The organism is Levilactobacillus lindianensis, from assembly GCF_003946095.1.
GTDB classification, from domain to species: domain Bacteria; phylum Bacillota; class Bacilli; order Lactobacillales; family Lactobacillaceae; genus Levilactobacillus; species Levilactobacillus lindianensis.
This window is the reverse complement of record NZ_RHOD01000001.1, coordinates 115,343-157,496: the sequence shown is the minus strand read 5'-3', so window position 1 is coordinate 157,496 and position 42,154 is coordinate 115,343. Positions and strand designations below refer to the sequence as shown.

Annotated in this window: 36 protein-coding genes and 2 pseudogenes (1 of these 38 only partly in view); 23 read left to right on the top strand and 15 right to left on the bottom strand. The window is 51.8% G+C overall.

The window, feature by feature from the left end:
• Window positions 1–95: 95 nt before the first annotated feature.
• Complete coding sequence (locus tag EKM70_RS00680) at window positions 96–653, bottom strand: NADPH-dependent FMN reductase (RefSeq protein ID WP_125544310.1); 558 nt, start codon at window positions 651–653, stop codon at window positions 96–98.
• Between the two features lie 79 nt (window positions 654–732).
• Between EKM70_RS00680 and EKM70_RS00675 the strand changes: the two genes are divergently transcribed.
• From EKM70_RS00675 to EKM70_RS00635, 8 genes are all read left to right on the top strand, one after another.
• On the top strand, window positions 733–1,194 hold the full coding sequence (locus EKM70_RS00675; RefSeq protein ID WP_125544308.1) for a MarR family winged helix-turn-helix transcriptional regulator: 462 nt from the start codon (window positions 733–735) through the stop codon (window positions 1,192–1,194).
• Between the two features lie 95 nt (window positions 1,195–1,289).
• Window positions 1,290–1,871 carry a PepSY domain-containing protein gene (locus EKM70_RS00670; protein ID WP_125544306.1) on the top strand — a complete coding sequence of 194 codons (582 nt, stop codon included), beginning with the start codon at window positions 1,290–1,292 and terminating at the stop codon, window positions 1,869–1,871.
• A 97-nt stretch (window positions 1,872–1,968) separates the two neighbouring features.
• A complete protein-coding gene (locus EKM70_RS00665) occupies window positions 1,969–2,604 on the top strand; it encodes a hypothetical protein (RefSeq protein WP_125544304.1) in 636 nt (211 codons plus the stop codon).
• Between the two features lie 1,026 nt (window positions 2,605–3,630).
• A complete protein-coding gene (locus tag EKM70_RS00655; RefSeq protein WP_125544300.1) occupies window positions 3,631–4,584 on the top strand; it encodes a phosphate/phosphite/phosphonate ABC transporter substrate-binding protein in 954 nt (317 codons plus the stop codon).
• A 92-nt stretch (window positions 4,585–4,676) separates the two neighbouring features.
• Window positions 4,677–5,429 (top strand): phosphonate ABC transporter ATP-binding protein, encoded by a 753-nt coding sequence (phnC, locus tag EKM70_RS00650; RefSeq protein ID WP_125544298.1) that lies wholly within the window; start codon window positions 4,677–4,679, stop codon window positions 5,427–5,429.
• An 11-nt stretch (window positions 5,430–5,440) separates the two neighbouring features.
• Window positions 5,441–6,235 carry a phosphonate ABC transporter, permease protein PhnE gene (gene phnE, locus EKM70_RS00645; protein ID WP_125544296.1) on the top strand — a complete coding sequence of 265 codons (795 nt, stop codon included), beginning with the start codon at window positions 5,441–5,443 and terminating at the stop codon, window positions 6,233–6,235.
• Window positions 6,236–6,242: 7 nt separating this feature from the next.
• Window positions 6,243–7,064 (top strand): phosphonate ABC transporter, permease protein PhnE, encoded by an 822-nt coding sequence (gene phnE / locus EKM70_RS00640; protein WP_225416347.1) that lies wholly within the window; start codon window positions 6,243–6,245, stop codon window positions 7,062–7,064.
• Window positions 7,064–8,620 (top strand): bifunctional metallophosphatase/5'-nucleotidase, encoded by a 1,557-nt coding sequence (locus EKM70_RS00635; protein ID WP_125544292.1) that lies wholly within the window; start codon window positions 7,064–7,066, stop codon window positions 8,618–8,620. The genes phnE (EKM70_RS00640) and EKM70_RS00635 overlap by 1 nt, the downstream gene beginning before the upstream one ends.
• Before the next feature lie 64 nt (window positions 8,621–8,684).
• On the opposite strand, the pseudogene EKM70_RS00630 reads toward EKM70_RS00635, so the two are convergent.
• Together EKM70_RS00630 and EKM70_RS00625 are read right to left on the bottom strand one after the other, a co-directional pair.
• A pseudogene (locus EKM70_RS00630) lies at window positions 8,685–8,990 on the bottom strand (NUDIX hydrolase); the annotation flags it as partial.
• A 320-nt stretch (window positions 8,991–9,310) separates the two neighbouring features.
• The gene (locus EKM70_RS00625) at window positions 9,311–10,300 is read right to left on the bottom strand and encodes a zinc-binding dehydrogenase (RefSeq protein ID WP_125544288.1); all 990 of its coding nucleotides are present in this window, start codon (window positions 10,298–10,300) and stop codon (window positions 9,311–9,313) included.
• A 274-nt stretch (window positions 10,301–10,574) separates the two neighbouring features.
• On the opposite strand from EKM70_RS00625, the gene EKM70_RS00620 reads away from it, so the two are divergent.
• Window positions 10,575–13,319, top strand: a complete 2,745-nt coding sequence (locus EKM70_RS00620; RefSeq protein WP_125544286.1) for an HAD-IC family P-type ATPase — start codon at window positions 10,575–10,577, stop codon at window positions 13,317–13,319.
• A gap of 187 nt (window positions 13,320–13,506) precedes the next feature.
• On the opposite strand, the gene EKM70_RS00615 is transcribed toward EKM70_RS00620, so the two are convergent.
• Entirely contained in the window at window positions 13,507–13,830 is a 324-nt protein-coding gene (locus EKM70_RS00615) for an ASCH domain-containing protein (protein WP_225416344.1), read from the bottom strand.
• Between the two features lie 225 nt (window positions 13,831–14,055).
• On the opposite strand from EKM70_RS00615, the gene EKM70_RS00610 reads away from it, so the two are divergent.
• From EKM70_RS00610 to EKM70_RS00595, 4 genes are all read left to right on the top strand, one after another.
• Window positions 14,056–15,477: a C69 family dipeptidase gene (locus EKM70_RS00610; RefSeq protein WP_125544284.1), complete on the top strand. Its 1,422-nt coding sequence runs from the start codon at window positions 14,056–14,058 to the stop codon at window positions 15,475–15,477.
• Between the two features lie 49 nt (window positions 15,478–15,526).
• On the top strand, window positions 15,527–16,534 hold the full coding sequence (locus tag EKM70_RS00605) for a hypothetical protein (protein WP_125544282.1): 1,008 nt from the start codon (window positions 15,527–15,529) through the stop codon (window positions 16,532–16,534).
• Between the two features lie 352 nt (window positions 16,535–16,886).
• A complete protein-coding gene (locus tag EKM70_RS00600; protein ID WP_125544280.1) occupies window positions 16,887–17,885 on the top strand; it encodes a GW dipeptide domain-containing protein in 999 nt (332 codons plus the stop codon).
• A 405-nt stretch (window positions 17,886–18,290) separates the two neighbouring features.
• Window positions 18,291–19,232: a DMT family transporter gene (locus EKM70_RS00595; RefSeq protein ID WP_404819824.1), complete on the top strand. Its 942-nt coding sequence runs from the start codon at window positions 18,291–18,293 to the stop codon at window positions 19,230–19,232.
• A 67-nt stretch (window positions 19,233–19,299) separates the two neighbouring features.
• Here EKM70_RS00595 and EKM70_RS00590 read toward each other — a convergent pair whose 3' ends face one another.
• The 3 genes from EKM70_RS00590 to EKM70_RS00580 form a co-directional block, all read right to left on the bottom strand.
• Window positions 19,300–20,514: a hypothetical protein gene (locus EKM70_RS00590; RefSeq protein WP_125544278.1), complete on the bottom strand. Its 1,215-nt coding sequence runs from the start codon at window positions 20,512–20,514 to the stop codon at window positions 19,300–19,302.
• Window positions 20,515–20,943: 429 nt separating this feature from the next.
• Complete coding sequence (locus tag EKM70_RS00585; RefSeq protein WP_404819825.1) at window positions 20,944–23,055, bottom strand: heavy metal translocating P-type ATPase; 2,112 nt, start codon at window positions 23,053–23,055, stop codon at window positions 20,944–20,946.
• A 43-nt stretch (window positions 23,056–23,098) separates the two neighbouring features.
• Window positions 23,099–23,539, bottom strand: a complete 441-nt coding sequence (locus EKM70_RS00580) for a CopY/TcrY family copper transport repressor (RefSeq protein WP_125544276.1) — start codon at window positions 23,537–23,539, stop codon at window positions 23,099–23,101.
• A 174-nt stretch (window positions 23,540–23,713) separates the two neighbouring features.
• Here EKM70_RS00580 and EKM70_RS00575 point away from each other — a divergent pair, with 174 nt between their 5' ends.
• Window positions 23,714–25,024: a D-alanyl-D-alanine carboxypeptidase family protein gene (locus EKM70_RS00575; RefSeq protein ID WP_225416343.1), complete on the top strand. Its 1,311-nt coding sequence runs from the start codon at window positions 23,714–23,716 to the stop codon at window positions 25,022–25,024.
• A gap of 506 nt (window positions 25,025–25,530) precedes the next feature.
• Here EKM70_RS00575 and EKM70_RS00570 read toward each other — a convergent pair.
• Both EKM70_RS00570 and EKM70_RS00565 read right to left on the bottom strand, forming a co-directional pair.
• A complete protein-coding gene (locus tag EKM70_RS00570; RefSeq protein ID WP_125544274.1) occupies window positions 25,531–28,107 on the bottom strand; it encodes an ABC transporter permease in 2,577 nt (858 codons plus the stop codon).
• Between the two features lie 8 nt (window positions 28,108–28,115).
• Window positions 28,116–28,817, bottom strand: a complete 702-nt coding sequence (locus EKM70_RS00565) for an ABC transporter ATP-binding protein (RefSeq protein WP_125544272.1) — start codon at window positions 28,815–28,817, stop codon at window positions 28,116–28,118.
• 439 nt (window positions 28,818–29,256) lie between these two features.
• On the opposite strand from EKM70_RS00565, the gene EKM70_RS00560 reads away from it, so the two are divergent.
• The 4 genes from EKM70_RS00560 to EKM70_RS00545 all read left to right on the top strand — a co-directional run bounded on the left by EKM70_RS00560 (window position 29,257) and on the right by EKM70_RS00545 (window position 33,333).
• Entirely contained in the window at window positions 29,257–30,903 is a 1,647-nt protein-coding gene (locus EKM70_RS00560; protein WP_125544270.1) for an FAD-dependent oxidoreductase, read from the top strand.
• A 73-nt stretch (window positions 30,904–30,976) separates the two neighbouring features.
• A complete protein-coding gene (locus EKM70_RS00555; RefSeq protein WP_125544268.1) occupies window positions 30,977–31,822 on the top strand; it encodes an aldo/keto reductase family protein in 846 nt (281 codons plus the stop codon).
• 433 nt (window positions 31,823–32,255) lie between these two features.
• Window positions 32,256–32,843: a DapH/DapD/GlmU-related protein gene (locus EKM70_RS00550; protein ID WP_125544266.1), complete on the top strand. Its 588-nt coding sequence runs from the start codon at window positions 32,256–32,258 to the stop codon at window positions 32,841–32,843.
• Window positions 32,833–33,333 (top strand): cyclophilin-like fold protein, encoded by a 501-nt coding sequence (locus EKM70_RS00545; RefSeq protein ID WP_125544264.1) that lies wholly within the window; start codon window positions 32,833–32,835, stop codon window positions 33,331–33,333. The genes EKM70_RS00550 and EKM70_RS00545 overlap by 11 nt, the downstream gene beginning before the upstream one ends.
• Before the next feature lie 7 nt (window positions 33,334–33,340).
• Here the strand turns inward: EKM70_RS00545 and EKM70_RS00540 are convergent, their stop codons facing one another.
• Window positions 33,341–34,222 (bottom strand): LysR family transcriptional regulator, encoded by an 882-nt coding sequence (locus tag EKM70_RS00540; protein ID WP_125544262.1) that lies wholly within the window; start codon window positions 34,220–34,222, stop codon window positions 33,341–33,343.
• 118 nt (window positions 34,223–34,340) lie between these two features.
• Here EKM70_RS00540 and EKM70_RS00535 point away from each other — a divergent pair, with 118 nt between their 5' ends.
• The 5 genes and pseudogenes from EKM70_RS00535 to EKM70_RS00515 all read left to right on the top strand — a co-directional run bounded on the left by EKM70_RS00535 (window position 34,341) and on the right by EKM70_RS00515 (window position 37,182).
• The gene (locus EKM70_RS00535; RefSeq protein ID WP_125544260.1) at window positions 34,341–34,718 is read left to right on the top strand and encodes a DUF2255 family protein; all 378 of its coding nucleotides are present in this window, start codon (window positions 34,341–34,343) and stop codon (window positions 34,716–34,718) included.
• 18 nt (window positions 34,719–34,736) lie between these two features.
• The gene (locus EKM70_RS00530) at window positions 34,737–35,090 is read left to right on the top strand and encodes a MerR family transcriptional regulator (RefSeq protein WP_125544258.1); all 354 of its coding nucleotides are present in this window, start codon (window positions 34,737–34,739) and stop codon (window positions 35,088–35,090) included.
• A 217-nt stretch (window positions 35,091–35,307) separates the two neighbouring features.
• Window positions 35,308–35,949 carry an NAD(P)H-binding protein gene (locus tag EKM70_RS00525; protein WP_125544256.1) on the top strand — a complete coding sequence of 214 codons (642 nt, stop codon included), beginning with the start codon at window positions 35,308–35,310 and terminating at the stop codon, window positions 35,947–35,949.
• 24 nt (window positions 35,950–35,973) lie between these two features.
• Window positions 35,974–36,159 (top strand): annotated as a pseudogene (locus tag EKM70_RS00520) (putative quinol monooxygenase); the annotation flags it as partial.
• A gap of 15 nt (window positions 36,160–36,174) precedes the next feature.
• Window positions 36,175–37,182, top strand: a complete 1,008-nt coding sequence (locus tag EKM70_RS00515; protein ID WP_125544252.1) for an aldo/keto reductase — start codon at window positions 36,175–36,177, stop codon at window positions 37,180–37,182.
• A gap of 65 nt (window positions 37,183–37,247) precedes the next feature.
• Here the strand turns inward: EKM70_RS00515 and EKM70_RS00510 are convergent, their stop codons facing one another.
• The 5 genes from EKM70_RS00510 to EKM70_RS00490 form a co-directional block, all read right to left on the bottom strand.
• Window positions 37,248–37,502 carry a type II toxin-antitoxin system RelB/DinJ family antitoxin gene (locus tag EKM70_RS00510; RefSeq protein WP_164506283.1) on the bottom strand — a complete coding sequence of 85 codons (255 nt, stop codon included), beginning with the start codon at window positions 37,500–37,502 and terminating at the stop codon, window positions 37,248–37,250.
• A 173-nt stretch (window positions 37,503–37,675) separates the two neighbouring features.
• A complete protein-coding gene (locus EKM70_RS00505) occupies window positions 37,676–39,394 on the bottom strand; it encodes a hypothetical protein (RefSeq protein ID WP_125544248.1) in 1,719 nt (572 codons plus the stop codon).
• A gap of 628 nt (window positions 39,395–40,022) precedes the next feature.
• Window positions 40,023–40,577, bottom strand: a complete 555-nt coding sequence (locus EKM70_RS00500) for a L,D-transpeptidase (protein WP_125544246.1) — start codon at window positions 40,575–40,577, stop codon at window positions 40,023–40,025.
• Window positions 40,578–40,935: 358 nt separating this feature from the next.
• The gene (locus tag EKM70_RS00495) at window positions 40,936–41,793 is read right to left on the bottom strand and encodes a polysaccharide deacetylase family protein (protein WP_125544244.1); all 858 of its coding nucleotides are present in this window, start codon (window positions 41,791–41,793) and stop codon (window positions 40,936–40,938) included.
• 66 nt (window positions 41,794–41,859) lie between these two features.
• Window positions 41,860–42,154, bottom strand: partial view of a site-specific integrase gene (locus EKM70_RS00490; protein WP_125544242.1) — the final stretch only. It continues 530 nt past the right edge of the window; only the last 295 of its 825 coding nucleotides appear in the window; its start codon lies beyond the right edge, outside the window; its stop codon occupies window positions 41,860–41,862.

The following is a 42,154-nucleotide window of genomic DNA, read 5'->3' as shown; positions in this document are numbered from 1 at the left end:
TACCAAAAAGCTGGTCGGGAGAAATCCGAAGATTCCTCTCAACCAGCTTTCATTTTGGAGACTTATGTCACAGCCTCTATTTTGTGTGCTTGAAGTTAATCCTGTGTGAGTCGGTGTAAGAATTCTGCGCCCAGCTGGTGGGCATTGTAGTCATAGGGTGCCAGCGCCCGTGCTGGGTCTTTGAATTGGCCGTTCTCGTCAATCTCGTCCTTCTTTAAGGTCAACTGGAGGTTGGTAGCCATCAGTTGGAACTTGAGACCGCGTAGGACTAAGTTCATGCTCAGGGCCGCTTGGAAACCGCCGTGACCGCCGTAAGAAACCATGCTGACCGGTTTGCCTCGCCATTCTTTGTATAGGTAGTCCAGGGCATTTTTCAAGGGTGCGGGGTAGCCCCAATTGTATTGTGGGAAGAGGAGGATGAAGCCGTCGTAACCCTGAATGAGTTGGCTCCAACGCTGCGTGTGTTCCTCGTGATAAATGCCAGTGGAAGGTTGTTCAACCTCGTCTAGTAACGGCAGATTGATCTCTGCCAGGTCAATGAGATCGACGTCCAGGCCGGGTTGGGCCACGGCCGTTTGTAGCCAGGTGGCAATGCTGGGGCTGATTCGGGTGGGACGAGTGGATCCGATGATGAGACCGATTTTTTTAGCCATGCTGAGTGCTCCTTAGATTTAAAAAATTAATAGGTGCGTTGTGCACACATATTAGCATTTATCTGGTATAATCACAAGTATGGATAATGAAATTTTTGAAGCACTATTTGAAATTGTGACCTTCTTTAACCAGCCCCAACAGGACCGTCGCCTGCTTCAGCAGGCCAACGTACCGTTGGAACCGGCCGCACTCCCAATCGTGGTGCGTGCCGGGCGTCAGGCGGACATTAGCATTGGCGAGTTGGCTGATCAGATTGGCCGCAATCACTCCTCGATTAGCCGCCAGGTGGACAAGCTCGTCGCAGCAGGCTGGCTACGCGAAGTGGATCGCCGCGATCAACGGGTCCGGTTGGTGGCCCTCACCCAGCAAGGACAACGGGGACTCATGCAAATTAAGCTCGCACGGGAGGCAGCGTTACGAGAACGGTTAGCGAGCTACTCCAATACCGATCGGGCCGAGTTGGTCCGGGTCCTACAACAGCTGGCGGGAACGCTGACCGGTGAGGCAGTCGACGAGTATGACGAAGATGATTTAAAGTAGTTTTTAGGACATCAGGGCAGCAAGGATTTTGATCGAATTATGGCAATAAGCGGAAACGTTAACGATTACCCCCGAATAAAAAATGGAGGACGATCATGAAAAAACTAGCGCTACTTTTATTAAGTGTGACGTTGTTGGCCGGGTGCACAGCGAGAAAGCCGGCGGATGAAGGGACAACCAGTCAGTCGCAATCCTCGGCGAGTTCGCAGGTAGTGTCACCTGCAAAGACCATTAAAGTCACCGTGCCGACTATTATTCGAAAGTTTCAGCAGAAGTATCCCCAGATGGGGATTACAGAGATCTCTTTGAAGCGGGGCGGTCAAGCTTATTATTATGAGGTCACGGGTGTAGACGATCAGGTGGAAATTGAGACAACCTGGACGGCTAAAACGGGACGGCTAGATCGGCAGAAAAAGGAAAGATTAGATGCTGACGAGGCTAACGGCGTCGAAAGAAAGGCTGCGGAGATTAAGACGACAGGTCTGAAAGCCTTGGCCACTATCTCTAAGGCAGCAACGGCCAAGGTTGGGGCTGGGACTGCGATTGCCTGGACGCTGGAAAAGGATCATGGCGAGACGCAGTGGGAAGTCAAAGTTCGCGATGGTCGTGAGACCCATGAGGTCCAAGTGGATGCCTATACTGCTAAAGCCGTTGCTATTGAAACGGATGATGATTAACTGGGACCGGTCACCGATAGTCGGTTGACCGGTTTTTAGTTTCGCAGACGCGTATAATGGGGTCTAAATTGTTTTGGGGATTAAAGGGGATGGGGCGATGCGTCAAGGAATTAAGCGTGGGTTAATCTTAATTGGATTTTACGTCTGCTGGGTCTTACGAACAGTGGGCTGGGCCTGGTTTTCTAGCAATAACAGTGGGGGATTCTGGCCCACTGTGTTGAGCGTCATTGTTTTGGGCCTGGTGCTATTGCCTTGGCCCATGATTGTCTATTTGGTTGGCCGGGGAATTCATCACCGTCAGTGGATGCCCGTCGTGAGCACTGGCTGGTTAGCGGTGTTGACGGTAGCTTCTTCGGAAGCGTTTAGTGCGAAGGTTGCGCCGGTCATTCCCTTGTTAACGATTCTGACAGGGTGGCAAGTGGCCGGCTTATTTGTTCAATCAATGCCACGGTCTACCACCTGGTGGGTGACGGGGGTCAGTGTCGTAGCCACCGGGCTTTGCCTATTGACGCCAATCACTGCCGGCCGGTTGTTTGTGGCCGGATACGCCTCACCGGTTCAGGCGTTCATTGCCAAATCATCTTCCGACAAGGCGGGCAGGGTGACCACCTATAATTACAACGTGACCGAAGTGGGCCTGATTCCCACACAATCGGACCCGAAGCTAAGTGTGGATGTCCATCATCTGGGCTGGGTCTACTATCCCACCGAAGAACAGTGGTGGGTCGTCTAAATTGAAATTCAGAAAAAGAGACCGATCGTCGATGAAATTGCCATCGACGGTTGGTCTTTTATAATATGTACGTTTATGAAAATAAAAAAATTAACCACCTTGAATTAGACTGGGATTTAGTCTGATTCAAGCCGGTTAACGATTATTTTGGGGCAGCTACGATTGGGGCATTTTCCGGGTACCCTAATCACTGCTACCAAAAAAGCTTTAGTTTGTCGTCTGTTTGTTAAGCAATTGTTTACGACAACTTCATAATAACAAAGAAATCAAGGGTTTTGGGTGATTCTCGCGATTTGTAATATTACAAATTCATGCCATACTCATTTCGGGGAACAACCGGTCGGTAATCGTTCCCACTCAGGGGGTTCATGAGTCAGGGCCACAGGCAGTGGTTTTTGAATAAGTATACTGAAAGATGAATATGACTTGGGTGATGGAAAAATTTACCCCATCGCCTTTTTCCGTTTGATAACCTAAAAAAATGGAGATGGGTGATCGGTTGGGTGGGTCACCAGTCAAACTAAATGAGAGGAAATCCCCGAATTCTGAGAAATTAAGAGTGGTTCTCCTTCCTTGACGATCGGCCAATGAAAAAGGGGTGATTTAGCCGGTTAATGGTTCTCAGGCGGCCTAGCGACAAAGGAAATGATGCCGTGCTTTCAAGGTCCCGGACACCCCGAAAATGTGGATAGCTGGCTGGGACGGTTGGCATGCTCGATATTCTTTAGAGGGGCGTCAGTTTCCTTTAGCGTTGAAAGTGCGGAAGATGCCGGTAACCAGTGGTTTATCAAAGAAATTTGGCGATTTGAGGGTGGGGACGAATCGTTGCGTAACCGGGGTTCTTTTATTAATAATTTTATATATCGTTCAGGTTTTACGGTTTACCTGCCGTTAATTAGCGGTTTCACTTCTAATAATTATTTTTATGACGAAGCATTTTCCGAAAAATGGTTGCAAAAGTTCGGATACTTGCTATCATTGGGAGTGGTTATTGAACACCAACTACATATCTGAGGAGTGAGCTTGATGCATCTGAGAAACAAGGTTAAATGGCTCTTAGTCGTGACGGCATTACTTGCCTTACCAGTAACTTTGGTGGGGTGTGGCAAGTCAACGAGTTCAACCAGTTCTTCTAGTTCTAAGGGATTTACCCCCAAGAAGTTGACGGTAGAATTCGTGCCATCATCTAACGCGGGAACGATTGAAGCTAAGGCCAAGCCACTGGAAGGCTTGCTGAAGAAGCAGTTAGGAATTCCAGTGACGGTTAGTGTTTCGACCGACTACAACACCATTGTTGAGGCCATGGGGTCCAAGAAGGTGGATGTCGGCTTCTTACCGCCTGATGCATACGTGTTGGCGCACAAACAGTACGGTGACAAGGTCATCTTACAGGCCCAACGTTTTGGGATTAAGGAACCTAACGACCAGGCCACGAAGGATCTCGTGAGTTACTACCGGTCACAAATCTTGGTTCGCAAGGATAGCGGGATTAAGTCTATCAAGGATCTGAAGGGCAAGAAGATTGCCGTGCAAGACACGACGTCAACTGCCGGGTGGATTTACCCAGCCGTTGAAATGCTAGAACATGGTGTTAACGTCAACAAGGACGGCATCAAGACGGTTCAAGTAAAAGGTCATGACCAAGGCGTCTTGTCCGTTTACAACAAGAACACGGACGCTGCCTTCGTCTTCCAAGGCGCTCGGAAGTTAGTTATGAAGGACCAAAAGAACATCATGAAGGACGTTGTCCCAATCTACACGACGGGCAAGATTCCTAACGATACGATTACGGTTCGTGGGGACATGACTGATAAATGGCAGAAGAAGATTGCGGCGGCCTTTAAGGAAATTGCTAAGACTAAGAAGGGGCATGACATCATTTCAAGTGTCTACTCTCACGAAGGTTACGCAGATTCCAAGGACAGCAACTTCGATATCATCCGGAAATACGACAAACAAGCAGAGAAGCTCGACAAGTAAACTGGTCGAGAATTAGGTGACAACGACAGAAAGTAGCGGGGGGCAGCACATAGCGAGCGCCTCTGCTACTTTTTTATAGGGGGATCAGACTAATGGATCAACAACCAATCATTTCTTTCAAAAATGTAAATAAGATTTATAACAACGGAACCGTGGGTTTGAAAGACATTAATTTTGATATTCCCCGCGGAGAATTCCTGGTGGTCGTCGGGTTGTCAGGGGCCGGGAAGAGTACCTTGCTCCGGACGATTAACCGGATGCATGAGATTTCATCCGGTGAGATTACGATTGAGAACGAACCGATCAGTGACTACAAGGGGCAATCATTGCGGTTGTTGCGCCGAAAGATTGGCATGATTTTTCAGGATTTCAACCTGATCAAACGCTCAACGGTTCAACGGAATGTATTGTCGGGGCGGGTGAGTTACTACCCCACCTGGAAGAGCGTCTTGAACCTCTTCAGTGCAGCGGACAAGGACCGCGCAATCCATGCTTTAGAACGGGTTAATTTAACCGAGAAGCTCTACACGCGAGCCGATGAGTTGTCGGGTGGCCAGCAACAGCGGGTGGCCATTGCTAGAACGTTAATGCAGGATCCTAAGGTAATCTTGGCCGATGAACCAGTGGCCTCACTGGATCCGCTGACGACCCAGACCGTGATGGATATCTTGAAGCGTTTGAACCAAGAAGACGGTATCACCGTGATTGTGAACTTGCACTCGGTGGCCTTGGCTCGGCAATACGCGGACCGGATTGTGGGTCTGCGCGCCGGAGCCGTGGTCTATGACAAAGCGATCGCCGACGTGACCGAGGCTGACCTGACGAAGATTTACCAGACAGCCTAGGAGGTGGCAAAATGACAACACCGGAAATTCCGCAACGTTCGTGGAGCCAGCGCTGGCACGTGAAGGCCGTGGGCTGGACTGCCCTCTTGGTGGCCCTGCTCATGGGATCCTCCAAGATGACGGGAGTCGACGTGGGGATGTTCTTTAGCAACTTTGACCAGTTCACCAATCTTTTGGTTCGGATGTCTCAGCCAGCTTGGTCCTACGTGCCAATCATCATTCAACCCCTCTATGAAACCATTCAGATGGCAATTCTGGGAACGACCATCGGGACCGTCTTCGCCGTGCCATTTGCGGTTTTGGCGGCCAGTAACTTGGTCCATAACCGGTGGCTACGCGGTATCATTCGCCTGATCTTGGATTTGGTGCGGACGTTACCCGACCTGTTATTGGCAGCCATCTTCGTCGCTATCTTTGGGATTGGGTCGACTGCTGGGGTCATCACCTTGGCTATCTTCTCTTTTGGGATGATCTCCAAGCTCTTCTACGAAGTCATCGAAACCATTGATATGGGACCACTGGAAGCCATGGAATCCGTTGGGGCCAGCAAGGTTACCATTATTTGGTACGCCGTGCTCCCACAAATTATGAATCAATTCGTGAGTTACTTTCTCTATACGTTGGAAATTAACGTCCGGGCGTCGACCGTCCTGGGGTACTTGGGTGCCGGGGGGATCGGGGTCTTCTTGCAACGGTCACTGAGTGAATTTGACTATAACAAAACGGCCGTGATTATTCTGGCCACACTGGTAGTGGTCATGGTGATCGACGGGGTCAGCAATCATTTAAGGAGGGTCTTACTCTAAGATGAATATGCAAACGACAATGGCAAATAAACCAGAGAAGCCCGTCCACTTGAACCCTTGGCGACGTTGGAGTTGGCTCATCTGGCTGATTCTGGTTGCCGGGGTCTATACCTGGGCTATTACGGGGCTACATTTCACCGGACTACAGGAATCCGCCGGGTCCGTCTCCAAGTCCATCGTCCACGGGCTAGTGAACCCGGACTGGGCCTACGTTTACAACGGTAGTGGGGAAGATTTAGTGTCGCTGATCATTCAGACGCTGGCTATTGCGCTACTGGGGACCTTCGTGTCGGCCATCATCAGTGTGCCCTTCGCTTTCTGGGCCGCTCGGGGTGAACACGAGTGGGGCCACCTACGTTCCGGCAGTGGGAAGATTGTCCTGACGTTGATTCGGACTTTTCCAGAAATCGTCTTGGCTATCATGTTCATTAAGGCCGTGGGCCCAGGTTCCTATGCCGGGGTTTTAGCCGTCAGCATTCATTCCATTGGGATGTTGGGTAAATTGTTCAGTGAAGCTATCGAAAATATGGATCGCGGGGCCGAAGAAGCCATCGTGAGTGCCGGGGGCAATAGCCCACAGGTGTTCATGTTGGCGACGATTCCCACGATCATGCCAGAATTCATTTCTTATACGCTTTATCGCTTTGAAATTGCCGTGCGGTCTGCCTCCATCCTGGGGATGGTGGGTGCCGGTGGTATTGGGACACCAATGATCTTTGCCATTCAGACGCGGGCCTGGTCACGAGTCGGGATTATTCTGTTAGGGATCGTGGTCATGGTGCTTCTGATCGATACCTTATCAGAACAGCTGAGAAAGAGGCTGATCTAATGACGCACCTCAAGATTTTATCGACCAGTGATGTTCACGGCTACGTGTATCCCACGGGATACAGCACACCTGATGATCAGCGAGCTTTCGGCTTTTTGAAGGCCACTACGGTTATTGATACGGTGCGCCAAACCGCTGGACCAGATGATATCGTTATCACGATTGAAAATGGGGATTGGATTCAAGGGTCGCCGTTTGCGACGTACATTGCGAAGCACGCTGACGCCCCACGCGATCTCTTTACGCAATTAAGTTCAGCCATGGCATATGATGCTGGCGTGCTAGGCAACCACGAGTTTAACTATGGGTTGCCCTACTTACGGTCCTGTGAGGCCGCGCGCCAGTACCCGTTGCTCGGCGCGAATATTCAGGGCGGTCAACGAGCGGGAATCGTTGATGCGCCGTATACCATTCTGGAACGGGGCGGGGTGAAGATTGCCATCTTAGGGCTGACTACCGCCTATATTCCCATGTGGGAAACGGCGGCGCACATCCAGGGTCTGACGTTTGCGTCGGCACTGACGACTGCTCAGCATTGGGTACCCCGCTTGCGAGAGTTGGCTGACGTGGTCATCGTGGCTTATCACGGGGGCCTCGAAGCCGATCCACAGACGGGGGAACCGACGGAGCGACTGACTGGGGAAAATGAGGGTTATCAACTCATGACGGCGGTGCCGGGAATTGATGCCCTGATCACGGGGCACCAACACCGCGAGATCGCGGGTGTTTATCACAACGTGCCGGTCACCCAACCCGGCGAAAAGGGCGTCGCCGTGGGCCTAATCGATTTGGAACTTGACGCGCACCATCAGGTGGTTACCCACCGCGCGGAGTTGCTGTCGACGGCCCAAGCGACCCCCAAACGTGCCCTCCAGGTGGCAACGGCGGATACCGAAGCCGCCGTTCAGGCCTGGTTGGACCAGCCGATCGGTGAAGTTACTGGGGCCAGTCTGGCCGTGACCGATTCCTTTGATGCACGCCTCCATGGGCATCCGTACCTCCAATTTGTCAATGAGGTCGCCATGGATGCGGGGCAGACGGATATCGCCTTGACCAGCCTGTTTAACGATGACGTGCGGGGTTTAGGGACCCACGTCACCATGCGTCAACTGTTAAATAGCTATGGCTATCCCAACACCTTGGTTGTCGAGCGTCTGACGGGATCAGCGCTCAAGGCGGCGTTGGAACGCAGTGCCAGTTTCTTTACCTGTGAGGGGGCGACGGTCAAAGTCAATCCAGCTTTCATTTATCCGAAGCGACAGCTCTACAATTATGATGTGTATAGTGGGATTGACTACACCTTCGATCTTCAGCAACCAATCGGGCAACGCGTGGTGGCCCTGAGTTATCAGGGGCAACCCGTTCAGCCCGATCAGGAACTCCTGATCGCGGTGAACCAGTATCGCGGCAACGGGGGCGGCGACTATCCGATGTTTGCCGCTAGCAAGATTGTTCGTGAAATTAACGTGGACATGGTGGCCCTCATCTTAGATTATTTTGAGCACCATCCCGTGGTCACGGGCAAACCGCAAACCAACTTCCAGGTTCGGGCATGAGACCCGCACCGGAAGAAAACCGCACCAGCTAGGTGGACTAAGGTCCATTTAGCTGGTGCGGTTTTTAGTTGCGCCAAATTTCATTAAGCGCGGCGACAACGTAGGGCACCAGTGATGCGGGGGTCCCAAGGTCGGACCGGGTAGTGACAAAACGTAAGCGATCGTGTTCTGCTAAGTTCAAGTGAAGTCGTTGATCATGACTAAGATTGACCGCTTCGGCTAAGTAGCCTAGCCGGGTAAAGACCATTCTCTGGTGTAAATCAAGATGGAAATCTTCCGCCATGATCCGCCGAATTGTCCCGGTCAGACCAGTTTCTTCGTAATATTCGCGGATTGCGGCGTCCCGGGGAAATTCGTGTGGCTGAACTAAGCCATCTGGAAAATCTCAGTAGTGCGGGAAAACATTGGGCTTGCCGCGTTCAAAGGCTGTGCGTCGTAGTAGTAAAATACCTTGTTCGGTCGGAACCATGAGGTGTGCAATCAGCTGAGCCATGCTAGTCCTCCATTTTGAAGAAGTGTTTAATCATTAAGAATCAGTTTACTTCAATGAGGCTCAAAGCTTTTGGAAGTAGCATGAGTTTGGCAAGTGATCGAGGCATTTGAGCAGAAGTGACCAACGCTCGTTATTGAAAACTAACGATAATGGATAAAAACAATCATAGCCGCAGGCGGCCTTTTTAGCGTTTCTAGTTACTTAAGCGAACTATCCACCTGAACCACCAGTTTCCCCAGATTTTCGTCATGTTTCAGGTGCTTTAACCCAATGACGGCCTGGTTAAAGGATAGTGTGGCGCCAATCACCGGATCTAACGTGCTACTGGCTAGCTGTTCGCCAACCGTAGTCGCCATGACAGCCAGATCGTGGATGCCTACGGGATCCGCGGAACGATAGACGCCTCCCAGTCCGGCGCGATTTAGACTCAGGGCCCGAGTATCGAAGTCAAAGTGGGCAGGCATGCCGTCGCCAATGGCGATAATTTGGCCGTTGTAGGCCATTCTAGCGGTGTCTGCTGCTAAGGCCTCACCGCCGAGGGTATTGAGACTGACGTCGACACCACGGCCATTGGTGGCGTCGAGCACGGCCTGCGTGACATTGGTTTGGTGATAGTCAATGATGACATCTGCGCCAACGCGTTCGACCAAGGCCCGTTTACGAGCAGAGGTTGTCGTGATGGTTTGTAGGCCAAGCTGGTGGGCAAATTGTAAGGCGGCCAGTCCGACAGCACCGCCCCCAGCATGAATCAGCACACTTTGGGCAGTGGTCAAGTTAGTCTTACGGTGCAGCGCCTGGTAGGCTGTCAGGGTGCCACATAGACTGGCGGCAGCCGCGTCCAGACTGACATTGGCTGGCAGGTGGGCCACACTCTGACTGGTGGTAACCGTGTAGGTAGCGAGGCTGCCAGCTCGGCGTAGATCGCCATGATAGAAGACCCGGTCCCCCACGGCAAAGTCGGTGACACCGGTACCCAGTCCCGCTACAATGCCCGCGGCATCCATGCCAATGACGTGTGGGTCATTCCAGGTGCCGTTTTCAATGACCTTGTAGTCAGCCGGATTCAGGCCTACTGCGGCGACCTTGATGAGTAGTTCACCCGTTCCCGGGGTGGGGGTGGCAATTTCTAATTGCCGGACATCGTCGAGGTCGTGGGGACCGTATCCCATAATCGTCCATGCTTGCATCGCAATCAGTCCTATTCTTTAGAGTTAGTTCCATCTTAGGGGAAGCGGACTGAAAGGGAAAGTTATTCATTTGGTTAGCACCCCTATTGATTATGACTATATGTTAAATTTAGGTTGCATTACCCGCTAATTGGGTGCAATTATTTAAAAACCTTGGTAGAATTAATTAACTTAACATGATAACTGGAGGTGGACGTCTTGCACGACCGTTTGATTGCTCTCCCAATACCTGACCGCTAAATTTATTTCATCTCAGAAAGGATGACCCCATTACATGGCACAAGAAACAGAAGCAACTGTCTCCACAACTACCGAAACTGAAACCACCGACCCTGGACCCAGTCAGGAGTCGCTTTGGCAAAAGACAACGTCAGAGCTGTTAACCGAATTCGCTACCGATAGGGATGCCGGGCTCACGACCGACGAGGCGCAGCAAAGACTGCGTGCGGATGGGCCTAACGAACTGACCGCTAAGAAACAATCGAACCTCTTACGTTTCTTAAAGCAGTTCAACAACAGTATCATCTATATCCTGGCGGGTGCCGCCTTACTCACCTTCTTCATGCACCACTACTCCGACTCAATCGTTATCGGACTGGTGATTATCGCGAACGCCTTTATCGGTTATTTCCAAGAAAAGTCGGCGGATAATGCCCTCGATAAAATTAAGGCCCTGCTGGTCTCCGAGGCCGTCGTCTTCCGTGATGGCCAGAAGATCACCTTACCTTCCCGTGAATTGGTGAAGGGGGACGTCGTTCAGCTGGAAGCGGGGGATACCGTCCCCGCCGACCTGCGGCTAATTGATGCGGATAACCTGAAGATTCAGGAATCCGCCTTGACTGGGGAAACTGACTCGGTCGAAAAGGGTGAGGATCCCTTACCCAGTGCTAATTTAGCGCTGGCCGAACGGTCGAATCAAGCCTTTGCTTCGACGGCGGTGACCAGTGGGTCCGGTCGAGGAATTGTGACGGTGACCGGTGCCAACACTGAGATTGGTCACATCCAACAGAACGTGGCCGAAGTTAAGCAACAACGAACGCCACTGATGAAGAACCTCAATGGGCTGGGACTTGGTCTGTCGATTGCCATCTTGGTCGCGGCAGTTCTGCTCTTTATCCTGGGAATGATTACCCACGTTTACAGCCTACCAACACTGTTGATTGCCGTAATTACGATGGTTGTGGGTTCGATGCCTGAAGGGTTACCGGCTAGTACGTCGGTGGTCTTGGCCATGGGGACCCAAGCGATGACTAAGCAAAATGTGATCGTGAAGACGTTACCCGCAGTGGAAACACTGGGGGCCGTCGATATCGTTAACACCGATAAGACCGGGACGTTGACGAAAAATGAAATGACCGTGACGGATGTCCTGACCGCCGCCGACACCTATACCGTTTCCGGCGTTGGGTATGATGCGGCTGGTCAGGTTGAAAATGACGAGGGTCAGACCGTGGCTTGGCGCGATGATACCGACCTCGAGTGGTTAGTTCAGATCGCCGGTCAGACCTCCGATGCCCAGTTCCACGAGGAAGATGGGCAGTGGGTCTTGACCGGGGAACCAACCGATGGGGCCTTGACCGCGCTGTATCATAAGCTAATCGGCAACGACCCCGCACCGCAGGAGATTGACTCGTTACCATTTGACTCCGCTATCCGCTATTCCGCACGACTGGTGGATCACCGTGACCAACGGGTATTGTTGGTTAAGGGGGCACCGCAAACCTTGATGCGGTTGATGACCGAACAGGGCCAGACCGTCGATCAAGATGCCTGGCAAGCCCGGATTTCTCAGCTGACACAACAAGGAAAGCGGGTCGTCGCCTTAGGGTACCAATCTGTGGCCGCCGACGCCGATGAAGTGGATGACCTGCCAATCGGGCAGAACTTCCACCTGGCCGGGATGGCTGGGATCATTGATCCCCCACGTCCTGGGGTGGCCGATGCCGTTAAACAACTCCGGTATGCTGGTATCAAGGTCAAGATGATCACGGGGGATGACCCTGAGACCGCGGCCGCGATTGCTCAGCAGCTGAACCTGTCCGAGAAGGCCAAGGCCATCACTGGACCCGAGTTGGCCCAGCTGAGTGACGACGAACTGGCCGCTAAGATTGACCAGTACACGGTGTTTGCCCGGACCACCCCTGCTGATAAATTGCGGATCGTGAAGGCCCAACAACAGCGTGGTCACGTGGTTTCCATGACGGGTGACGGGGTCAACGATGCGCCCGCCTTGAAGCAAGCCGATATTGGGGTTGCCATGGGGATTCGGGGAACCGACGTCGCCAAGGACTCCGCCGATATGGTGCTGGCCGATGATGACTTCACTTCGATTTTAGGGGCGGTTCGTGAGGGGCGCCACGTTTTCGATAACATTCGTAAAACGATTCGATTCCTCTTGCCAACCAGTTTTGCCGAAGGGCTGATCGTGGTCCTCAGTATCCTGATGGACCAAGAGCTACCCTTGTTCCCAACGCAACTGTTGTGGATTAACATGGTATCCGCGTTGACGATTCAATTTGCCTTCATCTTCGAACCTGCCGAGAGTGGGATCATGAAGCGGGGGCCACGAGACGTCAGCCGCGGAATCTTATCGAAGCTTGATATGTTTGAGGTAGCCTACGTCTCTCTCCTGATTTCTGGGCTGGGGATGTTCGCCTACGACCTCCTGACGTCCCAAGGACTGTCAGCAGTGATTGGCAGTACCATGACGTTAAATGTCATCATCTTCGGGAAGGTCTTCTACCTCTTCAACTTGCAAAATGATCACCCAGTTCTGTCGAAGTACTTCTTTAGAAACAAGATGAGCTTTGTGATTGTGGCCATTCTGTTGGTTCTACAGGCCGGCATTATTTACTGGCCAGCCATGCAGAGTGTCTTCCACACGACGTCGGTCAACTTCCACTATGGTTGGGGGATCCCAATCATGGCGGGGGCGGTGGTCCTCATCGTGACGGAGATCGCCAAGGCAATTCGCCACCGGTTGGATAATAGTATTGTTCAGAGAGAACAGCGCTTGTAAAAGAGTGTGACAACAGGCGGTTAGCCGATGAGCATTAAGGTTGATAACCGGCTAATCCCGCACTTGGATTAGGTGGTTATCAGGCTTAAGCGGAGTCGGCTGCCTGTTTTCACACGTTTCGACCATGTAAATTCAAAGAAGAGAGGGACCGTGGCATCACCACAGTCCCTCTCTTCTTTGTGTCCAATCAAACTTCAATCGCCATGGTTCCCCAACGTCGTTCCTGTTCAATTGTGTAAATCGTATAAGTCGCCTGTACCATCTGCGGCTGGCTACCCACGCTAACCGGTGAGTAGGCGTGATAGAGGGCGGCGAAGGTTGGAAATAGCCGATGGCCACGGACCCGTTTCTCCAGAACCTGACTGGCGTCGGCGAGATTAACGAAGCGAATGGTATCGCCGACTTGGATAGATTGGCGCTTGGGATCATGGAGGCGGATTTCAATGGTCTTGCTGCCGACTGCCATGAGGTCGAATTGGTCGGCCGCGAGTTTCATTTGCGTAGTGGCCATGCGGATTTGCCTCCTTGAATGGGGGTTAACTTTAGAGTTAGATTCAGTATAGATAAGTCGAGAGGCTGGTTCAAGTGCTGTTAGGTCAACGATCATTCTAAAGCTAGCTGCTAAGAGTTCAGGCCTATCACGATCGACACTGGCAACCTTTGTAACTATTTTACAAATTACGCTGGCTCTTAGCACCTGATAATCCTATACTTAACACAAAGGAGGCGGAGCACTGTGAAGAAAAAGAGTTCCGATTGTACCGAGATTTTAGTGGGGAAAGCCGCCAGTATGGATGGCTCCACGATTGTTGCGCGTAATGAGGATGGGTATGGGCCAGTCAACCCAATCAAATTTGTGGTGCATCCAGCCACAGATCAGACGCAGGCAACGTTTACGTCGGCTGTAACCGGCGTGACGGTACCCTTACCCGACCATGCCTATCGGTATACGGGAACTCCGCAAGCTGATCAAAGCGATGGCCAGTACGAAGAAGCCGGTATTAACGAATTAAATGTCGGGATGAGTGCGACCGAAACGACGGCGACGAATGCCCGGGTCTTGGGCTACGATCCCCTAGTAAATGATGGGATCAATGAAGAAGCAATGGTTACCCTGGTTCTGCCGTATATCAAGACGGCCAAGGAAGGGGCCCAACGTTTGGGGGCCTTACTGGAAAAGTATGGGACCGGTGAAAGTAACAGTATCGCCTTCAACGACCACAACGAAATTTGGTATTTGGAAACGGCCGGTGGGCATCATTGGGCAGCTATGCGGCTTCCCGAAGACACCTATGCGATCGCACCTAACCAGACGTTGATGCAAGAGGTCGATCTGACCGATACCGATAACTTCCTGGTCGCGACTGACCTGGTTGACTTTGTCGAAAAGAACCACCTGAACCCAACGCCCGGAAGCTTTAACTTCCGCGAAATCTTTGGGACTCACGGTGAAGACGACGCGTACTACAACACGCCACGGACTTGGTACGGGCAAACGCTCTTCAATCCAGAGATTACCGACCAAGAACCTACCGATCAAGACATGCCGTTTACCCGGAAACCAGCGAAGAAGATTGCCATCGAAGATGTACAATTCTTCCTGTCTTCTCACTATAACGGCACGCCATACGATCCATTTGGCACCTATGCCTCTGGTTCCGCTAACGATCAACGGAAGTACCGGCCAATCGCCATGGATCGGAATCAATGTTCCTCAATTTTACAGATTAGAAATGACGTCGATGCCGATCACGCGGCAATTCAATGGATTGCCATGGGCTTCTTTGCCTATGCCCCTTACGTGCCATTCTTTACCAACATCAATGACACCCCAGTGGATTATCAGAACACGACGACTTCGGTCGATGTCGACAACGTTTACTGGTTGAATAAGACTTTGTCCGTCATCATCGAACCACACTTCCACGACTACGTGGAGAGTGTCAATGCCTTTCGTGAAGGCTGTCAGTCATACGCCCGTTCACGGGTCGCAGCGACTGATGCCGCGGTTGGTGGCGATGTCACGGCATTCTTGACCCAGAGCAATGCGGAGACGGCCGGCGAGATTTCCAAGCGGACCCACGCGTTGTTTGATGAACTGGTCAAGCATGGCTTGAACCTATCGAAGACGGCTTGGGAAAAGGGTCAGAACCTCTAGGCTATCGTCAGAATTGGAAACAGTCGTTTGCGTTTCGGAGGAGGAGACTATGCAGAGATGGTTAAAGTTAACGGTCGCCGCCGTCCTAGGGCTGACCGTGGGAACCAGCGTCACGGTAGCTCAGGCCGCGAGTCGGGTCAAGTTACCCACGTATCCCGTGCAACGAATCTTAACGTTTAAGGCCAAGGGGACACCGGTTTACCGGACACCTAAGGCCGCGGCTTCGGGCCAGCACGCCTTAGGCCAGGCCAAGAGTACGACGAAGCGGTGGACGGCCACCAAGGTTGTGGCGGTCAAGGGGAAACGCTACGTGCGGTTAGCTCTGGTGAGTGCTAAGCCGTTGTCTCACGGGACGATTGTGATTGGGTCGAAGCCAGCCTCTACTAAATTAGTTGGGGGCTATGTTGCCTTGAACAAACTGAAGGCGCACGAGAAGATCACGCAGCTCAAGTCTCTTCAGAAGACGGCCTACTGGACCCCAACGACGACGCATGACTTCTGGAGTATGCCGGCTAAGACGCTAGGAACCACGGTGGCGTTACATTATGGGAGCACCTATGGTTACCGGACGTTGTATGCGATTCAGTCGTTGACCACGACCAGCAAGAAGCAATACCTGTACCTGGAAACGGCAGCGGGTAAGGCGGTTGGCTGGTTACCAGCAAAGACACTCAACAAGGGCACCTATCCCGACCTGATTAACCGTGAATTAACGCGCGATCTGACAGGAACCAGCACGACCACCACGACCATTGATAAGAAGGGTCACGTTAAGGTGGGGGTTGCCGTCAAGGATGGTGTCGTCCAACGCGTCGTTTTGTTAAAGCAGAACAGTCAGACCATCATTTACAATTTTAAAGATGGGCGTGTGACCACGCGGACGACCCGGACCGCCACTGGTGCGGTCAAAGAGGTCGCCACGTTGACCCCAACTGATGACACGAATCTGACCTTTAAGGCCCGCGCTAACTTTGATATTCAAGGGATTGTCTATCAGGTTACGGTAACGCCGGCCGGGAAGGTTAGCTTCGTTGACGTCGGTGGGTGGATGGCATAGAAGAGTGTGAAAAAGGGCGGTTAGTCGTCGAGCATTAACGTCGCTAAGAGAATCATCCTGGTCTTGGATGATTTTCTTAGCGGGGTTAAGCGGAGTCGACTGCCCTTCTTCACACGTTTCGACCACATAAAATTCAAAGCAACCCAGGGAGGCGTGCCAATCGGCAAGGCCTCCCTTTTGATCTACACATTTTCAAAGGAGTGTTGCCACCTCATAACCTCCACCCCTCAGACTCGAGTGATTGAACGCAATTACCCGGATTGTAGTATAATAAAATTATAATTAATACAATGAATCGATAGTCCCCATCAAGATTTAAATCGAGGACCATCCAGGAGAGGACGCGTCAGAGATGCGGGGAATAAAGTTAGGATTGATTGTGGTGATGGGATTCGTTATCGGAGGGGGTGGCGCGACCACGGCTCAGGCCGCCAAGCACATCAAGTTAGCGCCATATCCGGTAGATCGGATTATGACCTTCAAGGCCAAGAATACCAAGGTCTACAGCTATCCTCGGGCCAGTCACCCACATAGCAATTATCTTGGGAAAAACAAGAGTACCAAGCGGACTTGGACGATAACCAAAGTGGTGCGGATTAAGGGCAAGCGCTACGGTAAGATCAGACAAAGTGATCAGATACCGCTACAACATGGATCGGTGATTCGCGGTGTGGTATGGAGCAACCTGAATAGTGGCTACGTTCCGCTCAGCAAGCTGCGGTCGCATAAGAAAATTCAATCATATACGACCATGAAGAAGACGGCTTACTGGCTACCAAACCAAGATCAAGATTTCTGGGATATGCCAGCGGAAACCGTGGGGAATACGAGCGCTGTTGAATACGCGAAAAATTTTGCCTACCAGACAATTTACGCATTTCAAACACTGACGACGGTGACCCATCACCGCTACTTGAATTTTAAGACGGCTAAGGGACAGGAGATCGGCTGGTTGCCAGCAGATGCGGTGTACCGGGGAACTTATTCCGACCCGCTGAAGCGTGAGTTAGCCCGTGATTTGCCGGACACGACGACCAAGATCAAGGTAGTCAATCGGAAGCGCAATCTTAGAGTTGGCGTGGCCAAACGGGATGGCATGGTCCAACGCGTGGTTATCGTGGATGAGTGGAGTGAGACCACCACGATTGATTTCAAGGATGGTCTGGCGGTTAAGAAGATCCATCGACTGGGGGATGGCACCAAGACCCAGGTCAAGGAATTTACTACGCCACAAAGCAAGGTAACCTTCAGACGACTTGCGTGGAGGGACGGTGAGGTTGATGACTATGCGATCACTGTTACTGCAGCCGGCAAGGTTTCTACGGCCATGTCGACCGTAGCTTATGCATGATCAATTAGCCCTGAAGTTATGTTGGCCTTTAATTTATTCGCCAAGCAAACCGGGTGATAGCACACGATCGGTCATTCGGTCATAGAGTAAAATAGGCGTCAGAGTTAGGGGAGGCTTGGCCTCCTGACACTCATACTCAGCAGTTTATTAAACGGATATGTCGGGCGACTACCATCAATTGTTGCTGTGATCGTATTCGTAGCTGGGTTTGTGGGGCTTCCGGGTTATCGGAGGCCTTTTTGTTTTGGGGTGCGATGATAATTATTCTTGTAAATTATATTCTCATGAAGATTTAGCGGGAGCCCGTGGGTTTCCCCGCGAGATTTGTTATAATGGATCTCGCATTGTGAACTTTGAAAACGAGAGGAATATGAAAATGATTATGATCGGAATGGAAGTTGGGCGGTGGCAGACGTGGTAACCCAACAACATCATCTACGTGGCGTTCTGTTGGCTAGTGTGGCCTGCATGTTATGGGGCGTCTCCGGGGTTGCCGCGAGTACCCTGTTTATCTTAAATGCCCATGTGACCCCGCTGTGGTTGACTCAGGTTCGAATGATTAGTGCCGGGTTAATCCTCTTGGTTATGGGCCTCATTATTGGGACGCACCCGTTTGAGATTTTCAAACAACGGTCGACCAGCCTGCGCGTCATCAGCTACGGCCTGCTGGGATTGGTGCCGGTTCAATGGTGCTACTTTGAAGCCGTTAAATACGGAAGTGCGCCGATCGCCACGATCATTCAATTCCTTGGACCCTTTATTATTAGCATTTATTACTTTTTATTCAAACATACCAAGCCATCCCGCGCCGAGGGCGTTGGCATGGTGATTGCCTTTGTGGGAACGTTTCTAATTGTGACCCATGGGCACTTAAATAGCCTGGCTATCTCACCCGTCGTCCTTTTCTGGGGTGGGTTGTCGGCGGTTGGGGTTGCGACGAATACCCTGTTGCCCCGGCCATTATTACCGAAATTTGGAGCAATTAACGTGACCGGTTGGGGTCTGTTTTTGGCCGGTATCTGCCTGAATATATTTGGTCCCCTGTGGTTGGTTCCAGTGACACTGACGTGGCAAGAAGCGGGGCTGATTGCTTTTATCGTGCTGTTTGGGACGATTTTCCCATTCTTGATGTTTGCACACGCTCTGGGATATATTCTCCCAACAACGGCCAGTCTGCTAGATGCCTTCGAGCCCTTGTCGGCTACAGTGTTCTCCGTAATTTTCCTGAATGTCCAACTCACCGGTTTCGATTTGGTGGGGGGATCCTTGATTATCATTGCGGTCATGATTCTTTCCATCAACGCGCAGAAAATTCTCAATCTTTTCCGTCGTTGGCGGACAGATTAAAATTTAAATTAAAAAGAGTCGTAGCGCTAGCTGACAATTCAGCTGACACTACGACTCTTTAATTTACTTATGGTAGATCGTAGGGAATTGAGCCATAAGGGGTATAGAACGTTTTACCCCCCAGATGCATGATACCGAAATAACTTGATGGCACCGTGTAAGGCATGTCATCGTACTCTGAGTCGTACGGTGGCGTCTCATAAGTATCTTGAAGGTTAACCAATGCTAATCGGTATTGATGTTTACCTTTGTAACGAACTTTTGTGGTCTTGAAGCCCTTCAGCTTTTTGGCTAAGTAAAGGTAGCGGGTGTGGCCTTTAATCCGCGTCCGTTTGATTTTAACGGAGGTTGCTGGCTTAGAGCTGTAGACAATCGCGTCGTCTTTAGGATTGTTTTGACGGACTTCAACGTACCCATCAGTGGTAATTTGAACCGACTGCTTGGAGAGAAGCGATCCCCTGTATTGCATGGCAGTCATGCCACCAGAATAGAAGTCGCCGGTGCTCCCGTTCTTAGGAAGGTAAGCGGGGCGTTTAACACGCTTAAAGTTTTTCATCTTTTTGCGATTATAGATACTGAGTCCACCTTCTGGTAGCCACAAGCCTTCACGGTAACCTGGGTTGAGAATCTTTTGACTCAACAGTCCGGCACTCAAGAAGAAGGCCGGGCCGCTGGCATTGGCTTCCCCTTGAATAAGGGTTCCAGCTGGTATGGTTATTGGAATATTAACATCACCAAACCCTGTATAAGCGGTGAAGGGAACGTTGAAAGTCATTTTCTTTGTGGTTTTATAGAAATCATATTCACCGATCTGCTTAGCAGCTTTGGCAAATTCTTTTTTAGTGGTTGGATTAATCATCTGACGATGGGGTTCTGATGCTGGTCGATTAGCGTTGCCATCGTCGAAGGGAATTTGTTCATCTCCCTGAGGATTATATCCTTTTTTAAAGCCATCTGTCGTCACATAGCCCAGGTCGGTGCCGTAGCAGGTTTTGAGATGAAAGTAAGCGGTGTCTTTCCCGTTATGACGCATCGTTACCTTTTGGACGACGTATTCATCGTAGTATGGGTAAATAAAATTCAACACCGTCATCTTCTTTGTATGCGTCTTATCCCACGCATACCGCGGTTTGGTATATCTTGTTAAGTAATAAGGTGTTGGTGTGATATCCTCACTTGACGTAATCTTGTAGGCAGATGCCTGAGCGGTGGTTGTGGTGAGCATACCGCCACCAACAAATAGCGCCAGCGCGGCAACTACTTTGATTCCTAGTTTTGACATAAAATGGCCTCCTCTAATCCCCGAATATAGTTGACTCCTAACTAAATTGTAAGCCTTTGCATGACGGTAGACAAGTTGATTCTGAGCACGACTAACAGCAGAGAAAAAAAGAGACACAACCATGTCGAGTTTCATCGATGGTTGTGTCTCTAGATTTTGATTACAAATAATATTTATACAACTGCCATCAACTAGCATTGACCATCAGTGTGAGCCGGAGGAGGTCAGGGATGGAGCCGGCCGTGGTGGTGATGTTAGACCGAGTGTTTTTCTCGGCCTTACATCACGGGCGACTTTGAAGACCCGCGTTTTTGGCGGGGCTTCAAATCGAGCGAGAAGCCTGGTCCCCAGGCTGAAGCGTCCCCATAGCAGGTGTAATCCCTGGCAGCCGCAGGCGGCCTCCTAATCTTTAAACCAATTAAACCAATGCTAGTCCTGAGCAACGTCCTTAACATTCTTAATCCGCAATGTCATGGCGTTAATCGCCACGATAATGGTGCTCAAGGACATGATAATGGCACCGACCATTGGGTCCAACATAAAGCCAACAGGAGCCAAGACCCCAGCAGCCAATGGAATGGCGATTAAGTTATAACCGGCACCCCACCAGAGGTTTTCAGTCATCTTCCGCCGCGTTGCCCGGGCTAAGTCTAAGAACTGGATGACATCGGCTGGATCGCTAGAAACCAGGATAATGTCGGCGGATTCAATGGCAACATCGGTCCCAGAACCAATCGCAATCCCAATATCAGCACGAGTCAGGCTAGGGGCATCGTTTACCCCATCCCCAATGAAGAGGACCTTACCCTTGTGTTGGTATTCCTGAACCAGGCGTTCCTTATCTTCGGGCAACAGGCGTGCCTGAACATCGTCGATCCCGATGTTTGAAGCCACCTTGTTGGCCGTTTCCTGGTTGTCCCCAGTCAACATAACTGGCGTGATACCTTGGTGCTTCAGAGAAGCAATCAGTTGTTTTGCGGCAGGCTTAATCTGGTCACCTTGGGCAACGAGACCGAGCACTTGGTCACCGGCAACGAGGTAACTGATCGAGTTTCCTTCAGCGGCGAATGTGGTGAATTGGTCGTGGTCGTAAGCTAACTGATGTTGGTCCAGGTAGTTGACGGCAACAACGCCATACGTGGTGCCATCGATGGTTCCAAATTGACCCATTCCAGTTTCTTGGTGGGTGTCAGAGGCACCAGTAAAGGTTACGTTCTGCGTCTTAGCAGCGGTCAAGATCCCGGTAGCTAAGGGGTGACTCGACCCATTTTCCAAGCCAGCCATCAAGGCCAAGACGTCGTTATCGCTGAGATCATCACTGAGGCTGACCAGGTGGTTAACCTTGAATTCACCCATCGTCAACGTTCCGGTCTTGTCCATCAGGGCGTACTTGATTTGGTTAACTTGTTCCATGGCGTTACGGTTCCGGATCAACAACCCATTTTGAGCGGCGATCGCGGTGCTTCGAGAAACCACTAGAGGAACGGCTAAACCTAAAGCGTGTGGACAAGCGATTACGAAGACGGCGACGGCTACTGGTAAGGCCACGGCGAGGTTGGCCACGGTAAGCCAAACAATAAAGGCGAGGATTCCGGCGAAGAGTGCGGCGTAGAACAACCAACCCGCCACTTTGTTGGCCAAGTTCTCTGACTTGGACTTGGCATTCTTAGCGTCACTGATGAGCTTCATCACTTGAGCCAGGTAACCGGTCTCGCCAGTTCCCGTGACCTTAGCAGTGAAGGTGCCCGTTCCATTGACGGAACCGCCGATGACGGCGTCGCCAACGGCTTTCTTAACAGCCTTAGATTCACCGGTAACCAAGGATTCATTAACGTCAGAATTCCCAGAAATGATGGTAGCGTCGGCTGGGATTTGTTCCCCAGCGCGCACGGCGACCAGCTGGCCAACCTGCAGATCACTGAGTTGAACATCAGTGGTCTTGCCATTTTCGTCGAGCACGTGGGCTTCTTGTGGCAAGAGTTTGCCCAGTGCTTCAACGGCAGACCCGGCATTCATGACCGTGTTCATTTCAATCCAGTGACCCAACAACATGATGACAATCAAGGTTGAGAGTTCCCAGAAGAAATTGTTGACGGTTGGCGTAACGTGGAAGAGGTTGTTAGCGATCACGGCGTAGATACTGTAGACGTAGGCCACGCCGATCCCCATGGCGATCAGGGTCATCATGGCTGGCTGCTTCATCTGTAGTTCGGCCTTGGCACCGCTAAAGAAAGGCATCCCGCCATAGAAGAAGAGGATGGTCCCAAGAATGGCGACGATCCAGTCACTTCCAGGGAAGATCACTTGGAAGGGGAGGGTAACGCCCATCATTGGCGACATCAGAATGACGGGGATGGTGAGAATCAGGGAGACCCAGAACTTCCGTTTCAAGTTGCCCATATGCATCATGTGACCGTCACCCATGTCCATATCCATGTTACTCATATCCATATTACTCATGTCATGGTGTTCCATATCCTGGCTGTTCATGTTCATATGGTCCATTTGGCTGTGGTCCATGCCTTTCATATCGTGGTCCATATTCATGTGGGTCATGCCCAAGTGTCGTTCTGATTCATTCATACTAACAGCTCCCTTCGTAATCGGCTGGCAAACAATCGCAGGAGACTGCGGTGGGTGCCGTCGTTAATTTCTTTTGTAAGTGGCTAATTAAGGTTTGGATGTCGTCTTGGCTAAGCTCTGTCTCGTCAATCGCGTGGACGAAAGACTTGCCGCGGCACATGGCACACATCTGGCTAAGCTCGGTCGTTAAGGCCGTATCCATGGCGGCCTGTTCGGCAACCAGGGGGTGATAGATGTACTGCCGGCCATCCTTGGTCGTTCCCAATGCACCCTTCTTGACCAGGCGGCCAATCAGGGTCTTAATCGTCGCCGGTTTCCAGTCATGCTGGCGAACCAGGAGGTCGATGATAGTGTGGCTGTCGGCCTGGCCCAGTGTCCAGACGATACGCATCACACGCCATTCAGCGTCAGTGATGGTAGCTGTTAATTCAGTGGTTGGCATTCTCGTTCTCTCCTTTGTTTACAAATGTAATCCTCAATCAATAAACTGAGTTTACAACTGTAAACGATAGGTGTCAAGAAAAAGATGTCGAGCAGATTACAAATCGAATAATAAGACCTTAAAATTTGGGCAAGATTCCCACGAACCCCCCCATCCCTTGGTACAATTTGTATAATGGATGAAAAGTTTGCGTTACGAAAAGGAGTGAATGTGCTGGTGAGTGGGTTGAAACGATGGTTGCGATTGAGTGTGATTAGCGGGCTGATTGCGCTGATCCTAGCACCAGGTCTGCCAGTTAAGGCGGCCACGACAAAGGTCGGTAAAGTTCCGGCCAGAGCGGCCTACGTGATGGACGCCACGAGTGGTCAAGTCCTCTACCAACAGAATGCGGACAAGCGCTACCCGATTGCGTCGCTATCAAAGCTACTAACGGTCTATCTCACCGTTCAGGCCATTAATGACGGGAAGATTGCGTGGGACGATCAGGTCCCAATGGCTAGGAACCTCATCAAGTTGAGCCACAGCTTTGCCTATTCATCATTACGAATGAAGAACGGCGAACAATTCACGGTGCGCCAACTCGTGGCGGCCGCGATGATTGCCTCGTCAAACAGTGCAGCGACCGCCTTGGGAGAATACGTCGCTGGCAGTAACGCCAGGTTTGTCGCGCAGATGAACCAACAGAGTGAAGACTGGGGACTAGAGGCCCACTTCATTAGTTCTTCCGGATTAGACAATACCGATCTGAAAGATTATGATCTCGTGTTGCCAGATACCGGTAAGTCGGAAGAGAACCTGGTGTCCGCCAAAGCCATTTCAATCGTAGCACAGCAACTTCTGAAGGCCGATCCGACGATCACCCAGGTTGCCAGCAAGACCCAGGAAAGCATCAACGGTACCAAGATCTTTAACGAAAACAGTTGCTTACCGGGACAGACGCAGTATAAGAAGGAAAGCCAGATTGATGGCTTGAAGACTGGCTTCACAGAGAATGCCAAGTTGTGTTTCACCGCCACCTATACGGTTGACGGCCAACGGATGGTCGCCACGATTCTCGGTGGGGATACCACGTTCTCCGCGATGAACAAGCTCATCAAACAGCTGAAGGCGAGTTATCAATTGGAGACGACACCGCTGTCCAGCCAAACGATCTCATTATCTAATGGCTTAGCCACCAAAGTGACGGCACAACCCACCACCTCACAGGCCGGCGTCTGGTACCAAGACAAGACGGCCGCCTTGACGACAAAAGTTGAAACTAAGCTCACGCCGACCCAGCTCAGCAGGGGCATGGTGGGTGTCGGTGATCCGGTGGCGCAGGCTACGGTGACGGATACTCAGACTGGCGCCAAACAGTTGGTAACTTACAAGGCCCAGCAGGCCGCCACGCTCTTCGCGGAACGCGCCGTCTTCGCGGCCAAACACCAGACCGATCAATTAATGCAGGCTCTGGTGGCTCCGATGCAACACGCTACAAGTAAATAGTGACCGCGTACAATGTTTAGTGTAATCGAAAGCCCCGGAGGGTAAAGACTCCGGGGCTTTTTTCGGCTAGTTGCGACCATGTAAATTACAAATTACAAAAAGGAGAGTGAGAAAAAGGCGGTTAGTCAATGAGCATTAACGTCGATAGGCGAATAATCCTGATCCTGGATTATTTGGCTTTCGGGGTTAAGCGGAGTTGACGGCCTTTTTGTCGCACGTTGCGACTGTAGATATTTGGCGTGCAAAAGGGTCTGGAACGGTTGTCCCAGGCCCAAAAGAAAAGCAAAATTGAATTGATTAATTTCGGATTATACGCGACGGTAGGTTGAAGGACGTTCCAACAACGTTACCGGAAAGCACCAATGTAGCCGGAGGAGGGCAGGGATGGAGCCGGCCGTGGCGGTGATGTTAGACCGAGCGATAAGCCTGGTTCCCAGGCTGAAGCGTCCCGACAGCAGGCGTAATCCCTGGCAGCCGCAGGCGGCTTTCTAGTAGTAGTTCAGCAACTAGTCCACCGACTGCAAAGCATCGAGCATGTTAATCCGCTTGAGCTTTCGGTGCATCAGCCACATGACCAACAGGCTAAAGGCCAGGGTCAGCAACGCTGAATAAACGTAGCTCAGGGGATGAATCCCCGGCGAGAACATCAGACTGTCCGTCTCGGCCGTGTTGAGGATATAGCTGTGAAGCCAGTTTCCCATGAAACACCCGACAAGGATACCCAGCACCGTTAGAATCAAGTTTTCCCGAAAGATGTACATCGTGACTTCGTGGTCATAGAAGCCCAGCACCTTAATCGTGGAGAGTTCTCGAATTCGCTCGGAAACGTTGATATTGGTGAGATTGTAGAGGACTACCAGTGCCAAAGCACCAGCGGCGACAACGAAGATAATGACGACCAGATCCATGGTGTCGAGCATCTGGAAGTTGGTCTTCTTCTCGGTACTGAGAAGCGTCACGTTGAGCATGCCCTTAGTCTTTAGGAGGTCGCTGGCAAATTGGTTCTGGGCCCGTTCACCGTGTTGGGTAAATTGGACCAGGTTGCCATTGTAGACGGCGGCGTGGCCAAACACCTGACGGTAGGCAGTTGGTGACAAGTAGATGAAATGATTGACGTAATTTTCGGCAATGGCGGCGACTTTAACTTGCTTTAAGGATCGGTTGCCTAGTTTGACCGGCAAGCTATCGCCAACCTTGACGTGGTAAAGCTTAGCCAGCTTCTCGTCGATGATGGCGCCGTGATTGTTGAGACGGTAAGCTTGATGCGTTTGCCGGTTACGCAAAACGACGAACTTTTTCAATTTTGTTGGGTGTTGCGGCACGCTGAGGGTAGCTGTTTGGTTGGCAACCCCATCCTTTTCGACCGTCACCTGGGACTGCTTTAACACGAGGTCTTGGCGGTAGAGGGACTGGCGATGTAAGGCGCGACGTTGGGCGGCGGTCTGGGATCCACTGCGGACCACGACTGCGTCGTAGTGCCAGAGTTGGTCGAATTGCTTGAGACTGATGTCACCGATAGAGTCCTTAAGGCCGAACCCGGTGATCATCATAGCCATACAGCCAGCAATTCCCAGCACCGTCATTAGCAGGCGTTGTTTATAGCGGAAGAGATTGCGTAAGGTCACCTTGTGGTTAAAACTCAGGCGGCGCCACAGACTGTGCCAATGTTCCAGCCACAGGGTCTTACCGGCCTTGGGAGCCTTCGGTTGCATCAGAACGGCGGGTAAACTGTTGAGATCGACACGCAGGACGATGGCGGCGCTTCCCATGGTGCAGGCTAGCGCAATGATGAGGGCGATGCCAATATCGCCCCAGAGGTACTGTACGTTGATGGCGGGCAGATTGTACATACTACCGTAAGCTTGGGCAATGAACCGCGGGAAGAAATTAACCCCGAAACCCACACCCAAGAGGGTTCCTAGAAGACTCGCGAGGCCTCCGTAGAGGAGAAATTCACTCCCAATGGCGGTATTGCTGTAACCCAGGGCCTTTAGTGTCCCCATTTGAACCCGGAGTTCCGCAACCATCCGTGTCATGGTGGTCAGACAGATTAGCGCGGCAATCGCAATGAAGAAGAGGGGAAAGACCGTGGAGAGGGCCACAACCCGTTGCGTATTCTCGTGATATTCACTGTAGCCAGGATTAGCGGCCCGCCCACTATACAAGTAGGTTGGTCGGTCGATGGCCGCAATCTGTGCCTTGGCCTGGGTGATCTTGGCTTTTGCCGCCGTCAGGATGGGGGAATTGGCCGGTAATTGTTGGGCTAGCTGATCCACCTTGTTGGCTTGTGGCGCTAGCTTGGCTGTTGCCTGTTGTTGGAGCTGCGTTTGGCGTTTGGCCGCCATCGGTTTGAGCCAGTGCTTGAGCTTGGCGGTGTTAGCCTTGTCCAGACGTTTGTAGGTGGCGGAGTACGGCGTGACGGTTGCCAGATTCTTGAATTGAATGTCAATGCGACTGGCAACAGTTTGGGTGAGGGTGCCTGGTTTCACCAGGGCGAAATAGTCCAGGGTTCCCTTACCAACATTAGTGACACCCCGCGTGGCCTTTTCGATGTAACGGGGCGAAGTCACGAAGCCTACGATCTTAAAGGTTCGCCGCTTGAACTGTCGGTTGAGTTTAGCTGTCGTGGCAATCCGGTAGGGGTCCCCAAGCTTGAGACTCGGCTGAAGGACCTTGGCCTGTTGGTCCAAAACAATTTCGTTCGCCTGGTGTGGCAGGTGTCCACTGACCACGGTGAGGCGGTTAACCCGTTGTTTAGCGGGGATCTCGGCGACTCGGACGGCACGGTTATTGTTGAGCTGATTAATGTCTAGGTATTTAACTGCCTGATAGGTTAAGGCATTACGGTGCCGCTGAAGCACGGCGAGATCATTTTTCGTGAGGCCCGCCGTGGATTGGACGCTGTTGGTGGCGAGTTTTTGAGTTGTGTAGTAGTCATCGGCGGCCTGTAGCATGTCGGGTCCAGTTGCCCGGATACCGGTGTAGAAGGCTACGCCGAGAAAGATAATCAACATAATGGAGAGAAAGCGGGCCTTGGATCGGCCAATCTCTCGGAGAATGGCTTTGAAATAAACTTTTGTCATTTTGCCACCTACCATTCAATCTCGGCCACGGGGGTCGGGTGAGCATTGTGGTGGACCGACTGAACGCGGGCATCATTGATATGGATGACCTGATCGCCCATTTCGGCAATGGCGCTGTTATGGGTAACGATGATGACCGTCATATTGGTCTGCCGGGCGCCGTCCTGAATAACCTGAAGGACCTGCTTTCCCGTCTGATAATCCAAGGCTCCCGTAGGTTCGTCACACAATAGGAGCTTGGGATTCTTGGCGATTGCCCGGGCAATGGCGACCCGCTGCTGTTCCCCACCGGAGAGCTGAGCCGGAAAGTTGCCAGCCCGGTCGGCGAGTCCAACCAGTCGTAAGGTTTCTCCGACATCGTGGGCGTCCGCAGTAATCTGAGAAGCCAACTCGACATTTTCTCTGGCGGTCAGATTGGGAACTAGATTGTAAAATTGAAAGACGAAGCCGACGTCTTGGCGCCGGTAGGTTGTGAGTTGTTTGGCATTCAGTTGGGCAATGTCCTTGCCATCAATGAGGACTTGGCCACTGGTAGGGCTGTCCATCCCGCCCAAGATGTTGAGCAGGGTGGACTTGCCAGCACCACTGGGTCCGAGAATCGTGACGATTTCACCTCGTTCGACGGCGAAGGAGATGTCATGATTGGCGATTGTTTCTTGGTCGCCTTGAGTAAATTTACGTGTTTCATTTTTAACTTCTATGTAGGACATGCGTTGTGCCTCCTGGTCTGATGGGACTGGTTTTTCGGTCCGGAATCGCTAGTCCAATTGTAGGCGGAAACGCCGGTTTACGCAACGGAAAACGGTTACATTAGGGTATACTACATTTAGAGATAAAAAGGGTCGCCTGCGGCAACCAGACAGAACCCCCATGAGGCAGACCTGAAGCCTGAGGGGCGGTCTTCAGGGCAACCTTGAACCTCGAAAGCCACGAGTTTCAAAGTTGTCGGTGCTCTAAGTCGAGACAAAACCTCGACTAAGACCACCGACACGGGGGTTCTGTCCGGTTGCCTCCGGCTGGCATTAAGCTTAATTTCCGTGGTGTGTGGATCAATCCTAATGTTGGGTTGGCGTTGTGCTACTGGGCGTGGCAGAATAGTTGTTAATTAAATCAGCTATAATAATTCTAAAATAGAAAGAGGTTGTTCAAATGAAAGTTGTCATTGTTGGTGGTGTAGCCGGCGGGATGTCCGCGGCGACCCGGTTGCGGCGGTTGGATGAGGACGCCGAGATTGTGGTCTTGGAAAAGGGCCCCTATGTGTCGTTTGCGAACTGCGGGTTGCCGTATTATCTGTCAGGGGAGATTGCCGATCGCAGTGATCTAATCGTTCAGACGGCGGATAAATTACAACAACGGTTCACCCTCGATGTGCGGCCAAACCACGAGGTGACGCAGATTTTGCCAGCGGATCACCAGGTGGTTGTTCGTCACGATGGCCAGGAGACCCGGGAAAGTTATGACCGGTTAGTCTTATCACCAGGAGCAACGCCCGTGGTGCCGCCGATTACAGGATTAGCTACCGCCGAAAACGTCCACGTTTTACGGAATATTCCTGATCTCGATTGCCTTATGACAGGGCTAAAGGCCGATCAACCAGCGTTAGTCGTCGGTGGCGGTTTTATTGGTTTAGAGGTGGCCGAGGCTCTGACCAAGCGCGGGGTTGCCGTAACCGTGGTGGAACAAGCCGATCACGTCCTACCAGCACTGGATACCGAGATGGCGGCGTTTGTTGAAAATGAACTCCAGCAGCATGGCGTGCGGGTTGTGACGGGGCAAGCCGTGGCGGCCTTTCAGGATCGCGGGCAGACGGCGGTCTTGACCGATGGCACCCAGATTTCAACGGCACTGACCTTGTTGGCCGTCGGGGTCCGGCCGGATACCCGCTTGGCCAAGGAGGCTGGGCTGAAACTAGGGCTGCGGGGCGGACTCATCGTCGATCGGCATTATCAAACCAGTGACCCTGCCATCTATGCGGTGGGGGATGCGATTGTGGTTAACCAAGTGTTGGATGGTACGCCAACTCTAATTCCGTTGGCCTCGCCGGCTAATCGTCAAGGCCGGCAGGTTGCCGATAACTTAGCCGGTCTCGACCGACCGAACCGGGGAAGTCTGGGAACCGCCATCGTGCGGACCTTTGATCTCACAGCGGCCGCGACTGGTTTTAGCGAGCAACAAGCCAAAGAAAAAGGACTGGCGGTCAGCGTGGTTCACGTGCGTGGCACCAGTCATGCTGGGTATTTCCCCGGTGGTACACCATTACTCCTGAAGCTCATTTTTAATGCAGACTCCGGGACGATCTATGGCGCTCAGGGTGTTGGCCAAGCCGGTGTTGATAAACGTCTAGACGTCTTGGCGACCGCCATCAAGGGGGGCCTCACGGTGGCGGATTTACCCGAGTTAGAATTAACCTATGCGCCGCCATTTGGATCGGCTAAAGATCCCGTGAACATGCTGGGCTATGCGGCACAAAACGTGATGGATGGCCTCAGTCACTCGATTCAGTGGTCCGAGCTGCCGGCGGCACTTCAGGCCGGCAAACGGGTGCTGGACGTCCGAAATGCGGCGGAGCTTAGTGAGGGCGTCTTTCCAAACTCCGTCACGATTCCGCTCAATGAATTGCGGGATCGGTTGGATGAACTGGACCCTAAGCAGGCTTACGTGGTCAGCTGTTTTAGTGGGCAACGGAGCTACATGGCCGAGCGGATCTTGCGGCAACATGGGTTTGATGTGGTTAACCTGGACGGGGCCTTCAATCTATATCAGGCGGTTCGTCCTCAGGATTTGGTCAAATTTTAGCAAGAAACTTCTTGCCTTCGAGTGGCCCTAAGGGTCTAAGATGTTAACCATAAACTGAAATGGAGGAGACACAATGCCGACAATTACAGATGAATTTACCTTAAATAATGACTTAAAGATGCCCAAAGTTGGTTTTGGGACTTGGCAAACGCGGCCCGGCAAGGAAACCTACGATGCCGTGACCAATGCTCTAACGGCTGGTTACCGTTTCATTGATACCGCCAAGGCTTACCAGAATGAACAGAGCGTGGGTGAGGCCATCGCTGACAGTGACGTGGCGCGCGAGGACATTTTCGTCCAAACGAAGTTGCCTGCCGAGTCGAAGAGTTACGATGCCGCAATGGCTGACTTCGAGAGTAGCTTAGCCGCCTTGAACTTGGACTACGTGGATTCTTACATCATCCATGCACCTTGGCCATGGGTCCAAATGGGCAGTAATCATGATGCCGAAAACCGCGACGTGTGGCGAGCCATGCAAGCTATCTACAACAGTGGCCGGGCCAAGGCGATTGGGGTCTCTAACTTCAATTCCCATGACCTCGACAACCTGTTAACGTGGGACGGCCTGACGGTTAAACCGGCCGTTGACCAGATTCAATACTACGTGGGGCACACGCAGGACACGATTGTGAAGACGGCCAAGGCCAACCAGATTCTGGTTCAGGCTTACTCTCCACTGGCAACCGGTGGCTTGGTCGATAGCCCAGAGCTCGAACGCGTTGCCGGTAACTACAACGTGTCGATTCCCCAATTAGCGTTGCGTTTCGTCATCCAAAATGGCGTGGCGCCACTCCCAAAGGCCCGGGCAATGGCCCACGTTGAAGCCAACGCCAAGCTCGACTTCGAAATCAACGACAAGGACATGGCGTTCTTGAACCGGCTGAGTGATGCCAACGGCTGGCATCCGGTTGGGGATTAAAAAAATAGAGTGCGGAGCCAACCGGTTAGCTCCTGAGCATTAACGTCGTATCGGTTATGACCCTGGTCTTGGGTCATGACCGATACGGGGTTAAGCGCAGGGAGCTGGTTGGCGGAGCACGTTTCGGAGGCCGCCACCCCAAGGATCAAGCGGCGGAAGCCGATCCGGTTCTAACGCATCAAACAGGTCTAACTATTTAATAAAATGCATCAAACACAGTAAAGAAAACAGACAACAGTCAATCTGACCAGAACTATCAGACAAACCACATCAGAAAAGCCAAACCGACACTCCCCCGTCTCGATTTGGCTTTTTTGGCGTTAATTTTTAGACGACTATGCCTTAAAGTTATACATGATGATTTAATTTAAGCATTGGCTATATACAATCAGACTTCCTATACTGGCATTTGTAACCAAAGGAGGTCATCAACATGACAGAACCCGCAATTTTTCAACGTGCCTTATCCGGGAAGCCTCTGGACTTCACCGGGGCAGACTTTCAACTGGTCAATCAGACCGTTCAAAAGACACAAGAGTTACTGAAAAAATTTAACCATATCGATCAGACCAATGCCGAACGTCGTGCCACGCTCAGTCGCGTCGTAGGGTACAACATTCCGGAATCAACCGAGGTGAATGCCCCGGTGCACAGCGACTTTGGGCCACATCTCTTTTTCGGTGAAAATGTCTACGTCAATCAAGGCGTGATGTTTGTGGACTTGGGCGGCATTTATTTGGCAGACGGGGCCTTGATTGGCCCGGGCGCCATGTTGATCACGGTCAATCATGTCGAGGATCCCGCCCATCGGCGTGACGTCTATGCCAAGTCGATTCACATTGAAAAGAATGCCTGGGTCGGCGCCAAGGCTCTGATTCTCCCAGGAGTCACGGTGGGTGAAAATGCTATCGTCGGAGCCGGGTCCATTGTGACTAAGGACGTCCCAGCCAATATGGTTGTCGTGGGATCGCCCGTTCGGATCTTACGCCGCGTGAAAGGAAGCACACCAGATGAAAATTAAGTGGCTCTTGCTTGGCCTCAGTCTAGTCGGGTTGTCCGGCTGTGCGTCGCAACCAACAGCTAAGTCGGCTAGGGCTAGTTCTGCGGCCGCGTCTACGAAGATGAGCCACCGGCGTTCGGCAAGTACTGCGATTCAAGTCACCATTGCTGGTCACCGGTTTAAGGCACACTTGAATCAGAGTCAACCGGCGAAACAGCTACGCCGCCAGTTACCGACCAAATTTCGGTTCAACGGGATGGGTGCTGGCGACCCTGAAAAGACGAGCGACTTAAAGCAGGCACTGCGGGTAAAGCACACACCAAGCGGGGCCGATCCGCGTCCTGGCGATATTGCCTATTGGGCCCCCCAACCCCGACTGGTCTTCTACTGGGGAGATGTGGCGTATTATCAAGGGATTCATGTGTTGGGTCACTTTGACCAGCGGCGCCGAGCGGAAAAACTGATTCGCCAGCAATTTCGGCCGTTTACGGTCAGAATCACCGCAGACTAGACTGGTTTTAATTCTCGACGGGCGTCAACTCGGCTCGAATCTGCGCCAGTAATGCCTGGGCGGCAGTAGACAGACGCTGGCCCTTCAACCAGATTAGACTAGACCCAGATGAGGTCCGTGGTTCCAGGGGAACAAAGGTGAGGTCAGATTGATTCGTGTTGATGATTCCGTCGAGGCCTAATGCACTCCCAACGCCGGCCGAGACCAGAAGTGAGGCGTTGTACAGCAGGTTGTAGGTGGCCGCGATGTGCAAGGCGGCCGTGTCCAGTCCAAAGAGGGCGTGGATGCGCTGACTGCCACCTTGTTGCGGCAAGATGAGTGTGGCGTGGGCGATGTCGTCGAGACTTACCGTGGCTTGTTGGGCCAGCGGCGAGTGATTCTGGACCAGGAGTCCCCAGCGACTCTCGCCCGGCAACCGCAAGAAGTCATAGTCGGACTTGTCCGTGGGTTCCATGACGACGCCGAAATCAAAGATGCCGGAGCCGAGTTGTTGGTGGATATCACTGGCATCGGTGCTGACGAGGTTAATCTGGACGTGCGGATGCTGCTGATTTAGGTGGCCGATGGCCTGTGCCACGGTCAAAATGCTTCGCGCCTCGGCACTGCCAACGTAGACGGCTCCCCGAACGTCCTGTTCCTGATGGATATTGGCCAGCGTCTTGTCGGTCAAGGATAGGATTTGCTTGGCCTGATTGGCAAAGTACTCGCCGTCGGCCGTTAGCTGAATGCTGCGATTGCCCCGCTCGAAAAGCACCGTGCCGAGTTCGGCCTCTAACTCTTTGAGTTGCCGCGAAACGGTGGGTTGCGAGACGTGGAGCCGTGCCGAAGCTTGACTGATATTCTTTTCCTGAACGACCATCAAAAAGTAACGTAAGACGCGTAATTCCATCGTCGTCATCTCCTATAACTAATTTGTATAGCACTTAATTTGATCTAAGCATTCGACATATTAAAAGTCAACTCATAAGATAGAACTTGAAGATAACGACAGAAGGGAACGAGGGTAGATGAAAAAGTGGACCACAGAACGGTTACAAGCCTTCGCCACCGCCGATGACCTGCGGATCTCGCCGTTTTATAGCGATGGTCAGACCTATGGGACGCCAACTTGGATTTGGTCCGTGTTGGTGGGTGAGCACTTGTACGTCCGGGCCTGGAATGGCCAGCGTTCCTCGTGGTATCGCTCAGCAATTGACCAGCGGGCGGGGCGAATCTACTTGGCTGGTCGGACCTTTCAGGTGGGATTTCGTCCCGTCCGCGGCGATGCCGAATTGACCACCCGGATTGATAACGCCTATTGCCAGAAATATCAGGACAGTGCCTACGTTCAACCGATGTTAGAAGCGGGGCCACAGTCGGCTACCGTAGAAATTTTGCCAGCCTAGAAAGTGAGAGGGATTCCCATGAAAATCAATGAAGCCGCTAAGCAGTTAAGAACCAGTGCATGGACACTCCGTTATTATGAACAGATTAGGATTATGGCGCCGATTACCCGAATCAGTGGGATGCGCGATTACAGCGCCGCCGATCTGGCCCAGATCAAGGGAATTTTGGATCTACGAGACTGTGGTGTCACAATCGAGGAAATTAGGCAGTTCCAAGCAGCCAAATCAAGCGAAGAACAACGCGAGATTTTAACGGATCAGGCCGCAGAACTACGCAACCAAATTGATCACTTACAGGAATCCCTGAAACGGCTCGAAACGAAGATTGCTGATTTACCAACCCAGATGTTACAGACCAGCGCTGCTTGTTAGGCGGGTGCTTATTATGGATAGGGTGATTGATTAAGCGGATAGAAACGGTTGCTAAAAATTAATGCGAAAAAATTGGGTCCAATTTCGTTAGTAATAGTGAAGCTTAATTTTAAAAAGGTTTCTGAGAAGGGACTCAGCTCTAAGTAGCGTATGATGACTACCAGAGGGCGATCTCGTTGAGACCGGTTTCGGTTTACGAAAATAGGAGGTTTTTTAAATGACTAAAGTGATGATTATTGGGGCCAACGGGGCCATGGCTCGGATTTTAACGGAGCGCCTGTTGCATGAAACCACGGATACCTTAACGTTATTTTTGCGGAACGCCGACCGGTTGAACCAGTATGCGGCCAATGACCGTGTCACGCTGGTTGATGGAGATGTTAACGACACGGCGGCGGTTGCTAAGGCCATGGCTAGTGTCGACGTCGTTTACTCGAATTTAGGGGGCCAAGATCTGGCCACCCAAACGCAGAGTGTGGTGGACGCCATGGCGCAAACGAAGGTCCAACGTTTGCTCTACATCAGTTCACTGGGCGCACACCGTGAAGTTCCCGGTAAGTTCGGGGAATGGAATGAAAAGATGATTGGTGCCTACCTACCTGGTTTCCGTGAGACGGCTGATGTCGTTGCGCAGTCCGGTGTGACCTTTACCGAAATTCGGCCAGCTTGGTTGACCGACAACGACGAGGTTGACTATGAAGTGACAACCTTGGCGGATGGCTTTAAGGGGACCGAAGTTTCTCGTCGGAGTGTAGCTGACTTTGCCTTCAAGGTCATTGCCGATCCAAGTCAGTACCAGAATGCCAGCGTTGGCTTAGATAAGGCCGGCACCGATGGCGACAAACCCAGCTGGTATTAAGGAGGACAAGTCGTCGACGATCCGACGCGTTGGATGCTTTTTGAAGTCTTTCAAGATCTGGCGGCCTTTAAGGCCCATTGTCAGACACCCGCCTTTCAAATCTATCAGACCGAATCGCAGTCGCTGATCACGATGGCCGATGCGACGGTTTTGACGGGCGATACCTTGGTTAATCAGGGTGGGTTGACCGTCATTCACAAAATTGATTAAAGGAAGCTGAAACAGATGCAATATACGAAATTAGGTCATACTGGACTCGACGTTTCTCGCTTGTGTTTGGGAACGATGGGCTTCGGTAACGCATCCACGGGGATGTTTCCCTGGGCGATTGGTGAGGAACCGAGTGAAGCGGTCATCAAGGAAGCTTTGGATCTCGGGATTAACTTTTTTGATACGGCCAATATTTATTCCCATGGGGACAGCGAACGATTCGTCGGGCACGCCCTGAATAAGTTGGCCGACCGCGACAAGATTGTCTTGGCCACAAAGGTCTTCTTCACGCCAACGCAAGGGCCCAACTTAGCGGGACTCTCGCGTAAGGCGATTTTGTCACAAATTGACCAGAGTCTGGAACGCCTTCAAACGGACTACGTTGACCTCTATATCATTCATCGGTGGGATTACACCACGCCAATCGAAGAGACCATGGAAGCCTTGAACGATGTCGTTAAGTCGGGGAAGGCCCGTTATATCGGGGCCTCGGCCATGTTTGCTTGGCAATTTGAAAAGGCCCAAGCCGTCGCCGAACAACACGGGTGGACCAAGTTTGTGTCAATGCAAAATCACCTGAACCTGCTCTATCGTGAGGAGGAACGGGAGATGTTGCCACTGTGTGCCGATCAAGGTATCGCTGTGACGCCGTATAGTCCTCTGGCTTCGGGTCGGTTGACCCGTGATTGGGCTGGCGAAACCAAGCGCTATGCCACGGATAAGGTGGCCCGCGAAAAGTACAATGACAGCAAAGACTTAGATATGCCCATCATTGCGCGTGTCGGTGAGATCGCCCAGAAGTATGGTGTCGACCGGGTTCAGGTTGCTTTGGCCTGGCTCTTACAGAAGCCAACCGTCACGGCGCCGATCATCGGAGCGACTAAGTCTAGTCATCTCCAAGACGCTGTGAAGGCGTTGGATCTGACATTATCCGCCGAAGATATTGCCTATCTGGAGGAACCTTATCGGCCTCATGAATTGGTGGGACCACTAGCGGCGGATGACACGAATTTCACACGGTAATCGACTGAATTGAAGATGAATAAAGAAGCGGACAGCAATTCAAACTGTCCGCTTCTTAGTCTTAATTAAGGCTGTTCTATACCAAAATCATGGTGATCGTTGGCAATTCCTAATTTTTTATTGAACGTTGCGATTGCCTGAGGATCGTCGTTCCAAATATCGGGGAAGTCGGTTGTGGATGATGTAAATGGTAGCTTTCCAGTTTGACAGACTTCTTGCAAAAACAGTGTGATAACGTCGGTTAAATTTAGGCCGTTACTAGCAGCAACTTCACTGGCACGAGCTTTGACTTTAGCATCTACGGTTGGGGTTAAGGACACGTTGGGGGACAAATCTAATCAACTCGGAGTAATCCTAGCACCTTTGAGGTTCGATGCCGTAGAACGTGCTCAATAAAGTTTTCGATATTATCTGTTTAATAAGAAACGACTATCAGAGCTCATCAGGCTCAGATAGTCGTTTCATTTAGTCCTTCATAATTGGTTGAAATTGTTTACTTAAACGTCCGGTTCACATAAGCCTCAACGGTCCCGGTCTTGGCACTTTCATTGACGCGACCGGTGATCTTCACTTGATCACCAGTGGTCATCAGGACGGCTTTGGGGTAGTCGGCGGTGCCGATGGTCCAGAGGGTGTCTTGTCCCTTCAAGGCGAAGAGCACGTTCTGGGTGTCGCCGTTGGGGATGACCACGACCCGTTCGACGGTGCCGCTAACCTTGGTGGTCTTGGAATTTGTGGTGGAACTGGCCGTCGATCCAGAGGAGGCCAGCTGAACGCGGTACTGGTCCAGAGCCTGGGTGGCCGTGGTCGCGTAAGCCTTCACACTTTGGTCGGCTGCCTTGATGTAGGCGTAGCTCCGGAAGGCCCCGGTGGAGTCTAAGAGGGAGACGACCCAGGTCGGGGTGCCGTCGATGTTGTACATGATCGGCATCGTGGCCGACCATTTCTGGGCGACGTATTCCTTCTCGGCAATCTTCTTGGCCCCGTCACTATCCATGACGCCGATATTCTTACCGGTATAGTAAGTCAGCGTCCCAGTTCGGGCGTTAATCATGGAGTAACCCATGGTTGAGTCGGCCCCAGTCTTCGGCGAGGTGAAGTCGTTGAAATACGAAATGTTCCCGTGCTTGTCAACGACGGGAGTAACGCCATCTTCGGTCCCGTTACTGTTAGGATCCTTGACGCCGGTCTTGTTGAAATGAGCGTTGAAGAACCCATTGCCGTACCAGCCGAAGATCTCATTCATCTCGGCGGCAGTCGAGGAGGCAATCGACTCGTTGATAAATTTCGGTGCCCCGGCAGCCGAGTAGAGCTTGGTCTCCCCGGTCTTAGCGTTTAGGACCGCGACGTGGAGACTCTTGTAGTTGATTCGACTGGAGACGCCGCGGGCCTTGTAAACGGTTTGGATGAAGTAAGGTTCTCCGTTGTCTTTGATTTCCAGTTGGGGTTGACCTTCCTGCACCCAGCTTGGGAAACGGTTGTAGATGACTCGTTGGGCGTCGTCAAAGAGGTAGGCACTCGGCGTGTACTTCATGGGTTGCTTGATGAAGTGTGGTTCCGCATTGACGTTGGTGGCGTCAATCATGAAGTAGCCGGGACTCTTCTTCGCCCGTTGCCAACGCCAGAAACCATCAAATTCAACGGGGGCGATGTAGACGGTCTTACCCTTCACGACCTGGGTCTGAAGCGCGCCCAGCTTGTAATAGGATGTATTGGGCACGGCACTCATGGCCTTGTTCATCTTGTTGCGGACGGTCTTGGGGGCAATGGCGATGGGCGTGGCGTCCTTATCCAGGAGCGGCGCGGTCTTCATCGTCTTAATCTTGAGGGAATTGTAGACGGGTTTGACGCCGAACTTGGTCTGCGCGGCCCCGAAAAGACTAGTCAAGAAGAGAAGCCCTAGAATGCCGGCTGCGATGTTTAAACCACGATTACGGCTCCGGACATGTGGTCGGTTCTCACCGGCCTCAATGACGACGTCAGGACTGCTGAAGGCCAGGAATGGTAGATAGCAGACCCCACTGATGACATTTAAAATAATCAGGCTAAAGAGGGCCTTGCTCGGCAGGACGACGAACACGGCGACCAGAGCGATCAGGTAGTAGACGACGTAGACCCCAGCCAGTAGGCGGAGGTGTTGACGGCGTTGAACGATACCCATGATCGCCATAATAAAGGCGGACAGGGTACAGAAGAAAGCGACTAACAACATGCGGGTGAATTCCTTTCTGAGTGTGATCTGAGGAGAAACAATTATTTCTAGTGTAACGTACTTCCTTTTACAGTGATAGGTGAGTAGCGATTAAGTGGCCGTTCTCGGCCAGAGTACAGCCGGTGAATACGTCAGTCAAGGCGGCCAATATGCCGCCCCATTTTTACGTGCTATATTAACTATAAGAAAAGGAGGGGATATTATGTTCATTAAACAAATTCAGTTAAGTCAAACTAATAAGGTTGGCATTTATAAAGTTTCGAATGGGTTTATTTTTCTTAATTACGTTAGGCGAGATAGTAGTTATCCTTGGATTTTGGTGGATAGACCTGAAAAGTTATTCTTAGGTTAACTGAAAGATGGACCAAAGCCGGAGGAGGCCAGGGATGGAGCCGGCCGTGGTGGTACTGTTAGACCGAGTGTTTTTCTCGGCCTTACAGTACACTTTGAAGACTCGCGTTCTTGGCGGGGCTTCAAATCGAGCGAGAAGCCCAAGGGGCTGAAGCGTCCCCACAGCAGGCGCAATCCCCGGCAGCCGCAGGCGGCCTTTTATCGCAACGTTCAAATAGCTAACCCAATCAAAAAGAGGCAAGACACAAAGGTCTCGCCCCTTAATCATGAAAAACAACTATTTAATAATAACTTTGGTCTTAGCTGGAATGTGGCTGTTGATCCAGTGCGCATCGGGAATTGGCATCCGAATGCAGCCATGGCTAGCTCGGTGGCCCAACTTCTTGGCTTCACTCTTGATGTAGTGGCCGTGGCTGTTGATGACTACAGAGTGGAACATGTAGATCCCCCAGCCCTTGAATGAGGTCCAGTAGTTGGCGCCGACGAAGTGCTTTCCCCGATTTTGAATGTGGAAGGTTCCCTTAGGGGTGGGCGTTGATTTCTTCCCCGTCGAACAGATCATGGTGTAGAGTACCTTGTGATGCTTGCTCATGACGTAAACCCGTTGTTTCTTGAGGGAAACTTGGAGGTAAACGTGCTTATGTACTTTCAGATTAGGGTAAGGCTTGTTTTCAGATGGCCGTTCCCAGCGTGGCTTCTTGGCTTTCTTGACCTTTTTGGTGGTCTTAGCGTAGGCCGTGGCTTGATTCCCCGGTAAGTTCGTGCCAATGACCCCACCGAAGAGGGCGAAGATCGCTAACCCGGTGATGAGGCCAATTCTAAATTTTTTCATGATGACTCCTCCTTGAAATACTCCCGATATGCCTTTAATTTTAGGTGTCGGGTGAAGCGCTGTCAACACACATTTGGCGGAACTAGTGTTGGTTGTGATCGAAAAAGGCCACATAAAAACCAGCGCTAGACTGCGTTTTTGTGCGACCAACATAAATGACTTATTTTAAATGTTAACCCTTAAACATAAAGATTCCCCGAATAATCTCGGCACCGATTAAAACCAGCATGAATGACCAGGTTGCTAATGTCACAACGCTCCCCATGGTGAAGACCTCCTTGTGTCTATCTGCTTACTCTTATTGTACGCCGAGTCCCAGCAGGACACAATAGGAAACGCTTTCACCATGCGCAGATTCTTATCGATTATTCACCGCGATCAGACTCGCAAAGGTAGCGGTCGACATCCCCGGAATGACCCGTAACCGCGACAGGTTGTAGCGACCCTGACTCATTTGAGCCATGCCTTCCTGTGTGGTCAGCGCAATACTGTACCCGGCTTTCTTGGCTAACCGGTGGGTCGTCCTGTCGGCTCGACCGGCGGGGTAACAGAGAACCTGGATCTTCTGATTCAGTTTGGCGTCCAGCCACTTTTTGGAATTGACCAGCTCAGTCTTTTGCTGGGCGGCGGTGATTTCGTTTAAATCCAGGTGTTGGACGGTGTGGCTGGCAAAATCAACGCGTCCGGTAGCCTTCATTTGTTTCATCTCCGAGAGCGTCAGGTGATTGGACTTGTGAGTGAACCCGGTGATGGCGTTGATGGTGGCGTGGACCTTGGCCTGTTCCAAGGCGGGCAGGCCGTGCGTCAGGTTGTCCTTGTAGGCGTCGTCGAGGGTGACCCAGACGACCTTCTTCTGGGGCACGGTATTGGTGGTGAGCGCGCGAACCGCTTCGTCGGCGGTCAGGGTGTGGTAGTGATGACGTTGTAGATAGGCCATCTCCTGTTGAAATTGTCGCGCGGGCACCCGCAGTGAATTGCCACTAGAAATGCTGTGGTACATCAGGATTGGTAACTTCAACGGTTTTTTCAATTTAACCCATGGCTTAGCCTTGGGTTGCTTGGCCACAGTGCGTTTGACGTCGGCTTCCTTGCGGCGACTTTCCTTAGCGGGTGTTGCCGATTGTTTGGCCGGTTGGCTTTGTTGCCAGACGACGACCCCGATCAGAACGACGAGTAGTGCGACCAGACTTCCCAGGATACCCCAGTGTTTCTTCATGTCTAATTCCCCCAATTAGTTATCTCACCTACATAGTATAGGGGGTTCAACGTGAAGTGGCAATGCTTAGTCTGCCCGTTGCGCTAAACGACGATAGTAGTCGATGGCATCTGGTGCGAGGTGCAGGGCCGCAATGACCTCGCGATCGGACTTCTGGGGATGGCGACGGAGATAGTTAACTAAGTAACCTTGGTACAGGCCGGCTGGGCCGAGGGAAAAGCCAGTGAGAGCCTCGTCGGGCTTTAGATATTTATGGAGTCCCGGAAGTGTCAGGTGGGGGTCGGTTGAGGCCCGTTGCTTGAGAAACCAGTCGGACGACCGGAAGCGCGCCTGGAGGGGAGTGATAAATTCACGGAGCTCA

Bases quoted from the DNA above. Each gene is read 5' to 3' on its own strand.
- EKM70_RS00680 (WP_125544310.1), bottom strand. From the start codon at position 653: ATGGCTAAAAAAATCGGTCTCATCATCGGATCCACTCGTCCCACCCGA.
- EKM70_RS00675 (WP_125544308.1), top strand. From the start codon at position 733: ATGGATAATGAAATTTTTGAAGCACTATTTGAAATTGTGACCTTCTTT.
- EKM70_RS00670 (WP_125544306.1), top strand. From the start codon at position 1,290: ATGAAAAAACTAGCGCTACTTTTATTAAGTGTGACGTTGTTGGCCGGG.
- EKM70_RS00665 (WP_125544304.1), top strand. From the start codon at position 1,969: ATGCGTCAAGGAATTAAGCGTGGGTTAATCTTAATTGGATTTTACGTC.
- EKM70_RS00655 (WP_125544300.1), top strand. From the start codon at position 3,631: ATGCATCTGAGAAACAAGGTTAAATGGCTCTTAGTCGTGACGGCATTA.
- phnC (WP_125544298.1), top strand. From the start codon at position 4,677: ATGGATCAACAACCAATCATTTCTTTCAAAAATGTAAATAAGATTTAT.
- phnE (WP_125544296.1), top strand. From the start codon at position 5,441: ATGACAACACCGGAAATTCCGCAACGTTCGTGGAGCCAGCGCTGGCAC.
- phnE (WP_225416347.1), top strand. From the start codon at position 6,243: ATGCAAACGACAATGGCAAATAAACCAGAGAAGCCCGTCCACTTGAAC.
- EKM70_RS00635 (WP_125544292.1), top strand. From the start codon at position 7,064: ATGACGCACCTCAAGATTTTATCGACCAGTGATGTTCACGGCTACGTG.
- EKM70_RS00625 (WP_125544288.1), bottom strand. From the start codon at position 10,300: ATGCAAGCATGGACGATTATGGGATACGGTCCCCACGACCTCGACGAT.
- EKM70_RS00620 (WP_125544286.1), top strand. From the start codon at position 10,575: ATGGCACAAGAAACAGAAGCAACTGTCTCCACAACTACCGAAACTGAA.
- EKM70_RS00615 (WP_225416344.1), bottom strand. From the start codon at position 13,830: ATGGCCACTACGCAAATGAAACTCGCGGCCGACCAATTCGACCTCATG.
- EKM70_RS00605 (WP_125544282.1), top strand. From the start codon at position 15,527: ATGCAGAGATGGTTAAAGTTAACGGTCGCCGCCGTCCTAGGGCTGACC.
- EKM70_RS00600 (WP_125544280.1), top strand. From the start codon at position 16,887: ATGCGGGGAATAAAGTTAGGATTGATTGTGGTGATGGGATTCGTTATC.
- EKM70_RS00590 (WP_125544278.1), bottom strand. From the start codon at position 20,514: ATGTCAAAACTAGGAATCAAAGTAGTTGCCGCGCTGGCGCTATTTGTT.
- EKM70_RS00585 (WP_404819825.1), bottom strand. From the start codon at position 23,055: ATGGACCACGATATGAAAGGCATGGACCACAGCCAAATGGACCATATG.
- EKM70_RS00580 (WP_125544276.1), bottom strand. From the start codon at position 23,539: ATGCCAACCACTGAATTAACAGCTACCATCACTGACGCTGAATGGCGT.
- EKM70_RS00575 (WP_225416343.1), top strand. From the start codon at position 23,714: ATGGATGAAAAGTTTGCGTTACGAAAAGGAGTGAATGTGCTGGTGAGT.
- EKM70_RS00570 (WP_125544274.1), bottom strand. From the start codon at position 28,107: ATGACAAAAGTTTATTTCAAAGCCATTCTCCGAGAGATTGGCCGATCC.
- EKM70_RS00565 (WP_125544272.1), bottom strand. From the start codon at position 28,817: ATGTCCTACATAGAAGTTAAAAATGAAACACGTAAATTTACTCAAGGC.
- EKM70_RS00560 (WP_125544270.1), top strand. From the start codon at position 29,257: ATGAAAGTTGTCATTGTTGGTGGTGTAGCCGGCGGGATGTCCGCGGCG.
- EKM70_RS00555 (WP_125544268.1), top strand. From the start codon at position 30,977: ATGCCGACAATTACAGATGAATTTACCTTAAATAATGACTTAAAGATG.
- EKM70_RS00550 (WP_125544266.1), top strand. From the start codon at position 32,256: ATGACAGAACCCGCAATTTTTCAACGTGCCTTATCCGGGAAGCCTCTG.
- EKM70_RS00545 (WP_125544264.1), top strand. From the start codon at position 32,833: ATGAAAATTAAGTGGCTCTTGCTTGGCCTCAGTCTAGTCGGGTTGTCC.
- EKM70_RS00540 (WP_125544262.1), bottom strand. From the start codon at position 34,222: ATGGAATTACGCGTCTTACGTTACTTTTTGATGGTCGTTCAGGAAAAG.
- EKM70_RS00535 (WP_125544260.1), top strand. From the start codon at position 34,341: ATGAAAAAGTGGACCACAGAACGGTTACAAGCCTTCGCCACCGCCGAT.
- EKM70_RS00530 (WP_125544258.1), top strand. From the start codon at position 34,737: ATGAAAATCAATGAAGCCGCTAAGCAGTTAAGAACCAGTGCATGGACA.
- EKM70_RS00525 (WP_125544256.1), top strand. From the start codon at position 35,308: ATGACTAAAGTGATGATTATTGGGGCCAACGGGGCCATGGCTCGGATT.
- EKM70_RS00515 (WP_125544252.1), top strand. From the start codon at position 36,175: ATGCAATATACGAAATTAGGTCATACTGGACTCGACGTTTCTCGCTTG.
- EKM70_RS00505 (WP_125544248.1), bottom strand. From the start codon at position 39,394: ATGTTGTTAGTCGCTTTCTTCTGTACCCTGTCCGCCTTTATTATGGCG.
- EKM70_RS00500 (WP_125544246.1), bottom strand. From the start codon at position 40,577: ATGAAAAAATTTAGAATTGGCCTCATCACCGGGTTAGCGATCTTCGCC.
- EKM70_RS00495 (WP_125544244.1), bottom strand. From the start codon at position 41,793: ATGAAGAAACACTGGGGTATCCTGGGAAGTCTGGTCGCACTACTCGTC.